At 64.8% G+C, this 57,671-nt stretch carries 50 protein-coding genes (2 of these 50 running past the window's edge); 24 read left to right on the forward strand and 26 right to left on the reverse strand.

The annotated features are described in order from the left end of the window. Together AB4074_RS10490 and AB4074_RS10495 are read left to right on the forward strand one after the other, a co-directional pair. On the forward strand, positions 1-1,416 hold the 3' portion of the coding sequence (locus AB4074_RS10490; protein ID WP_441413326.1) for an amino acid permease. 12 nt of this gene lie to the left of the window's left edge; the window shows 1,416 of its 1,428 coding nt (coding positions 13-1,428); its start codon lies beyond the left edge, outside the window; it ends in the stop codon at positions 1,414-1,416. 463 nt (positions 1,417-1,879) lie between these two features. Then, positions 1,880-3,097: a benzoate/H(+) symporter BenE family transporter gene (locus AB4074_RS10495; RefSeq protein WP_441413327.1), complete on the forward strand. Its 1,218-nt coding sequence runs from the start codon at positions 1,880-1,882 to the stop codon at positions 3,095-3,097. Between the two features lie 151 nt (positions 3,098-3,248). Here the strand turns inward: AB4074_RS10495 and zapE are convergent, their stop codons facing one another. Next, on the reverse strand, positions 3,249-4,286 hold the full coding sequence (gene zapE / locus AB4074_RS10500) for a cell division protein ZapE (protein WP_441413328.1): 1,038 nt from the start codon (positions 4,284-4,286) through the stop codon (positions 3,249-3,251). A 209-nt stretch (positions 4,287-4,495) separates the two neighbouring features. On the opposite strand from zapE, the gene AB4074_RS10505 reads away from it, so the two are divergent. The 3 genes from AB4074_RS10505 (at position 4,496) to ybaK (ending at position 6,485) form a co-directional block, all read left to right on the forward strand. Next, entirely contained in the window at positions 4,496-5,419 is a 924-nt protein-coding gene (locus AB4074_RS10505) for a sulfurtransferase (RefSeq protein ID WP_437773271.1), read from the forward strand. Positions 5,420-5,520: 101 nt separating this feature from the next. Continuing rightward, on the forward strand, positions 5,521-5,976 hold the full coding sequence (locus AB4074_RS10510) for a SufE family protein (RefSeq protein WP_345446647.1): 456 nt from the start codon (positions 5,521-5,523) through the stop codon (positions 5,974-5,976). A gap of 17 nt (positions 5,977-5,993) precedes the next feature. Continuing rightward, the gene (gene ybaK / locus AB4074_RS10515) at positions 5,994-6,485 is read left to right on the forward strand and encodes a Cys-tRNA(Pro) deacylase (RefSeq protein ID WP_441413329.1); all 492 of its coding nucleotides are present in this window, start codon (positions 5,994-5,996) and stop codon (positions 6,483-6,485) included. Between the two features lie 49 nt (positions 6,486-6,534). Here the strand turns inward: ybaK and AB4074_RS10520 are convergent, their stop codons facing one another. Next, positions 6,535-7,776, reverse strand: a complete 1,242-nt coding sequence (locus AB4074_RS10520) for an alpha/beta hydrolase family protein (RefSeq protein WP_441413378.1) — start codon at positions 7,774-7,776, stop codon at positions 6,535-6,537. 150 nt (positions 7,777-7,926) lie between these two features. Here AB4074_RS10520 and AB4074_RS10525 point away from each other — a divergent pair, with 150 nt between their 5' ends. The 9 genes from AB4074_RS10525 to AB4074_RS10565 all read left to right on the forward strand — a co-directional run bounded on the left by AB4074_RS10525 (position 7,927) and on the right by AB4074_RS10565 (position 18,290). Further along, positions 7,927-8,418: a hypothetical protein gene (locus AB4074_RS10525; RefSeq protein ID WP_441413330.1), complete on the forward strand. Its 492-nt coding sequence runs from the start codon at positions 7,927-7,929 to the stop codon at positions 8,416-8,418. Positions 8,419-8,431: 13 nt separating this feature from the next. Next, positions 8,432-8,923, forward strand: coding sequence for a peptide-methionine (R)-S-oxide reductase MsrB (msrB, locus tag AB4074_RS10530; RefSeq protein ID WP_441413331.1), 492 nt, complete (start codon positions 8,432-8,434; stop codon positions 8,921-8,923). A 212-nt stretch (positions 8,924-9,135) separates the two neighbouring features. Beyond that, entirely contained in the window at positions 9,136-10,506 is a 1,371-nt protein-coding gene (locus AB4074_RS10535; protein ID WP_441413332.1) for a DUF6421 family protein, read from the forward strand. Beyond that, positions 10,503-11,234 (forward strand): SDR family oxidoreductase, encoded by a 732-nt coding sequence (locus AB4074_RS10540; RefSeq protein ID WP_441413333.1) that lies wholly within the window; start codon positions 10,503-10,505, stop codon positions 11,232-11,234. Before AB4074_RS10535 ends, AB4074_RS10540 begins: the two co-directional genes overlap by 4 nt. Before the next feature lie 9 nt (positions 11,235-11,243). Next, entirely contained in the window at positions 11,244-12,356 is a 1,113-nt protein-coding gene (locus AB4074_RS10545) for a threonine aldolase family protein (RefSeq protein WP_441413334.1), read from the forward strand. Positions 12,357-12,417: 61 nt separating this feature from the next. After that, positions 12,418-13,089 (forward strand): DUF3000 domain-containing protein, encoded by a 672-nt coding sequence (locus AB4074_RS10550; protein WP_441413335.1) that lies wholly within the window; start codon positions 12,418-12,420, stop codon positions 13,087-13,089. A gap of 69 nt (positions 13,090-13,158) precedes the next feature. Continuing rightward, positions 13,159-14,496: an HRDC domain-containing protein gene (locus AB4074_RS10555; RefSeq protein WP_441413336.1), complete on the forward strand. Its 1,338-nt coding sequence runs from the start codon at positions 13,159-13,161 to the stop codon at positions 14,494-14,496. Between the two features lie 363 nt (positions 14,497-14,859). Next, positions 14,860-16,143: a thiolase family protein gene (locus AB4074_RS10560; RefSeq protein ID WP_441413337.1), complete on the forward strand. Its 1,284-nt coding sequence runs from the start codon at positions 14,860-14,862 to the stop codon at positions 16,141-16,143. Further along, complete coding sequence (locus AB4074_RS10565; protein WP_441413338.1) at positions 16,140-18,290, forward strand: 3-hydroxyacyl-CoA dehydrogenase NAD-binding domain-containing protein; 2,151 nt, start codon at positions 16,140-16,142, stop codon at positions 18,288-18,290. The genes AB4074_RS10560 and AB4074_RS10565 overlap by 4 nt, the downstream gene beginning before the upstream one ends. On the opposite strand, the gene AB4074_RS10570 is transcribed toward AB4074_RS10565, so the two are convergent. The 8 genes from AB4074_RS10570 to AB4074_RS10605 form a co-directional block, all read right to left on the reverse strand. Beyond that, entirely contained in the window at positions 18,287-19,372 is a 1,086-nt protein-coding gene (locus AB4074_RS10570; RefSeq protein WP_441413339.1) for a nucleoside hydrolase, read from the reverse strand. The two genes, AB4074_RS10565 and AB4074_RS10570, sit on opposite strands and share 4 nt — an antisense overlap. Positions 19,373-19,382: 10 nt before the next feature. Beyond that, positions 19,383-20,360 (reverse strand): aldo/keto reductase, encoded by a 978-nt coding sequence (locus AB4074_RS10575; protein ID WP_441413340.1) that lies wholly within the window; start codon positions 20,358-20,360, stop codon positions 19,383-19,385. 39 nt (positions 20,361-20,399) lie between these two features. Continuing rightward, positions 20,400-20,615: a hypothetical protein gene (locus AB4074_RS10580; RefSeq protein WP_028266791.1), complete on the reverse strand. Its 216-nt coding sequence runs from the start codon at positions 20,613-20,615 to the stop codon at positions 20,400-20,402. A 30-nt stretch (positions 20,616-20,645) separates the two neighbouring features. Further along, a complete protein-coding gene (locus tag AB4074_RS10585; RefSeq protein ID WP_441413341.1) occupies positions 20,646-21,206 on the reverse strand; it encodes a hypothetical protein in 561 nt (186 codons plus the stop codon). A gap of 94 nt (positions 21,207-21,300) precedes the next feature. After that, positions 21,301-23,274, reverse strand: a complete 1,974-nt coding sequence (dxs, locus tag AB4074_RS10590; protein WP_441413342.1) for a 1-deoxy-D-xylulose-5-phosphate synthase — start codon at positions 23,272-23,274, stop codon at positions 21,301-21,303. A 142-nt stretch (positions 23,275-23,416) separates the two neighbouring features. Continuing rightward, positions 23,417-26,248: an aconitate hydratase gene (locus AB4074_RS10595; protein ID WP_441413343.1), complete on the reverse strand. Its 2,832-nt coding sequence runs from the start codon at positions 26,246-26,248 to the stop codon at positions 23,417-23,419. A 139-nt stretch (positions 26,249-26,387) separates the two neighbouring features. Further along, positions 26,388-27,785: a class I SAM-dependent RNA methyltransferase gene (locus AB4074_RS10600; RefSeq protein WP_441413344.1), complete on the reverse strand. Its 1,398-nt coding sequence runs from the start codon at positions 27,783-27,785 to the stop codon at positions 26,388-26,390. Continuing rightward, the gene (locus AB4074_RS10605; protein WP_437773255.1) at positions 27,785-29,758 is read right to left on the reverse strand and encodes an APC family permease; all 1,974 of its coding nucleotides are present in this window, start codon (positions 29,756-29,758) and stop codon (positions 27,785-27,787) included. The genes AB4074_RS10600 and AB4074_RS10605 overlap by 1 nt, the downstream gene beginning before the upstream one ends. 110 nt (positions 29,759-29,868) lie before the next feature. On the opposite strand from AB4074_RS10605, the gene AB4074_RS10610 reads away from it, so the two are divergent. Then, positions 29,869-30,543, forward strand: a complete 675-nt coding sequence (locus AB4074_RS10610) for a potassium channel family protein (protein ID WP_441413345.1) — start codon at positions 29,869-29,871, stop codon at positions 30,541-30,543. After that, entirely contained in the window at positions 30,540-31,271 is a 732-nt protein-coding gene (locus AB4074_RS10615; RefSeq protein ID WP_441413346.1) for a potassium channel family protein, read from the forward strand. The genes AB4074_RS10610 and AB4074_RS10615 overlap by 4 nt, the downstream gene beginning before the upstream one ends. Here the strand turns inward: AB4074_RS10615 and AB4074_RS10620 are convergent. From AB4074_RS10620 to dut, 4 genes are all read right to left on the reverse strand, one after another. Next, a complete protein-coding gene (locus tag AB4074_RS10620) occupies positions 31,241-32,029 on the reverse strand; it encodes a DUF3159 domain-containing protein (protein WP_441413347.1) in 789 nt (262 codons plus the stop codon). The genes AB4074_RS10615 and AB4074_RS10620 overlap by 31 nt on opposite strands. Then, positions 32,026-32,379 carry a hypothetical protein gene (locus tag AB4074_RS10625; protein ID WP_441413348.1) on the reverse strand — a complete coding sequence of 118 codons (354 nt, stop codon included), beginning with the start codon at positions 32,377-32,379 and terminating at the stop codon, positions 32,026-32,028. Before AB4074_RS10625 ends, AB4074_RS10620 begins: the two co-directional genes overlap by 4 nt. After that, on the reverse strand, positions 32,372-33,121 hold the full coding sequence (locus AB4074_RS10630; protein WP_236817035.1) for a DUF3710 domain-containing protein: 750 nt from the start codon (positions 33,119-33,121) through the stop codon (positions 32,372-32,374). The genes AB4074_RS10625 and AB4074_RS10630 overlap by 8 nt, the downstream gene beginning before the upstream one ends. Positions 33,122-33,232: 111 nt before the next feature. After that, positions 33,233-33,745: a dUTP diphosphatase gene (gene dut / locus AB4074_RS10635; protein WP_345446722.1), complete on the reverse strand. Its 513-nt coding sequence runs from the start codon at positions 33,743-33,745 to the stop codon at positions 33,233-33,235. A 120-nt stretch (positions 33,746-33,865) separates the two neighbouring features. On the opposite strand from dut, the gene AB4074_RS10640 reads away from it, so the two are divergent. Next, a complete protein-coding gene (locus AB4074_RS10640; RefSeq protein ID WP_441413349.1) occupies positions 33,866-34,366 on the forward strand; it encodes a DUF3093 domain-containing protein in 501 nt (166 codons plus the stop codon). On the opposite strand, the gene AB4074_RS10645 is transcribed toward AB4074_RS10640, so the two are convergent. Continuing rightward, on the reverse strand, positions 34,363-34,662 hold the full coding sequence (locus AB4074_RS10645) for a DUF4193 domain-containing protein (RefSeq protein ID WP_078105507.1): 300 nt from the start codon (positions 34,660-34,662) through the stop codon (positions 34,363-34,365). The genes AB4074_RS10640 and AB4074_RS10645 overlap by 4 nt on opposite strands. Before the next feature lie 283 nt (positions 34,663-34,945). On the opposite strand from AB4074_RS10645, the gene sepH reads away from it, so the two are divergent. After that, positions 34,946-36,316, forward strand: a complete 1,371-nt coding sequence (gene sepH, locus AB4074_RS10650) for a septation protein SepH (protein ID WP_441413350.1) — start codon at positions 34,946-34,948, stop codon at positions 36,314-36,316. A gap of 23 nt (positions 36,317-36,339) precedes the next feature. On the opposite strand, the gene AB4074_RS10655 is transcribed toward sepH, so the two are convergent. The 4 genes from AB4074_RS10655 to AB4074_RS10670 all read right to left on the reverse strand — a co-directional run bounded on the left by AB4074_RS10655 (position 36,340) and on the right by AB4074_RS10670 (position 41,776). Next, the gene (locus tag AB4074_RS10655; RefSeq protein WP_441413351.1) at positions 36,340-37,056 is read right to left on the reverse strand and encodes a thymidine kinase; all 717 of its coding nucleotides are present in this window, start codon (positions 37,054-37,056) and stop codon (positions 36,340-36,342) included. Next, entirely contained in the window at positions 37,049-38,278 is a 1,230-nt protein-coding gene (locus AB4074_RS10660) for an alkaline phosphatase family protein (RefSeq protein WP_441413352.1), read from the reverse strand. The genes AB4074_RS10655 and AB4074_RS10660 overlap by 8 nt, the downstream gene beginning before the upstream one ends. Beyond that, positions 38,278-39,006, reverse strand: a complete 729-nt coding sequence (locus AB4074_RS10665; protein ID WP_236817024.1) for a DUF5998 family protein — start codon at positions 39,004-39,006, stop codon at positions 38,278-38,280. Before AB4074_RS10665 ends, AB4074_RS10660 begins: the two co-directional genes overlap by 1 nt. A 67-nt stretch (positions 39,007-39,073) precedes the next feature. Then, entirely contained in the window at positions 39,074-41,776 is a 2,703-nt protein-coding gene (locus tag AB4074_RS10670; protein WP_441413353.1) for a bifunctional acetate--CoA ligase family protein/GNAT family N-acetyltransferase, read from the reverse strand. A gap of 54 nt (positions 41,777-41,830) precedes the next feature. Between AB4074_RS10670 and AB4074_RS10675 the strand changes: the two genes are divergently transcribed. Next, a complete protein-coding gene (locus AB4074_RS10675; protein ID WP_441413354.1) occupies positions 41,831-44,380 on the forward strand; it encodes a DNA gyrase/topoisomerase IV subunit A in 2,550 nt (849 codons plus the stop codon). Between the two features lie 17 nt (positions 44,381-44,397). Here the strand turns inward: AB4074_RS10675 and AB4074_RS10680 are convergent, their stop codons facing one another. Then, positions 44,398-44,778, reverse strand: a complete 381-nt coding sequence (locus AB4074_RS10680; protein ID WP_441413355.1) for a VOC family protein — start codon at positions 44,776-44,778, stop codon at positions 44,398-44,400. A 126-nt stretch (positions 44,779-44,904) separates the two neighbouring features. Between AB4074_RS10680 and AB4074_RS10685 the strand changes: the two genes are divergently transcribed. Next, complete coding sequence (locus tag AB4074_RS10685) at positions 44,905-45,423, forward strand: DinB family protein (RefSeq protein WP_441413356.1); 519 nt, start codon at positions 44,905-44,907, stop codon at positions 45,421-45,423. An 8-nt stretch (positions 45,424-45,431) separates the two neighbouring features. Then, entirely contained in the window at positions 45,432-46,514 is a 1,083-nt protein-coding gene (locus AB4074_RS10690; RefSeq protein WP_441413357.1) for an NAD(P)H-dependent flavin oxidoreductase, read from the forward strand. Here the strand turns inward: AB4074_RS10690 and cydD are convergent. From cydD to AB4074_RS10705, 3 genes are read right to left on the reverse strand one after another with little or no spacing between them, the layout of a single operon-like run. Next, a complete protein-coding gene (gene cydD, locus AB4074_RS10695; protein ID WP_441413358.1) occupies positions 46,511-49,906 on the reverse strand; it encodes a thiol reductant ABC exporter subunit CydD in 3,396 nt (1,131 codons plus the stop codon). The genes AB4074_RS10690 and cydD overlap by 4 nt on opposite strands. 3 nt (positions 49,907-49,909) lie before the next feature. Further along, positions 49,910-51,007: a cytochrome d ubiquinol oxidase subunit II gene (cydB, locus tag AB4074_RS10700; protein WP_441413359.1), complete on the reverse strand. Its 1,098-nt coding sequence runs from the start codon at positions 51,005-51,007 to the stop codon at positions 49,910-49,912. A 20-nt stretch (positions 51,008-51,027) separates the two neighbouring features. Beyond that, positions 51,028-52,641: a cytochrome ubiquinol oxidase subunit I gene (locus tag AB4074_RS10705; RefSeq protein WP_441413360.1), complete on the reverse strand. Its 1,614-nt coding sequence runs from the start codon at positions 52,639-52,641 to the stop codon at positions 51,028-51,030. 275 nt (positions 52,642-52,916) lie between these two features. Between AB4074_RS10705 and AB4074_RS10710 the strand changes: the two genes are divergently transcribed. Both AB4074_RS10710 and AB4074_RS10715 read left to right on the forward strand, forming a co-directional pair. Then, on the forward strand, positions 52,917-53,303 hold the full coding sequence (locus AB4074_RS10710; protein ID WP_078105520.1) for a BlaI/MecI/CopY family transcriptional regulator: 387 nt from the start codon (positions 52,917-52,919) through the stop codon (positions 53,301-53,303). 6 nt (positions 53,304-53,309) lie between these two features. After that, positions 53,310-54,302, forward strand: a complete 993-nt coding sequence (locus AB4074_RS10715) for a M56 family metallopeptidase (RefSeq protein WP_441413361.1) — start codon at positions 53,310-53,312, stop codon at positions 54,300-54,302. A gap of 25 nt (positions 54,303-54,327) precedes the next feature. On the opposite strand, the gene AB4074_RS10720 is transcribed toward AB4074_RS10715, so the two are convergent. Continuing rightward, entirely contained in the window at positions 54,328-56,436 is a 2,109-nt protein-coding gene (locus tag AB4074_RS10720; protein WP_441413362.1) for a DNA gyrase/topoisomerase IV subunit B, read from the reverse strand. A 222-nt stretch (positions 56,437-56,658) separates the two neighbouring features. Here AB4074_RS10720 and AB4074_RS10725 point away from each other — a divergent pair, with 222 nt between their 5' ends. Further along, entirely contained in the window at positions 56,659-56,880 is a 222-nt protein-coding gene (locus AB4074_RS10725) for a DUF7455 domain-containing protein (RefSeq protein WP_078105523.1), read from the forward strand. 101 nt (positions 56,881-56,981) lie between these two features. Here AB4074_RS10725 and AB4074_RS10730 read toward each other — a convergent pair whose 3' ends face one another. Both AB4074_RS10730 and AB4074_RS10735 read right to left on the reverse strand, forming a co-directional pair. Continuing rightward, the gene (locus AB4074_RS10730; protein WP_441413363.1) at positions 56,982-57,608 is read right to left on the reverse strand and encodes an FMN-binding negative transcriptional regulator; all 627 of its coding nucleotides are present in this window, start codon (positions 57,606-57,608) and stop codon (positions 56,982-56,984) included. Between the two features lie 47 nt (positions 57,609-57,655). Then, positions 57,656-57,671, reverse strand: partial view of a DMT family transporter gene (locus AB4074_RS10735; protein WP_441413364.1) — the 3' end only. 926 nt of this gene lie beyond the right edge of the window; only the last 16 of its 942 coding nucleotides appear in the window; the start codon falls outside the window, past its right edge — the gene reads right to left on this strand; the stop codon is at positions 57,656-57,658.

Here is a 57,671-nt window from a genome sequence, read left to right on the forward strand (position 1 = left end):
CCCATTGACGACATCGAGGAGGAAAGCAAGCACAGCGGGCTCTTCAAAAGCCTGGGCCTCTGGCAACTGACAGCCATCGGCGTCGGCGGCATCATCGGCGTCGGGATCTTCTCCCTGGCCGGGCTCGTGGCGCATGGAAGCGCGGACACCCCGGGTGTCGGCCCCGCAGTGCTGATCTCGTTCCTGGTCGCGGGCCTTGCCTCAGCGGCCGCGGCACTTTCCTACGCCGAATTCGCCGGCATGATCCCCCGCGCCGGATCCGCCTATACCTATGGCTACGTTGCCCTTGGCGAGGTCATCGGCTGGTTCATCGGCTGGGACCTCCTACTGGAGTACATCGCAATCGTCGCCGTCGTCGCGATCGGCATTTCCGGCTACTTCGACGCGTTCCTTTCCGGGATCGGCGTCCACATGCCGGCGTGGATGACCTCAACGGCGGACGAAGGACATGGCGGCATCATCAACCTGCCGGCCATCCTGGTCTGCCTGCTGGTCACCTGGATCCTGTCGCGTGGAACCAAAGCCTTCGGCCGCTTCGAACTCGTGGCGGTGGCCATCAAGGTGGTCCTGATCCTGTTCATCATCGGCCTGGGCATCTTCTACATCAACACGAACAACTACAATCCGTTCATGCCCAGCGGCTTCGGCCCGGTGGTGGCCGGTTCGGCCACCGTGTTCTTCGCGGTGTTCGGCTACGACGCCATGAGCACCGCGGCCGAAGAAGCCAAGGACGGCAAGAAGCACATGCCCAAGGCAATCGTGCTCTCCCTTGTCATCGCGATGCTCCTCTACGTTGCGGCGACCCTGGTGCTCACCGGCATGCAGAACTACAAGGACATCAACCCGACGGCCGGTTTCGCCTCCGCCTTCAGCAGTGTGGGCCTGCCCGTCATCGCCACCATCATCTCGGTGTTCGCCGTGCTGTCGATCCTCACCGTGATGTTGACCTTCCTGCTCGGCGTTACCCGAGTCTGGTTCTCCATGAGCCGCGACGGTCTGCTCCCGGGCTGGTTTGCCAAGACGGACCGCCATGGCACCCCGCAGCGCGTCACCTGGATTGCCGGCATTACGTCAGCTTTCCTGGCGGGCGTGTTCCCCATCAAGGCCGTTGCGGACTTGACCAACATCGGCATCCTGGCCGCGTTCGTCGTCGTCTGCCTCTCGGTCATCATCTTCCGGTACAAGAAGCCGGACGCGCCGCGTACCTTCCGGCTGCCATTCATGCCGCTGGTTCCCGCGTTCGGCATGCTGGCATCGGCCTTCCTCATGACCCAGTTGCATTGGGAAACCTGGCTTCGCTTTGTCGTGTGGCTGGTCATCGGACTGGTCATCTACTTCGGCTACGGCCGCAAGCATTCGCTCATGAATCCGGACAGTCCGCGCCACCATGAGCTTTCTCCCGACAAGCAGCTGTGACCCCCTCGAAAATTCGTTTGACATCCCAGTCAAATTTTTCCTTGGCACCTCCAAGGTCTCGGGTTAGGATCGAAAACGGAGGAGCGAACTGGCTCCGTGATTGAAGGGAGGTGCCCGTGGGATTATTTGACGATCTGAAGGGCAAAGTTCAGGACCTCGTTGGTGGCAAGGAAGAAGCCATCAAGGACGGCATCGAATAGGCCGCCGATTTTATCGACGACTAGATGCGGTTCAGAGAGCCGCTTCCGAGTTCGTGGGCAACCTCGACGGTTTGCTGTAAGGGCTACGGTCTGGACAGCTCCCTCCGCCAATGAGGCTCCGTAGCCGGTCCAACCGGCCAGAGCTCCCGAATACAGTTACGTCAACGGGGCACCGGTCCCGCCGCGAGGCGCCGCCGGTGCCCTTGGCGTTTAACCGCGGTCGCCTCGGCAGGCGGGCCACGGCTCCGGTAACGTGATGGACTATGCCAGCGTCATCTCTCCACACCGGACAGTCACGTCCAGCCACCGCTTCCCGGCAGCTCTCCCGTCCGCTTGTGGCCGGAATTGTGACCGCGCTGGTCGGCTTCACCTCATCCTTCGCGGTGGTACTCGCAGGCCTCCGGGCGGTCGGGGCCACCCAGGAACAGGCCGCCAGCGGGCTCCTGGCCCTCACCCTCACCTTCGGGCTCGGCGTCCTCTGGCTTTCCTGGCGGTCGCGCTTGCCTGTCACGCTTGCATGGTCTACGCCCGGTGCGGCACTGCTCGCAGGAACCGGGGTGCCCGACGGCGGGTGGCCGGCCGCCGTCGGCTCCTTCCTCATCGCTGGTGTGCTGATCGCCCTGACGGGGCTCATCCCGGCCCTTGGAAAGCTGATGGCGAAGATTCCCACGGCCCTCGCCCAGGCGATGCTGGCCGGAGTGCTCCTGTCCCTCTGCCTCGCCCCGTTCAAAGCCTTGGGCACCGCTCCCCTATTGGTGGCTCCTGTGATCCTCTGCTGGCTGGTCATGATGAAGCTGGCGCCCCGCTGGTCGGTACCTGCCGCGCTGTTGGTGGCTCTCGCGGTTATCGGAATCTACATCGTCGTCAACGGCGTAAGCATCCCCACGAACCGGCTGTTGCCTGAATTGCATTGGACCACTCCCGCTTTCACGCTCAGCACGGTGGCCGGCATCGCCTTGCCCTTGTTCATTGTCACCATGGCATCCCAGAACATTCCGGGGGTGGCAGTGCTGAAGTCTTTCGGCTACACCGTCCCGTGGCGCCAGTCGATGCTGGTGACAGGGGCAGGGACTGCGCTGGGGGCTCCCTTTGGCGGACATGCGATCAACCTCGCCGCGCTGAGCGCTGCGCTGGCTGCAGGAGAGGAAGCAGGTGAAGACAGGGGCCGGCGCTGGATCGCAGCCTTCACGTCAGGCCTGGCCTACCTCGTGCTGGCAGCCTTCTCCGCCGCGCTGGTGACCGTCGTGGCGGCGGCACCGCCAGGGCTCCTGGAAGCCGTCGCGGGCTTGGCGCTGCTGGGCACCCTGGCCTCTGCCATCGCTTCGGCCCTGGCTATTGCCGAAGAACGCATCGGAGCCTCCGTGACGTTCCTGATCGCCGCCTCGGGCCTCAGCTTCGCAGGGATCGGCGCCGCGTTCTGGGCGCTTGCCGCCGGAATCCTGGTGCGTTGGGTCCTGAAAGATAGGGAACCCGAAAAGTAGAGCAGGGCCTGCCCTAGAGTGGGCCTGCCTAGAGTGGGGCAGCGGGGTCCCTACGTGGCGACGGAGTCGACACGAAAGGGCCTGCCTAGAGTGGGGCAGCGGGGTCCCTACGTGGCGCGGAACGCGACACGAAAGGGCCTGCCCGAATCTCTTAAGAAGGCTCGTGGTTCTGGCCCTCACGCGCCAAGGCGGTCAGACGGGACACGGCGCGGAAGTACTTCTTCATGTACCCGCCGGTCATCATTTCCTCCGTGAAGAGCTTGTCGAAGGGCACGCCGCTGGCGAGGATCGGGACGTCCTTGTCGTACAAACGGTCGGCCAGCACCACGAAGCGAAGGGCGACTGCCTGCTCTGTAATGGTTTCGACGTCACGCCAGACAACCGCATCGATTCCTGCGATCAGCTTGCGATACCGGCTGGGGTGGACACCGGCCAGGTGGTCGATCAGGCCGCGGAAGTTGTCCACGGCCACGGTCTGGCCATCGAACTCGGCGTGCATCTGCCGCTTGAGGTCTTCGGTCTTCAAGGGTGCCGGAGCTGCGGGCAAGCCGCGGTGCCGGAAGTCTTCCCCGTCGATCCTGACAACATCGAACTGGTCCGCGAGGACCTGAATCTCCCGCTGGAAGTCGACGGCCGCAAAGCGGCCGTCCCCCAGTGAACCAGGCAGAGTGTTGGACGTGGCAGCAAGCTTCACACCGGCGTCGGACAATTCACGCATGAGGCGGGACATGAGCACCGTGTCGCCCGGATCGTCGAGCTCAAATTCGTCGATGCAGACAAGCTTGTAGCTGCTCAAAGCCTCCACGGTCTTCCGGAAGGACAGAGCGCCCACCAGGTTGGTGTACTCCACGAACGTCCCGAAGGCTTTCGGTCCCGGAGCCGAGTGCCACAGTGAAGCCAGCAGGTGGGTCTTTCCGACGCCGAATCCGCCGTCGAGGTAGATCCCGGCCCTGCTGTTGACCTTCTTGCTGAAAAGGCGCTTGAACAGGCCGTCTCCGTCGCCGGCCCCCACTGTCGCCCCAAACGCTTCCAGGGACTTGACCGCTGCCGCTTGGCTGGGCTGGTTCGGATCAGGCCGGTAGCTCTTGAAGGACACCTCTCCGAACCGTGGCGAAGGGTAGAAACCCTTGAGAATCTCATCCGCTGAGACCGCCGGCGTGCGCGCGGCGAGCTGTTCGATCTGTACCAATGCGGTCCGTTCTTCGTGTCGTAAGTCCCCAGCAAGAATACCGGCAATGCCACGCCCCGGGCGGACACGTGATGAAGGCCATATTTCACCATATGAACGGGGAGGAGCTTTAGTCCCCGGCCCTCGATACTGTGGGATTAATGCCCGGGCACGTCTTATCGCCCGGCGCCGCCCGGTGTCAGTGAAAGTGTCAGTGAAAGGCCATACCAATGTCCTACCCCGTTGAACAGAACGAGAAGTTCGCCGCGTACGCCCACCCCGAACGTCTGGTGTCCACCGAGTGGCTTGCCGCAGCCCTTGAGGGCGGCGCCCTCGGCGACGGCAAGCTGGTTGTTGTCGAATCCGACGAAGACGTCCTCCTGTACGAGACCGGCCACATTCCGGGCGCAGTCAAGATCGACTGGCACACGGACCTGAACGATGAAGTCACCCGCGATTACGTCGACGGTGAAGCGTTCGCAGCCCTGGCAGCCGCCAAGGGCATCTCGCGGGACACCACCGTGGTGATCTACGGCGACAAATCCAACTGGTGGGCCGCTTACGCCCTCTGGGTTTTCACGCTCTTCGGCCACGAAGACGTCCGGCTCCTGGACGGCGGCCGCGACAAGTGGATCGCCGAGGGCCGCGAAGTCACCACCGACGTCCCCCAGCCCGCCCCGGGCGACTACCCCGTGATCGAACGCAACGACGCCCCGATCCGTGCCTTCAAGGATGACGTGCTGGCGCACTTCGGCAAGCCGCTGATCGACGTCCGCTCCCCCGAGGAATACACCGGCCAGCGCACCCACATGCCGGCTTACCCCGAAGAGGGCGCCCTGCGCGGGGGCCACATCCCCACCGCAGCTTCCATCCCGTGGGCACGCGCGGCTGCCGAAGATGGCACGTACCGTAACCGGACCGAACTTGAGGCCCTCTATCTCGGGGAAGCCGGCCTCACGGAAGGCGACGACGTCGTGGCCTACTGCCGCATCGGCGAACGTTCCAGCCACACCTGGTTCGCACTGAAGTACCTGCTTGGTTTCGAAACGGTCCGCAACTACGACGGTTCCTGGACGGAGTGGGGCAATGCCGTGCGCGTCCCGATCGTCAAGGGCGCTGAGCGGGGTTCCGTGCCCGCACTCGCCGGAAAGTAGTCCGGAATCCCTGTGCCTTGCCATATCGGCCTGCCATATTGGACTGGCCATTTTGAAGCAACGGGGACCAGACCGGCACGGACTTGCGTAAGCTGGAAGTGATGAGTACTAATACTTTGCCCTCCGCACTGGCGGAAATTGTCGATGACTTCCAGGCATTGACCGAGCCCGACCGCCTTCAGCTGTTGCTTGATTTCTCGCGCGGGCTCCCGGCCTTGCCGGAACGGCTGCTGGACCACCCTGAACTCCTGGAGCAGGTGGTGGAGTGCCAGTCGCCGCTGTTCCTGACCATTGAGCAGGAAAAGAAGCCCGACGGCGTCGCTTACCGTTTGTTCTTCAAGGCACCGCCGGAAGCGCCCACGACGCGCGGCTTTGCGGGCGTTTTGCACGAAGGCCTAGACGGGCTGACCGCCGCGGAGATCCTCGCCGTTCCGGATGACATGCCGGAACTGTTGGGCCTCACCCGGGCAATCACGCCGCTGCGCATGCGCGGCATGACGGCCATGTTGGGTCGGATCAAGCGCAAAGTCGCTGCGGCGGACCGCTTGTTGTCCTGATCCGGGATACCCAGCGAATGGCCAAGAAACAGGCTTCACAGGGAAAGCCGGCCACAGCCGTACTGGCTGCGGCCGGCGTTCCTTTCACGCTGCACCCCTATGCGCATGATCCTTCGGCCGCGAGCTACGGGCTTGAGGCTGCCGAGGTCCTGGGTATCGATCCCGGCAGGGTCTTCAAGACCTTGATGGTGGACATTGAAGGCAAGCTCGCGGTGGGCATCGTCCCGGTGAGTGGCACCCTCGACCTCAAGGCAATCGCAGCGGCTCTCGGATCCAAGAAGGCCACCATGGCCGATCCCAAAATGGCCGAGCGACGCACCGGCTATGTCCTGGGCGGGATTTCCCCGCTGGGCCAACGCCAGCCATCGCCCACTGTGCTCGACGAATCGGCGTTGGCCTTCGGCACGGTCCTGGTTTCCGGTGGACGCCGCGGCCTGGACATTGAGCTGGATCCCGCAGACCTTATCCGGCTGACCGGCGCCCGGACTGCCCCGATCGGCAACCCTTAGGAAACTCCGGGGCCAGCGCAGGTACTCTCAAGCAGCGTCCGGCCCGTTCTCAATCCGACACCGGCCCGCCACGGGGCGTGAGGTGCGGAGCGAGCCATGAGCGGACCAGCCGTTCCCATTTCTGGGGATCCACGTTCCACTCTTTCGTGTGGCGCGCGCCCTCGAAAGGCTCAAAGGTGACCATGTCCGGATTCTTTTCGGCGAGGCTGGCCGAGGGTTCGTAGGGGACGTACTCATCATCCACGCTGTGGAGCACCAGCGTCGGGGTCCGCAGTTCGACGGCTCGGGCATCCCAGTCCATTGCCTTCAAGTCGACGGGCGCGGCCAGGCCGGTGAGGCGCCGGCCCAACGGGTGCCCCAACATCAACTGCCCGTAACGGCCCACGGCGTAGGGGATCCTGTTGATCTGCGCGTGGTGTGCCAGGACATTGACCCAGTTGATCACCGGCGCGTCCAGGACCATGGCCCTGATCACGTGCCTGTTGCGCGAAAGATCGGCCGTCTGCAGGCAGATCGCCCCGCCCATAGACCATCCGAACAAGACCACTTCGTGGGCGCCGTGGGCGAGTGCGTACTCAATGGCGGCGTCGACGTCGTGCCATTCCGTGGAGCCCAGGCCGTAACGCCCGTCCGGGGCAGAGGGGGCCAGTCCGTCGTTCCGATAGGAAACCAGCAGGCTGTCGAGTCCGAGATCGTGCGCGACGCGCACTGCGCGCAAGCCTTCGAGTCGGGTGGCACCACGGCCATGGACCATGATGGCCCATACCTTCGCGGGCTTCCCTGCGGCTGACGGAACCAGCCAGGCCGGCGCCTGGCCACCCTCGACGTCGATCTGTATTTCTTGCGAATCCAGGCCAAGCGCCGCCGGGGAGTCGTAGACGGCACCGCTCCACCATCCGCGCCGGGCTGTGGCCAGATCCCCGCTGTAGACTTCCTCGACTTCGCGCTGCACCGTCCGCTCTGCGGGCGAATAGGACACGATCCTTCCGATCCGCGCGGCCCCTGTCCCGCCCGCGAAGAAGAGGCTGAACACTCCGTCGATGGTGGTGTCCGGGGTAGCCGCGAGGATGACCTGGAGCCCGTCGTCACGGCGCACCACCGCCAATACCTCCTGGTCGGCCTCGCGCGCCGTGGGGGTAATGACGCGCCTGGCGAAATAGGCGGCGAGCGCCGAAGACCCTGCGCCCAGCAAGCCGGCAATGCTGCTTCCTGCAACGATCCCCACAACGGTCCATTTGGCGCGGGCGGACATTTTTGCGCCGTTCTCAACGGTTGGCGCAGCTCGGGTCATGGATGCCATGTGACCATTCTCCCGGTTGCGGGGCGGTGTTCCGAACAGCGCCCTCTGTGGCGTTTCTTCCCGGGAGTCGACGCCGCGGCGAGAACAGAATTGCCGCACGAAACCATGCCTGAAGGCGCGGCTCAGGTCTACGCTGTAGCCATGAGTGAACCAATCGTCATCCTTACCGAAGAGCCTCTCGGCCCGGACGACCGCGTCAATATTGCCAAACTGATCGACGGCGGTGACTCGCCCCTGGTGGTGTTGGTGCCCTCGAACACAGAGCGGCACTTGTTGGTGGACTTCCTTGAGAATCTCTCCTTGCTTGAAATAGCCAAGGCATTCCGGGATCTGCTCGCGGAGGCGCCGGATCCCCAGTCGGAGCGGGCCCAGGCTGCCGAGACCTTGTCGGCGTCGCTCGGGGCCCTGGATGGGCTGGGTGGCGGGGTAACTGGTGAAATCGTCGACGGCGGTGCCGTGGCCGGCTTGGTGTCCAAGGTCAAGGCACTCAATGCCGCGCAGGCCGTCGTCGTCACCCGCCCTCACGCGATAGCCGATACGTTCCATACGGACTGGGCGAACAAGGCCCAGGACCAATTGGGGCTGCCCGTGCTGCATCTCTATGCGGGCTCGGGATTTATCGGCGACTCGTGAGCGTTGACAGAACATGAGCACTGCAGACAACAGGAAATACTTCCAAGCCGCGGACCCCTTGACCGGGGTTCCCCACCAGGATGTCGCGAAGGACGGGCAATGCGTGGAGAAAACGGACGCGGAGTGGCGCGAGGAGCTCACCCCCGAGGAGTTCAGGGTCCTCCGCCAGGCCGGAACGGAACGCCCCTACACAGGTGAATATTGGGACACCCATACAGCGGGCGTGTACCAATGCCGGGCGTGCGGCGCTGAGCTTTTCACGAGCAACGAGAAATTCGATTCCCATTGCGGCTGGCCGTCCTTCTGGGCCCCGCTCGCGGAAGGCACCGTCCGGTACATCCACGACCACACTTTGGGAATGGAACGGGTGGAGGTCCGCTGCGCCAACTGCGATTCACACTTGGGACACGTTTTCGAGGGTGAGGGCTACGGCACACCTACTGACCAGCGGTATTGCATAAACTCCGTTTCGCTCAAGCTTGTCGAGACCCCTGCCGGGCAGTAGTCCGGGGCGATAATTCGAGCCCGGGCTCGCCACGCAAACGCCAAGCTACCGGCAGCCCCCAGGGCCAGCCCTCCCCGGGCTGGATCTTCCGGGGCTGTCGGAACCACTTGCGAAAGAGTTTCTTATGCTCGGGCCACTTTTGAATTAGCGACTCTGGCCGCTTGCTACGCTCGCCTCAGAACAATGATTCTTGAGGAAAGGCACCGTCGACGATGACCACCACCGTTACCACCACCCGTCCGCGCATCACCTCGGACAACCGGGACTGGATCTCCCTGAAAGCCGCAGCCACCGCCCTTCAGGCGTTCCAGAGCCAGGATGGTTCCATCCAGGATTCCCTCCACCATGAGGCTGCCCGGGCATACACGGCCACCATCATGGAGGCCATCACAAGCCTGGCTCCTGCGTTCCCGCATGACGCTGCCTATCTCGAACTCCTGGTCACGGATTTCGGCCGCTGGGCCGACGCCGGCTTCGGAGTCCCGGACTTCCTCGACTCGCTGCTGGCCTTCCAACCGCAGGAACACCGCGAGGACGGGCTCCAGCATCTCGTGGTCTTCCCCATGTACACCCAGAACGGCAGCACGAGCCGTCTTGTGGAAGCGGTCCTGATCGAGGTGATCTGGCCAGAGTTCATCGGCGCATTGGAGGCCGGCGACTACTCCAACAAGCTCTTCGTTCCCATCCGTTTCCTGGACTTCACCCCCGGGTACGACACCAATTCAGCCGTGCTCTTTCCCGAGACCGTCGCAGTGCGGGAAACGCCTGCCTTCACGTGGGGCGCCATCTTCGCCGACCGCGAGGCCGCCCGCTTCCGTCGCGTTCTCAAGGCGGCTGCCGCAACAACCTCCCTTGAGCTCCCCGCGGATGCCGACGAGCTGTTGGATGACCAGGAACTCACGCAGCGGACCTTCGTCATGTGGGACCTGATCCATGACCGCACCCATATGCGCGGCGACCTACCCTTCGATCCGTTCATGATCAAGCAGCGGATGCCGTTCTTCCTCTACTCGCTCGAAGAGCTCCGCTGCGACCTGACGGCATTCCGCGAATCCGTCAGGATCGAGAAGGACGAGGACGCTTCCCCCGACGCCCGGCGCCACGCGAAGCTCGTGCAGTACGCCGTCATCTTCGACCGCATCTTCCGCTTCGCGATCACGGGCAACCGGGTCCGCAACTACGACGGCCTGGGCGGCCAGCTCCTCTTCGCCTGGATGCACCAGCACCACGTCCTGCACTGGACCGACAGCAAGCTCAGCATCGACTGGGACGAGGCCGCCGACGTCGTCGTCGAGCTCGGTGCCCGGATCGAGGAACTGTACTGGCGCTCCATCGACCGCCCCAAGGCCGCCCACTGGCTCGCAGCGTATAAGCTCATTTCCGGTACGGTCACTCCGCACCCGGCTTCGGTCTGGGCGAAGGGCCCAGAGGCACTGCCGCTCGACGGGCCGCCCCGCGGCCTCACCGACCAGGTCCTCGACGACGAATTCCCCCTGTCCATGTTCTACGAAGCACTGGAGAAGAAAATGCGTCCGATCATCGAATCAACCACCGGTATCACCGGGCAGACCGCAGCCTCATGACCGGCGGACCGCTGACTGTCGTCGTCACAGGTGGCAGCAACTCTTCCGGCATCGCCGTGGCCCGCGCCTTCGCGCTGGCCGGGCACCGGGTCTTCACCATCGGCTCGAACGAGGCCCGCATCAAGGCCGCAGCGGCCGAAGCGGGCGACGACGTCACTCCCCTGGTATGCGATCTTTCCCGGCTGGAGTCCGTGCGCGAACTCGCCTCGGAGATCCACGGGAGCACCGAAGGGGTCGACGGCGTCATCCACCTGGTGGGCGGGTGGCGCGGAGCCAAGGGAATCGAAGACCAGCCGGATGAAGACTGGGCCGCCCTTGAGCAAAGCGCCATCACCACCCTGAGAAACGTTTCCCGGGTCTTCTACAAGGATCTCGCCTCCTCCCCCACGGGTCGTTTCGCCATGGTGAGTTCGACGGCGGTCGCCGCACCTACCGCCGGGGCCGCGACCTACGCGGCGGCCAAGGCTGCCGCGGAGACCTGGACCCTGGCCGTGGCTGACGGATTCCGCCGTGATCAATCAGGCAATAAGGACGAACCCACGGAGCAGCACAGCGCGGCCGTCGTCTTCGTGGTCAAGTCGCTCTTGGACGCGGCGATGCGGCGGGAACACCCGGAGCGGAAATTCCCCGGCTACACGGACGTAGAGGACTTGGCGGCGGCCGCCGTCGGGCTCTTCGACAAGCCGGCAGCGGAACTGAACGGACAGCGCCACCTCCTGGCCAAATAGACTGAAAGCGTGAATGAACAAGTGACGAGCACTACAGAAGAATTCCCGGCTGCCCTCGATACGGAACCCAGTGGACGACTCCACGACCCCTCCGTCCGCGGTTTCGCCTCGGACAACTACTCCGGCGTCCACCCTGAAATCCTGGCGGCCCTTGCCGCAGCCAACGGCGGCCACCAGGTCTCTTATGGGGAGGACCAGTACACGGAACGGCTCCACGAAGTCATGGAGCAGCACTTCGGCGCAGGCATCGAGTGCTTCCCCGTCTTCAACGGCACCGGTGCGAATGTGTTGTCCCTGCAGTCGCTGCTGCCGCGCTGGGGTGCCGTCATCTGCGCCTCGACCGCCCACATCAACATGGACGAGAACGGCGCGCCGGAGCGGATCGGCGGCATCAAGCTCCTCCAGGTCCCGACGTCGGACGGCAAGCTGACTCCGGAATTGATCGACCGCGAAGCCTGGGGCTGGGGCGACGAGCACCGCGCGCAACCCTTGGCCGTCTCCATCACGCAGACAACGGAACTCGGCACGTGCTATACCCCGGAGGAAATCCGGGCGATCGCCGACCACATCCACGCCAAGGGCATGAAACTGCACATGGACGGCGCCCGGCTCGCCAATGCCGCCGCCCACCTTGGCGTGCCGTTGCGGACGTTCACCCGCGACGCCGGCGTGGACATTTTGTCCTTCGGCGGCACCAAGAACGGGCTGCTGTTCGGCGAGGTAGTGGTCGCCCTGAATCCGGAAGCCGCCCACGGGCTGAAGTTCCTGCGCAAGATGAACATGCAACTGGCCTCCAAGATGCGCTTCATTTCGGCCCAGTTCATCGCGCTTCTGGAGTCCGGGCTGTGGCTTCGCTCTGCGGAACACGCAAATGCCATGGCCTCGCGGTTGCGTGCGGCAGTCGACTCGATCGAGGGTGTGGAGCCCACACAGGCCACGGAGTCCAACGGCGTCTTCGCGGTCCTGCCCGCCGGCGTCGCCGATCGCCTCCGCTCCTCGTTCAAGTTCTACGACTGGAACGAAGCGAACCGCGAGGTGCGCTGGATGTGTTCCTTCGACACCACCGAAGAGGACATCGATTCCTTCGTTGCCGCAATCAAGCGCGAACTGGCGTCCGCATAGGGCACGGGACGGGGCGGCGTGGCTTCAAGGTTTCGCCGCCCCGGACACATAATCTGCGAAGGTGAACGCACTCGCACAGGTTCCCGCGGATTTTTTGCATGCGTTGGGAACGCTACGAAAAGCAAAGTGCCGGAGCGAGCTGCGGCTCGCGGAAATCCCGGCGCCCTCCCGCTTGGCGCCATACGCGGTGGCTTTAGGGGCAGAGGTCTTCAGCCGGTCGACCCGTCCCGGCCGGACCCCGGTCCATGGCCCTGCAGCCATGGCATTTTCCAGCGAGAACAACCCGGGATCCCCCGGCGCCGCCGATGACGAAGACGAAGACGACGAGCTTGCAACAGGCAGGTTCATCTTGCTCCACGATCCCGACGGCTCGGCTGTATGGGACGGGGAATTCCGGATCGTCACCTATATCCGGGCCCAGCTGGAAGCCGACATGGGCAACGACGCCATGCTCGGTTCCGTTGCGTGGACATGGCTCGTGGACGCGCTTGAGAACCATTCAGCCCAGTACCGCGCAGCGGGCGGAACGGCCACGCGCATCCTGTCCGAGAGCTTCGGGACTCTGGCCGATAGACCGGAAACCATCGACATCGAACTCCGTGCCTCGTGGACACCTGCGTCTTCAGATGTCCAGGCCCACCTGGAGGCATGGTGCGACATGGTCTGCACGTTCGCGGGACTGCCTCCCCTGCCGCCCGGCGTCACTCCCTTGCCTAATCGGCGGCTCACATGAAGGCCGTGAACGTCCGCTGTAATCCCCGGCCGGACCGGCCGAGCACAGAGTCGGTAAACTGAAGGCACCATGACCCCTGAAAATCTGGAACCCACCACAGCCGGCGCTCCGGCTGCTGATCCCACACCACACATCACGGTAGACGGCTTCGAAGGCCGGATACCTGAGATCATCGACCTGGATGCCCCGCGCGAGGGCGTGCCGCTTGTCATCGACACCCTGTCCGGCCTGGAGCGGTGCGCCGCTGCCATCGCCGCAGGATCCGGCCCCGCCGGGGTCGACGCCGAACGCGCCTCCGGCTTCCGCTACGGGCAGCGTGCCTTCCTGGTGCAGATCAGGCGCGACAGCGCAGGCACTTGGCTGATCGACCCCGAGCCTTTCGATGACCTGAAGATCATCAACGAGGCGCTGCGCGGCGTCGAGTGGATCCTGCACGCCGCCACGCAGGATCTTCCGTGCCTGGCCGAGCTTGGCATGTGGCCTGACAAGCTCTTCGACACGGAACTGGCCGCACGCCTTGCCGGACTGCCTCGCGTAGGCCTGGCAGCCGTCATCGAGCAACTCCTGGGCTTCGGCCTCGCCAAGGAACACTCTGCCGCCGACTGGTCCACCCGACCCCTCCCCGAACCCTGGTTGCGGTACGCGGCCCTCGACGTCGAAGTGCTGGCCGAATTGCGGGAAGAACTCATCGAACTCCTGGAAGCGGATGGCAAGCTGGAATTTGCCGAACAAGAATTTGCCGGCATCCTCGGAGCAGGCCTTCCGGCCGCGCGGGTGGACCCGTGGCGCAAGACCTCTGGACTGCACCAGATCCGTGACCGCCGTCAGTTGGCTGCCGTGCGCGAGCTTTGGTACGAACGGGATCAGCTCGCGCGGAAACGGGATGTTGCTCCCAGCCGACTCATTCCCGATTCCGCCCTGGTCGCCGCAGCCAAGGCCATGCCCACGACCGTTCCGCAGCTCCTGGCCACCAAGGGCTTCCACGGGCGGGCCGCACAGCGCGAAGCGCCACGCTGGCTGCGCTGCATTGCCGGCGCGAGGAGCACCGAAGACCTTCCACCGCTTCATCTTCCAACCAACGCTCCCCCGCCACCGCGGGTCTGGACAGACCGCGATCCCGAAGCCGCCGCCCGCCTGGGGACTGCCCGGCCCCGGCTTCAAGAGGCGGCCGATGGGCTCAAGCTTCCCGTGGAGAACCTGCTCACTCCTGATTACATGAGGCGCGTGCTGTGGCGGCCGCCGTCGGACATCACCCTGGAGTCCGTATCCGAAGAGCTGCGCGCCCTCGGCGCCCGCGAGTGGCAAATTGCCATCACGGCGCCGATCCTCGCCGAGGCGTCACTGAATCCGCAGCCGTTGCCGCCCAAGGAGCCCAAAGAGCCCCGGAACCCGCCGTCCCAGGAATGAACCCCGGCCCCCTAGACCAAGGTTCCCGCACTCCCCGTGTAACCCCCGCTCACAAACAAGCCCTTCAGGCACAACGCCCGCTCACAAACAAGCCCTTCAGGCACAACGCTCGCTCACATCAACACCCTTTCCAAGGGAAATCCTCGGGTGATGTGAGCGAGGATCCGCCGGAAATCCTCGGGTGATGTGAGCGAGGGTCCGCCGGAAACCCTTGATATGGGAGCGAGGGTCCGCCGGAAACCCTTGATATGTGAGCGAGGATCTCCTTGCGCGCTAAGTTACTGGCGAGTAACATGGCCGTCAATGACACCGGCTTCCCGTGTGAGGGCTGTCCGGCATCCATGTCTCAACGAGGAGCCCCACATGATCCAAACCCGGAACAGCGCCAAGCCGCGGGCAGTCCGCGACGTCGTCTTCGTGGACGGCGTCCGGACGCCATTCGGCAAAGCGGGCGAAAAAGGCATCTATGCGGGCACCCGTGCCGATGACCTCGTGGTCAAGTGCATCCGCGAACTGATGCGGCGTAACCCGGGCCTGCCCGCCGAACGCGTTGACGAAGTAGCCATCGCCGCCACGACCCAGACCGGCGACCAGGGCCTGACCATCGGCCGCACCGCCGCCCTCCTTGCCGGCCTGCCCCGCAGCGTACCCGGCTTTGCGATCGACCGCATGTGTGCCGGAGCAATGACCGCGGTCACGACGACGGCGAGCGGCATCGGTTTCGGCGCGTACGACGTCGTGATTGCCGGCGGTGTGGAGCATATGGGCAACCACCCCATGGGCGCCGGAGCGGATCCCAACCCCAGGTTCATGTCCGAGCGGATCGTGGATCCGGCCGCCCTGAACATGGGCAACACCGCGGAGAACCTGCACGACCGTTTCCCGTCGATCACCAAAGAGCGAACCGACACCTACGCCGCGGCCTCCCAGGCAAAGCTAGCCGCCGCCTACGGCAAGGGCAAGATCCAGCCCGACTTGGTCCCGGTCGCCACAATGAAGCCTGGACAAGGCTGGACAGTGAACACCGTCGACGAGCCGCCACGCCCCGGAACCACGGTGGATGACCTCGCGGAGCTGCGCACGCCGTTCAGGGCCCACGGCCGGGTCACCGCAGGCAATGCCGCCGGCTTGAATGACGGCGCGACGGCGGCAGTACTTGCCTCCGCGGAGGCTGCCGAGGAGCTCGGCCTGTCCGTGAAGATGCGCCTCGTCTCCTATGCCTTCGCCGGCGTCGAACCCGAAGTCATGGGAATCGGACCGGTCCCGGCCACCGAGAAGGCCCTCAAGAACGCCGGACTCGGCATCGAGGACATCGGCCTTTTCGAGATCAACGAGGCCTTCGCCGTTCAGGTCCTGAGCTTCCTGGACCACTTCGGAATCGCCGACGACGACCCGCGCGTCAACCGCTACGGCGGGGCAATCGCCGTCGGGCATCCCCTCGCATCGTCCGGCGTGCGGCTCATGAACCAATTGGCGCGCCAGTTCGAAGAAGACCCGTCAGTCCGGTACGGCATAACGACCATGTGCATCGGCCTGGGAATGGGTGCCACAGTAATCTGGGAGAACCCGCGCCACTCCGACTACAACAGCGACCACAGCGCAACAGAGACCTCCGCCGACACCGAGAGCAAGGGAGCCGCAGCATGAGCGCCGCAGAATTCCAGAAACTGGCCGGACTGTTCCCGGACGAGACCGTGACCCACTCCTACGTCCAGGACATCGAACTCCCCGGCAACGCTGGAACGTTCGCCCTGATCACCCTCGACAACGGCCTGGACCACACCAAGCCCACCACCCTCGGACCCAATACCCTCGTCGAGCTCGGGACGGCACTTGAAGGGCTCAAGGATCGCGCTGCGCGCGGCGAGATCGTCGGCGTCGGCGTCACGGGCAAGCCGTACTTCCTGGTGGCCGGAGCGGACCTCTCAGCGGTCAAGCGGCTCGAAGAGCGCGAACACGGCCTGTGGATGGCGCAGCTGGGCCACGACGTCTACGCGACGCTCGCCGACCTGGGCGTTCCCAGCTTCGCCTTCATCAATGGCCTCGCGCTCGGTGGCGGCCTCGAAATCGCCCTCCAGTCCACCTACCGCACGGTTTCGACCGGCGCTGGCGCCCTCGCTTTGCCCGAAGCCTTCATCGGGCTCGTCCCCGGTTGGGGCGGCGTCTACATCCTGCCGCGACTCATCGGCCCGGAAAACGCCCTCAAGGTGATGATCGAGAACCCGCTGAGCAACAACCGCACGCTCACCGGCCCCCAGGCTTTCCAGCTCGGCATTGCCGACGCCATCTTCGAACCCGCGGATTTCGTGGAGCAGTCAATTGCCTGGGCCGCCAAGGTGATCGCGGGCGAGGTCGTCCGCGAACGGAGCAACTCCGTGGATCCGGCGGATCCCGCAGTTGCCGAACGCTGGGCCGGTGCCGTGGCAGCGGGCCGGGCGTTCGTGGAAGCCAAGACCTCGAACGCATCACCGGCTCCGGCCAAGGTGCTGGACATCCTCGAGGCCAACCGGACCATGGGCAAGGCGGAATCCGCGGCCCTGGAATGCGAGACACTCGCTGATTTGATGCAGACGGATGAGTTCCGTTCCACCGTCTACGCCTTCCTGGACCTCGTGCAGAAGCGGTCCAAACGTCCTGCCGGCGCGCCCGACCGCAAGCTCGCGCGTCCGGTGACGAAGATCGGCGTCGTCGGTGCCGGCCTGATGGCGAGCCAGCTCGCCCTGCTGTTCGCACGCCAGCTCAAAGTACCCGTGGTCCTCACGGACATCGACCAGGAGCGCGTGGACAAGGGAGTCGCCTACGTCCATGCGGAGGTGGACAAACTGCTCGGCAAGAAGCGGATAAGCTCCGACGCAGCCAACAGGACCAAAGCCCTCGTCAGCGGCTCCGTCTCCAAAGACTCATTCGCCGATGCCGACTTCGTCATTGAAGCAGTCTTCGAAGAACTCAATGTCAAGAAGCAGGTCTTCGCCGAAGTGGAGGCCATCGTCTCCCCCGAATGCATCCTCGCCACCAACACGTCCTCGCTGTCCGTGACCGCGATGGCCGAAGATCTCCAGCACCCGGAGCGCCTGGTCGGTTTCCACTTCTTCAACCCGGTTGCGGTCATGCCGCTCCTGGAGATCGTGCGTGCTCCGAAGACCGACGACGCCGTGCTGGCCACCGCGTTCGAGCTCGCCAAGGGCTTGAAGAAGACAGCCGTGCTCGTCAAGGATGCCGCCGCTTTCGTCGTCAACCGGATCCTGCTGCGACTCATGGGCGAAGTCATTGCCGCGTTCGACGAAGGGACGCCGGCGGAAGTCGCCGACTCGGCGCTGCGCCCCATGGGCCTGCCGATGAGTCCTTTCACCCTCAGCGCAATGGTGGGCCTTCCGGTCGCCCAGCACGTCCAGGAATCGCTGCACGCTGCCTTCGGCGAACGTTTTGCGGTCTCCCAGAACCTGCAGAAGTTGGTTGACAACGGTGTGAAGTCACTCTGGGCCCCGGGTCCTGAGGGAAAGCCGGTCATCCCGGCGGAGACGTTGGCGCTCATGTCCTTCGGCACCACTCCGTCCACGGCCGAGGAAGTCCTGCGTCGCACGCAGGACGCCTTGGCCGAGGAAATCGGGCTCATGCTGTCCGAAGGCGTGGTGGCAGGGCCGGAAGACATTGACCTCTGCGTCATCCTCGGCGCAGGCTGGCCGATGTTCCTGGGCGGGATCACACCCTACTTGGACCGGGTTGGCGCCTCCGAGCGTGTCAACGGCAAACGCTTCCTGGCACCCGGGATCGCGTCGAAACCGAACGCGGGCTAGCGTTCCTGCCGGCTAGGGTCCGGCAGCCTCCGGGCAAGGCCACCCAATGAGCTCACCAATTCGGCAAACGCCTCCCTTGGGTGGTTCTCCGAGACGATGCGCGCGTTGGACGGCTCGCCCCACAGTCCGCGAAAGTCCGCCACGGTGGTCCCGATGAGCCTGGGGGCCGCTGTCTCGACGTGCACTGTTGCCGTGCGTGTACTGTACCTGGCGGTGCCGGCGGCGACGGACGCCGCGAAGTAGTCGTGGATGTGCGCCACATAGCCTTGGTCGTAACGGCGATGGAACTCGAAATAAAAGCGCAGCATATCGCTGAGGTGCCGCACGAGTTCATTCGAAGCGGTGCTGCGCCGCCCTTCCGGCTGTTCCGGAAGGACAAGTTCCGGCTCCGTGCAGCCTGCCTCGGAAGCCAAGGCGGCCACGTGTTCGGGTGTCAGTTCTATCCGTTCCGTGGTCTCCAGGGCGCACACCACCGGCAGGCGTTCCTCAGGAAGTCCGGAGAACGCCGCAAACACCTCTGCCGCGGCGTGCGGATCAATGTGGGTGTTCCACTCGGCGGTGGGCGTCGTGTTGCCTTGGTAGTAGTAGCTGCCACCCATGATCACAACGCCGCGCAGCAGCTCCGGTAGCCGCGGCTCGGCCCGCAGGGCGAGGGCGAAGTTGGTGAGGGGCGCCGTCAGCAGGGCGGTCAGCTCCCCCGGCCGTGACCGGACCGCTTCTACCCAGAGCTCGACGGCGTCGGCATCGTGCACATGTCCGTGCGGTTCCGGCAGCTCGGCGTAGCCGATGCCCTGCGGCCCGTGGGTTTCCGGCGTCGTGGTCAGCGGGATCCGCAGCGGAGCCCGGGCACCGATGGCAACGGGCACGTGGGTGCGGCCGCACAACTCGAGCAGGGACAGGTTGTTGCGTGCCACTTGCTCCGCCGCGACGTTGCCGGGAGTACTGCTCACGGCCACCAGCTCCACATGCGGCTGGCTGCAGAGGTAGGCCAGGGCGAGGGCATCGTCGATTCCCGTGTCGCAGTCCACGAGCAAGCTCACGGGCTCGCGCTGGCCTGCAACCGCTGCCTGCTCCCCGCTCATGGAAGGCTCCTTAGAAGAGGGCGACCTTGGGCGTGCGCGGGAAGATGTCGTCCATTTCGGCGCGTTCTTCTGCCGTGGGCACCCAGCGCACGGCTTTCGCGTTCTCGGCAATTTGTTCAGGGCGGGTGGCTCCCGCAATCACGCTGCTGACTGCGGGCTGGGCGGCCAGCCAGGAGAAGGCCAGCTGCAATTCGTTCAGGTCCCGCTCTTTGGCGAATTGGCTGAACCGGCCTAGCTGGACCCAGTCGGCGTCGTTCACCATGTTGGTCCGCGTGTGGCTGAGGCGCGATCCTTCCGGGGCGTTGCCCGGAGCATACTTGCCCGTTAGGAGGCCGTTCGCCAAGGGGAAATACGGCAGCACACCGAGTCCGAAGGCCTGGGCGGCCGGAAGGACTTCGAGTTCCGCGCGGCGGTCCAGCAGGTTGTAGTGGTTCTGCGTCGAAATGAACCGCGCACCGCACTGCATCCGGGCGACGTATTCCGCTTCGGCGATCTGCCAGCCTGCACGGTTGGAATGACCGAGGTACCGGACCTTGCCGCTTGTCACGAGGTCATCGAGGGCGGCGAGGGTCTCGTCAACCGGGGTGAGTGGATCCGGCGTGTGGTACTGGTACAGGTCAATCCAGTCGGTGCCGAGACGGCGCAACGATGCCTCGGCGGCCTGGATGATGTAACGTCGCGATCCCCGGGCGCCGAAATCGTTGCCGTTTGCGCCGTGCATGTCCATACCGAATTTCGTGGCCACGATCGCGTCATCCCTGCGACCTTTCAGGGCGACGCCCAGCATGGTCTCACTGAGGCCGGGCTCCCGGCCGTAGACGTCTGCAACATCGAAAAGGGTCACGCCGGCATCCAAGGCGGCATGCACTACCGCATTGGTACCCTCCTGCGATTCCGTGGCCGTATTGGCCCGGCCGAGATTGTTGCACCCCAAACCGACTACTGAGACGGTCAATCCGGAATTTCCAAGACGGCGATATTCAGTCATGGTTTCACCCTACAACGCCCGCAGGGGCCAGTCCGCCGCTCAGGATCCGAAGGCGATTCCTGCCTCTTCCATCGCGTCGTGCAACTGGGCCATGACCTTGGGGCCCATGCCGTGCAGGGCCGCCACCCGCCCCTCACCGAATTCGGCGAGCTGCTCCAGGGTTTCCAGACCCTCGTGGGCGAGTGCCCTTCGTGCGGGAGCGGACAAGCCCTTGGGCAGCGGAGTGTGTCCGGGCCAGTTGCTCTTGGGCGCCATGTTTGTCCCTTCGAAGCGGAGATATGGTCCTTAGAGGGTAAAGCCCGGACCGGTTTTCGGCGAGTGTTTCACTTTGAATGCGGTGGGTTCGGCATGGGGTGCGGCCGCGATGCTCAGCTTGGTGAAGTCGAGGTCTTCTCCCCGGATGCACACCTTGATGGCGTTGACGGCCTTGTTGACGTCCGGGCACAGGCAGAAAATGTTGAGCTTCGAGTCGCTGATGTCGGATCGATCCACGGTACCCAGGCCGCGCCAGGCCAGTTCGCTCGTCAGCGCGGCCTTGGCCTTGCGTTCAAGGTAGCGGTCACGGTCGGTCCCGTCCTTCGTCTTCAGCGCGATCTGCGCGACCACCCAAAACTGCTCAGTCTCGGGAATCTCCGCATAACCGTCCTCTTCGCATTGCGCGGCAAAGGCTGTCATGAGTCCTTCGACGGCGGATTCGTCCTCGACGTCGGTTTCGTCCGTGCTGCTCTGGTGTCCCACGACCCCGCGGTTGATCACGAGCTGCTTGAATTCCTCGTCATACCAAGCCTCCCGGAAATGCAGGACCGCTTCGTCGTCGCGCTTATAGGTGCGGATGATGCCGCTCATGCCTGTCCTTTTCTGGACCACTCCGCGCAGGTGCTGTTATGGACCTGTGCCGTCGAAGGGTGCCTGTGTGTTTGATTCCGCTGGGAACAGCCGTTCACAGCTTGGGGAGACTGCCCGTCGTCGGATGTCCTTGTCCTGGCAAGGGCCGCGCGAAAGGCACCTTTGTCCCCAGGACCTGCGCGACGACGTCGTGCGTTATCTGTTGGGCGGTAAGCCCCACCCGCTCAAGGACCTGGCTCCGGGTTCCATGGTCGAGGAATTCGACCGGAAGCCCCACCTCGTTGAGGGCCGTGTCCACACCGGCAGCGCGCATCTCCTGGCGGATCCGGGAGCCGACGCCGCCAGCACGGACGCCGTCTTCGATGCAGATCACCAATCGGTGCCGGGCGGCGAGGGCAATGATGGACTTGCGTACCGGCAGGACCCATCGCGGATCCACCACGGTGGAACTGATGCCTTGGGAGCCGAGACGGGAAGCGACGTCGAGGGCGAGCTCGGACATGGCACCGACGCTGACAATCAGGACATCGTTCTCGGTGGAGCCTTCTGGGCGGCGCGCCAGCACGTCGACGCCGTCGGAAAGCCGTTCGATGGCTTCGATCTCACTTCCAACGCTGCCCTTGGAGAAGCGGACCACGCTGGGCGCGTCGGCGATGGCAACAGCTTCGCGGAGTTCTTCCCGCAGGCGGCTGGCATCCCGCGGAGCCGCGAGGTGCAGCCCCGGAACGATCTGGACCATCGCCATGTCCCACATGCCGTGGTGGCTGGCTCCGTCCGGGCCCGTCACGCCGGCGCGGTCCAACACGACCGTCACTCCGGCTTTGTGCAGTGCGACGTCCATGAGGAGCTGGTCGAAGGCGCGGTTCAGGAATGTCGCGTAAACGGCGACGACGGGGTGCAGTCCGCCAAAGGCCATGCCTGCGGCCGAGGTGAGGGCGTGCTGTTCGGCGATGCCGACGTCGATCACCCGTTCCGGGTGCCGTTCCGCGAACTTGTGCAGTCCGACGGGGATCAGCATGGCCCCGGTGATGCCTACGATGTCGTCGCGCTCATCGGCGATGTCCGCGATTTCCTCGGCGAAAACCGATGTCCAGGAGCGGGCTCCACCGGCTTCGGTGGGTTCGCCGGTTTCGGGATCGATGATCCCGACGGCGTGGAACTGGTCCGCCTCGTTGGCGAGGGCAGGTGCGTAACCGTGCCCCTTTTCGGTCATCGCGTGGACGATCACGGGGCCGCCGTAATTGCGGGCAGTAGTGAGCGCGTGCTCAAGGGCCCGCATGTTATGGCCGTCGACAGGGCCGATGTACTTCATGCCGAGGTCTTCGAACATGCCTTGCGGAGCCCACCAATCCTTGATGCCCTTCTTCATGGCATGCAGGCTCTTATAGGTGAACTGGCCGATCGGTCCACCGCTCTGAAGTTTCTTCTTCCACCAGTCCAACACCACTTCGTAGGTGGGGGCCGCCCGGAGGGAGTCGATCGTGGGGCGCAGTGAAGCGAGGTAGTCTGCCACGCCGCCGACGGTGGGCGCATAGGAGCGCCCGTTGTCGTTGACGACGATCACCACGCGGCGTCGCTTGTCTGCGGCGATGTTGTTGATCGCCTCCCACGCCATACCGCCCGTCAGCGCACCGTCTCCGACGACGGCGACAACGCAGCGATCGCCCTCGCCGGTCAACTGGCGGGCCCGGGAGATACCGTCGGCCCAGGACAAGGAGGAGGACGCGTGGGAGCTTTCCACGATGTCGTGTTCGGACTCTGCACGATCTGGGTAGCCGGACATTCCCCCTTGCTGCCGGAGGGTGCTGAAATCCTGCCTGCCGGTCAGCAATTTGTGGACGTAAGACTGATGGCCTGTGTCGAAAACGATGCTGTCCCGCGGCGAATCGAAAACTTTATGGATGGCCATGGTGAGTTCCACCACGCCAAGGTTCGGTCCGAGGTGACCGCCCGTTTGGGCGACGTTGGTGATGAGGAAAGTCCTGATCTCGCCTGCAAGCTGCTCCAACTGCTCACCGGTGAGCTTGCTCAGGTCCTGCGGGTTCCGGATTGTCTCCAAAAGTCCCAACGGCCCCTCCTTAGGGTGATTGACGTGCTATACAACTCTAACGCCTTGGCCGGCACCAAGCCGCAGGAAAGGCTACAGCCCCGGCCGGTCGATGACCAGCCGGGGCTGTAGCTGTTGCCTTGCGGCTCAGGCGGAGTTCTCGCTAGTGTGCCGAGATTTGGCGCAAAACGTACTGCAGGATGCCGCCGTTGCGGTAGTAGTCCGCTTCGCCCGGGGTATCGATGCGCAGCACGGCATCGAAGGACTTGGTGCTGCCGTCCTCTGCCGTTGCGGTGACCTTGAGCGTCCTCGGCGTCGTGCCGTTGTTCAGCTCGGTGACGCCCTCGACAGAGAACGTTTCCGTGCCAACAAGGCCCAGCGACGCAGCGGACTCGCCCGCCGGGTACTGCAACGGGAGGACGCCCATGCCGATGAGGTTGGAGCGGTGGATGCGCTCGTAGCTTTCGGCGACGACAGCCTTCACGCCCAGCAGCGCGGTTCCCTTGGCAGCCCAGTCACGTGACGAGCCGGAGCCGTACTCCTTGCCTGCAAGGACCACCAGCGGGGTGCCGGCTGCCTGGTAGTTCTGGGCAGCGTCGTAGACGTAGGCCTGGGGGCCGTCCGCCTGGGTGAAGTCGCGGGTGAAGCCACCCTCGACGCCCACACCGTCGTTGAAGTCAGCGAGTAGCTGGTTCTTGATGCGGATGTTCGCGAACGTTCCGCGGATCATGACCTCGTGGTTGCCACGGCGTGAACCGTAAGAGTTGAAGTCCTTGCGCTCCACACCGTTGGCCAGAAGGTACTGGCCTGCCGGGGTGTCCGACTTGAAGGAGCCGGCCGGGGAGATGTGGTCGGTGGTGACCGAATCGCCCAGCTTCAGCAGCACGCGGGCGCCGGCGATGTCCGTTACCGGTTCCGGCTGCGCTTTCATGCCTTCGAAGTACGGGGGCTTCCGCACGTACGTCGACTTGGCGTCCCAGGCGAAGGTGTCGCCTGCCGGCGTCTCGAGTGCCTTCCAGCGGTCGTCGCCGTCGAAGACGCCTTCGTAGCCGCGGGCGAACATTTCCTTGTCGATCGAGGAATCGATGACCTTCTGGACCTCGACAGGGTTCGGCCAAATGTCCTTCAAGAAGACATCGTTGCCGTCCTGGTCCTGGCCCAGCGGATCGGCGTCGAAGTCGAAGTCCATGGTTCCGGCCAGGGCGTAGGCGATGACCAGCGGCGGGGAGGCCAGGTAGTTCATCTTGACGTCCGGGTTGATGCGGCCTTCGAAGTTGCGGTTGCCGGAGAGGACAGCCGTGACGGAAAGGTCGTTGGCTTGGATGGCCTCGGAGATTTCGGCGTCGAGCGGTCCGGAGTTACCGATGCAGGTCGCGCAGCCGTAGCCCACGATGTAGAAGCCGAGCTTCTCCAGGTAGGGAGTCAGGCCGGACTTCTCGTAGTAGTCGGTGACGACCTTGGAGCCGGGAGCGACAGAAGTCTTGACCCACGGCTTGGAGGCGAGGCCCTTGTCCACGGCGTTGCGGGCCAGCAGCGCGGCAGCCAGCATCACGGACGGGTTGGACGTGTTGGTGCAGGACGTGATCGAAGCGATCGAAACGGCACCGTGGTCCAGTTCGAATTCGCGGCCGTCAGCTGTTGTGACGCTCACTTTGTTCGACGGGCGACCGTTGGACTTCGGGCCGTGTGCGTGCGGCGCGACGTCGGCCAGGTGGGTCGCGGAGGCAGTGAACGACGGCGAATCGGAGGCCGGGAAGCTCTCGTCAATCGCTTCGTCCAGGCTTCCGTCGGCCAGGTCTTCCTTCACGTAGTTGCGCAGGTCCTCGCGGAACTGGGCCTTGGACTCCGTGAGGATGATCCGGTCCTGGGGACGCTTCGGGCCCGAGATGGAGGGAACAACCGTGGACAGGTCCAGTTCGAGGTACTCGGAGAACTTGATCTCGTGGGAGGGATCGTGCCAGAGGCCCTGTTCCTTCGCGTAGGCCTCGACCAGGGCGACGTTCTGATCGGAGCGGCCGGTGAGGCGCAGGTACTCGAGCGTGACGTCGTCGATCGGGAACATCGCTGCCGTGGACCCGAACTCCGGGCTCATGTTGCCGATGGTGGCACGGTTGGCCAGCGGCACAGCCGCAACGCCTTCGCCGTAGAACTCCACGAACTTGCCGACCACGCCGTGGTTGCGCAGCTGCTCAGTGATGGTCAGGACGACGTCCGTGGCGGTAGCGCCCGCGGGGATGGAACCCGTGAGCTTGAAGCCGACAACGCGCGGGATCAGCATGGAGACGGGCTGGCCCAGCATCGCAGCCTCGGCTTCGATGCCGCCTACGCCCCAGCCCAGCACGCCCAGGCCGTTGACCATGGTGGTGTGGGAGTCCGTGCCGACGCACGTGTCGGGGTAGGCGCGGAGGACGCCGTCAACTTCGCGGGTCATGACTGTGCGTGCCAGGTATTCGATATTGACCTGGTGGACGATGCCGGTTCCCGGGGGAACAACCTTGAAGTCGTCGAAAGCAGTCTGGCCCCAGCGCAGGAACTGGTAACGCTCGCCGTTGCGCTGGTATTCGATCTCCATGTTGCGCTCAAGCGCGCCGGAGTTGCCGAAGGCGTCGATCTGCACCGAGTGGTCGATGACCATCTCAGCCGGAGCCAGCGGGTTGACGCGTTTGGGGTCGCCGCCGAGGTCCTTGATGGCTTCGCGCATGGTGGCAAGGTCAACGACACAGGGAACTCCGGTGAAGTCCTGCATGATGACGCGGGCCGGGGTGAACTGGATCTCGGTGTCCGGCTGGGCATCCGGGTCCCAGCCGGCCAGGGCGCGGACGTGGTCGGCCGTTATATTGGCGCCATCTTCCGTCCGCAGGAGGTTTTCAAGCAATACCTTAAGGCTGAACGGAAGGCGGTCTGCGCCCTCAACGGAGTTCAACCGGAAAATTTCATAATCGGTGCCGGCTACATTCAGTACGCCTTTGGAACCGAAGCTGTCCACAGTGCTCATGGCAGGACTCCTCTCGCAACAGCTTTCATCTTTGTCGCGTGGTTGACCGCTAGCTAGTTAGGCAAACCTAATCTGAGCATCGTGCGGCCGGTGGAGAAGTGAAGCGCGACGTAGGACTTCTCCACCATCGTAGTGGCGGCTACGCCGCCGGCACCAGCAACGCAACGGTCTCAAGGTGATGTGTGTGCGGATACAGGTCGAAGGCCCGGAGGGATTCAAGACGCCATCCGCCGTTCCGGAAGTACCCCAGATCACGCGCGAAGGACGCCGGATCACACGACACATAGGCGATTGCCCGCGGCCCGGACTCGATGAGCTGGCTGACCACCGCTTTGCCCGCACCGGCCCGCGGCGGGTCGATCACCAACGCATCGAAGCTCCGGGGGCGCTGCCGGAGGACGCGTTCCACCCTGCCCTGGACAATTTCCACCTGGGTCTCGCCGTGCAGATTCTTGCGGGCATCCCGGCTGGTCCCGGGCGATCCTTCGACGGACAATACCGAACCGGTGATCCCCACCGCATCCGCCAAGGGCGCCGTAAACAATCCGGCTCCCGCGTAAAGATCGGCGACGGCCGATCCCGGAAGGAGGAAGCCGCCGTCGTGAAGGAATCCTGTCACCGACCCCACCAGGGTTCCGGGCGCATCCTTGTGGATCTGCCAGAACCCTTCTCCCGTTACACGGTATTCGTGACCGGCAGCCGATTCCTGGACCCACGTCCTGCCGCGCAGCTGCAGGACGTCTCCGCCGACGGGGTCGAAGCTTGCCACTGAGACCTCATGCGGGAGCTGGCCCAGGATCCGGTTGAGGCGCCGGGCGTCGGTACCCTCTTCCGGGGCGAGAAGGACGAGCGGACGCGATCCGTTGGCAGGCGCGGCCACTTCCACCCGCGAAATCCCCCGCAGATCAATGTCCCAGAGCCGCAAATCGTTGATGCCGGGCAGCGCCAAGGGCATCTCGTGAACCGGAATCACGACGTCGGAGCGGTGGGCATGCATCCCCAGACGGCCACCGGGGGTGACGGCGAAGCTGGCACGGGTCCGCCAGCCGAGCCCTGTCTCGCCGTCGGAACCTGCGACGCTGTCGGAGCGCGGGTCGCCGGCGGCGGCCGGCTCCACTTCGACATGGAGTTCGACCCCGGCGAGCCGCTTGAGCTGCTCGGCGAGGACTTCGGCTTTGAGAAGACGCTGCCGTTCCAGTGTTACGTGCCCGAGCTCGGCGCCGCCCACGGGCGGACCGCCCTTGCGCCAAGCGGCAAGTGAGTCGGCGAGCGGCCAGAAATGGCGTGTCCGGTCCTCTGATGCTTCCAAGACGTCGACGACGTCGGCACGCCAGAACCGCGAAGACTCTCCCGAGTCGGTCAGCCTGACCCGGACCTTCTCCCCCGGGATGCCGTGCCGGACAAAAATGACCCGGCCTTCGTGCCGTGCGACAAAGTGGCCGCCATGGGCGATGGGGCCGACGTCCACCACCAGCTCCGTGGCAGCTCCGTCCTGGGCCGTGGGCGAGCTGGATTCGGTGTTGCTGGGGAGGGTCATCAGGTATCCTGCAATGCCTTTGCTTCTTCGGAGGACTTCAATTGCCATGGAACGCTGGCCACCATCACGCCGGGCTCAAAGTGGAGCCGGGCCTTGATGCGCAAGGCGGTCTGGTTGTGGACGAGCTGTTCCCACCACTTGCCGACGACGTACTCCGGGATGTAGACGACGATCAGGTCGCGCGGGGAATCGCGGCGCATGTTCTTGACGTAGTCCAGGATGGGCGTGACGGTTTCCCTGTACGGGCTCGCCAAGACAGTCAACGGGACCGGGATGTCCAGCTTGTCCCAGGCCTCGACAGTGTGCGCCGTTTCCTCATGGTCGATGTCGACGATGATGGCGTCCAGCCGGGACGGCCTCGATGCCCGGGCGTAGGCGAGGGCGCGCAGCACCGGTTTGCGGACGTGGGACACCAACAGCACGGCGTGGACCCGGGTAGGCAATGCACGCGGGGAAGAATCCTCGTCAACGGCAAGTTCCTTGGCCACATTGTCGTAATGGGCGCGGATGCTCCACATGATGAGGAACAGCACGAACATCGCCAGAAGGGCGATCCAGGCGCCCTGCTCGAACTTGGTGATCAGCACGATGGTCAGCACCAGCGCCGTCATGGCGAAGCCGAGCCCGTTGATGGTGCGGGACTTCAGGATCCTGCGGCGGACGGCTTTGTCCTGCGCAAGTTTGAGTTCCCTGCCCCAGTGACGCACCATGCCCAGCTGGCTCATCGTGAAGGAAATGAAGACGCCGACGATGTACAGCTGGATGAGCTTGGTGACATCGGCGTTGAAGGAAATGATGAGGACCAAGGCCCCGGCCGCAAGGGCGAGGACGCCGTTGCTGAAGGCCAGGCGGTCTCCGCGGGTCCGAAGCTGGCGGGGAAGGTAGCCGTCCTGGGCGAGGATCGACCCCAGGACCGGGAATCCGTTGAATGCCGTGTTGGAGGCGAAGACGAGGATGACGCCGGTGGCGGCGACAACGACGTAGAACGGGATGGACCCGGGGCCGAAGATCGTCTGTGCAATCTGGCTGATGGCGGGGTTCTGGATGTAGTCGTCCGGGAGCGGTTGGCCGTGCAGGAGGAATTCCTTGGCCGGATCCAGCACGATGTGGACCTTGGTGGCATTGGCAAGGTAGATGATGCCGGCGAGCATGGCCGAGGCGATGACTCCGAGCAGCATCAACGTGGTGGCCGCGTTCTTGCTTTTGGGCTTCTTGAAGTTCGGCACGCCGTTGCTGATGGCCTCCACACCGGTCAGGGCGGCTGCGCCGGAGGAGAAAGCCCTGAGGAGCAGGAACGCCCCTGCCAGGCCCACGAGTCCCTGATCGAATCCCTCTTGCGGGACGATCGTGAAGGCTGCCGAGGGAGCCTGGCCGAGTTGGCCTGTGGCCGCCTGGAAGATACCGACGGCCGTCATGCCCAGGATGGAGAACATGAAGATGTAGGTGGGAACCGCGAAGACACTGCCTGCTTCCTTGATTCCGCGCAGGTTCACGAGTGCCAGGACGACGACGCCGACTGTGGCGATGAGCGCCTGCTGCCCATGCAGAGAGGGGATCGCCGTGGTCAGGTACGCCGCCGCGGAGGACATCGACACGGCGACGGTGAGTACGTAGTCCACCAACAAAGCGGCAGCGACCGTCAGGCCCGCGAACTTCCCCAGATTGACGTTGGCGATTTCGTAATCGCCGCCACCTGAAGGGTAGGCGTGGACGTTCTGCCGGTACGAGGCAACAACCGTGAGCAAGACCACCATGACCGCGAGGCCTACGAGCGGCGAAATAGCCACGGCGCTCACGCCCGCGAGGGCCAGGGTCAGCAGGATTTCGTCAGGGGCGTACGCCACGGAGGACAGGGCATCCGAAGCGAAAATCGGCAGCGCAATGCGCTTGGGAAGCAGGGTGTGGGCCAGGCGGTCGTTCCGGAACGGCCGCCCCACCAACACCCGCTTCGCGGCGTTGAGAATTGTCAGCACTCCGCAAAGCTACTCTGAATCGAACGCGATGTCATGACGGCGGACTGGCTTCCGCGACTTGCCCCGGTAGAGTCTTACCGAGCGGCAAGCATAAGAGTGAAGGAGAAACCGTGGCTCACTTTGTGATCATGGGTTGCGGACGAGTTGGCGCAACTTTGGCGCATACCTTGGAAGACGCCGGCCATTCGGTGGCAATCATCGACCAGGACGACCGTGCCTTCCGCCGCTTGCGCAGCGGATTCACCGGCAGGAAAGTCACGGGCGTCGGCTTCGACCGGGACACCCTCAAGCAGGCAGGTTGCGAGGAGGCGTACGCCTTCGCCGCTGTCTCCAGCGGTGACAATTCGAATATCCTCGCCACCCGGGTAGCCCGTGAGACTTTCCATGTTTCGCATGTTGTTGCCCGCATCTACGATCCCGGCCGCGCCGAAATCTACCAGCGTCTGGGCATCCCCACGGTGGCCGCCGTGCGTTGGAGCGCGGACCAGGTCCTGCGCCGGATCCTGCCCGAGCAGCACTTGGCAGGCGATTACCGTGAACCCTCCGGCCGGCTGGTTTTGTCCGAGGTGGACCTTGACCAAGGCTGGATCGGGCACCCGTTGACTGCCATCGAAGCAGCATCCGGAATCCGTGTCGCATTCCTTACCCGTTTTGGCGAAGGCGTCCTGCCCCAGGCCGGAACGGCGTACCAGGAGGGCGACACAGTGCACGCCATGTTGAACCTGGACCGCGGCGCCGAGGTGGCGCGCATCCTTTCCAGCGCACCCGCCAAGGAGTCTGAGTGAAAGTCGTCATTGTCGGCGCAGGCAGCGTCGGTTCATCCATCGCGCGTGAATTGCTTGCCCACAAACACGAGATCATGCTGATCGACCTCAAACCGGAAGTCATCGGGCGCAGCGGCCTCCGGGGCGCGCGCTGGCTGGTGGGCGATGCGTGCGAATTGAGCACGCTGCAGGAAGCGAAACTGGAAGGGGCCGACGTCGTCGTGTCCGCGACCGGCGACGACAAAGTCAACCTTGTGGTGTCCTTGTTGGCCAAGACCGAATTCGGTGTGGGCCGCACGGTGGGACGGGTCAACAATCCCAAGAACGACTGGATGTTCAACGATTCCTGGGGCGTCGACGTCGCAGTCAATACCCCGCAGCTCATGACGGCGCTCGTCGAGGAGGCCGTGGAAATCGGTGACCTCGTCCGTTTGCTGACCTTGCAGACGGGTGTGTCCTCGCTGGTCGAATTCACGGTTCCCCACGACTCGCACATCATCGGCAGCACGGTGGGCGGCATCGAGTGGCCCGACGACGCCACCCTGGTGGCGATCCTCCGGGACCATGCTCCCATCACACCGAGCCGCGACGACGTGATCGACGGTGGCGACGAACTGTTCTTCGTCACGACCATTGTGGCCGAAGACGGTCTCAGGGCCTTGCTGTCCCCGACCGCCGCGGACCACGGTTCAGCTGACGTCAAGGAAGAGTTTTCGGATCAGTCCGACGACGACGGTTTCGACGGCTGAGGATCGCGGTTCGGCTTCTGGCCCGGCACCGGCCGGGTCAGGAGCCAAGCAATCCAGAGACCCAGGATGTATAGCGGAGCCCCCATGATCAGCCTCATGGTAGCGAGTGCAGCCAGGCCCGGTTCGCCCATGAAATACAGCGGAACCTGGACCACAAGACGCAGTGCCAGCACGGCAATGACCACCCACGTGCCGATGGCGTAGGCCCGCAGGCGCTCCGGGTTCTTCCGCCATTCGAAGCCTTCGTTGCGGACGAATCCGAACAGCAGGCCGGCGATCGGCCACTTGAGCAGGATCGACAGCACCATTCCCACGATGTAGGCGATATTCGTGTAGAAACCCAGAACGTAGAAATCCTCGGCCTTGCCGGTGGTGTTCGCGAGCCAAGCGGAGATGGCGACGCCGGCGATCCCGGCAAGCGCCTGGGTCAGCGGGCGCCGTTGGACCAGCCGGACCACGGTGAAGACGGCTGCAGCCGCGAGGGAGGCAATCAGGGACGCCGGAAGGTCGCGGGTGACCATGAAAGCGATCAGGAAGACGAGGCCGGGCACGGTGCTCTCGACTATCCCCTGAACACCCCCGGCGGATTTGAGGATGTCCACGTGCCCGTGGCTGTTGCGTTGGAGTCCGGCCTTTTCGGCGTACCCGGCGGCAATGTCCGCAATGCTCGGCCCCTCCGTGCCCTGGCGGGGCTCCTCCGAGCCGGGATTTTCGTGCGCTGGTTTTTCGTGGGGGCCGGATCCGTTGGCGACGGTCATTGGTGCTCCTGCCGGGAGAGGATTTCATAGCGCGGATTGAACATGGTGGGCATCCCGTCCCGCGGCGTGACCATGCCTTCGAGCCGCAGGACAGTCCCAGGTTCGATTCCGGGCACTTTGCGGCGCCCGAGCCAGATGACGCGGAGTCGGGTCAACGGACCTGTGTCACCCCTGTGCGCAATCCGGTCGACGACGATCGCCGAGAAGTGTGCTTGTTCGTTGGCGGGCTGGTAGGTCACCGACTCGATGAATCCCGTGCAGTCGACCCGTCCCCGGACGGGGAGTTCAGTGAGGGGCAGGGACGCCGGACCGCCATGGGCGGCAGCGGGACGCGCCGCTTTGTCAGCCAATCTGGGTGATCTCCGGGCCGCGCTCGGGTTGCTGAAGCTCCGGCGCTTCGTGGGGAGCTTCGTGCTGCCCGGAGGCTACAGCGTCCTTGGGCAGCTTCAGCTGAAGCAGCTCACGGGGCGGCATGGGGTTGTCTCCGCGAATGACCACAACCTTGCGGAAGAGGTTCTCCAGTCCTTCGGCCGCCTTCCTATCCAATGCCGCGTTGCCCCCGATGACGCCACGAAGGAACCAGCGGGGCCCATCGACTCCCATGAACCGGGCAGCCCGGAAGCCGCGTCCGCCGTCGGCGGATTCGGTAGGAAGCTTGGCGACGAGTTCGGTGCCGAAGGTGCCGACGATCTCCTCGACTTCGCCTCCTTGGCTGGACACGGACTGGCCGATTTGCTCGCGGATCTCGTCCCAGAGCCCTTCGGAACGTGGAGCGGCAAACGCCTGCAGCTGGAGGCTCGAGCCGTCGAGGTCCATGGTGACCGCCACTACCCGCTGGGTTGCCTCTTCTACTTCAAGGCGCAACTGAAGGCCTTCGGAAGGCTCGATCAGCAAGGCACCAAGATCCACATAGCCGTCCTGGCTATCAATTTCGCTGGCATCCAATGGCCCCTTGGACAAGCGGAAGTCGCCCTTGGCGGCTCCACCGGCTACCGGGCCGGAGTCCTGCCGCGTCGTCGCGGCATTGGCCTGCTCAGTACCGTTGTCTTTCGGCTGCTCAGCCTTGGACTTCTTTCCGCGCCCAAAAAGCATCGGGTTGTCTCCTTAGTAGTGGTCTATCCCCCAGTAAACCGCAGACTGCCCGTCAACTCGCGGGCAGCATGGCAATCAGCTCCATGCAGCGCCGACTGTCGAGGGTTGTTGCTAGCTCACGGCCGGCGCGAAGCCTCCGGTGGATCCAAAGCCGCCGGCGCCGCGCGAGGTGTCGGACAACTCTTCCACGGAAACGAACTGCGCATACTCGACGCGCTGGATCACCATTTGAGCAATTCTATCGCCGCGCTTGAGTTCGATTGCGTGGTTTTGGTCGGTATTCAAAAGCGTCACGGAAATTTCACCTCGGTAGCCGGCATCAACCGTCCCGGGAGCGTTGACCACAGTGAGTCCATGCTTGGTTGCCAGCCCTGATCGGGGGTGGATAAGTGCGACAAAGCCGTTCGGCAGCGCGATCGAGACGCCCGTGGGAACAAGCTTCCGCTCTCCCGGAGCGAGCGATACGTCCGCACGGGCCCGCAAGTCAGCGCCGGCGTCACCAGGGTGGGCGTATGACGGTGCTTCCAAACCGGCGTCGAGCATTTTCAGTTGGACCTGAAGGGTCGGCGCACCGTATTCGGCGGAGGTGTCTGCTGGGTTGGCTACTGCTGTCTCGTGGCTCACAGTCACATATTCTATCGCCCGCGGAGTGCTTCCCCGGTTGCGGCCGCACGTCGGTCGCAGGGCAGTCACAGGGCCAGGGAGCGTTAATTCCCGGGGTCAGAGTCCCGATAAGCTGGTGGCATGCCTGAATCGACTGCTTCCGTACCCGTGCCGCACCATTCCTCGAGTGGAACGGGCGTCCTGTTTACGGAAAAGCTCTGGCCTTCACCCTGGATCTGGATTGTGGTGGTCGGCTTGTCCGCCGCGGGCATCCTGATGTTCGCCCCGATCAGCATCACCGCGGGGATTATCGCCGCGCTGGTCCTCTTCGCGATCATGACCACCATGCTGGTGTTGTCCACTCCCGCGATCGTGGTGGACCGGGACACCGTCCAAGTCGGCCGCGCCAGCATCCAGCGCGAGTTTGTCGGCGCCGTCACTGCTTACCGCAAGGACGAGGCCACCGCGGAGCGCGGAACCCGCCTCCACGGACTCGCGTTCCTTTGCCTCCGCGGCTGGATAGATCCGGTGGTGCGCATTGAAATCACCGACCCGGCGGACCGCACCCCGTACTGGCTCACGTCCACGCGCCGCCCCGAAGAACTCCTGGCAGCGCTGTCCAAGCAGGCCTCCCGAGGCTAGCTTTCGCATTCCTTGCAGTAAAGGTGCCCGTCCTTCTCCCGCGCAATCTGGGACCGGTGTTTGACGAGGAAGCAATTGAAGCAAGTAAATTCGTCCGCCTGCGGAGGCAGGACGCGGACCAGCAGCTCTTCGCCAGACAAGTCCGCCCCGGGGAGCTCGTAGGCGTCCGCGAGGTCAGTCTCATCGATGTCAACAGCCGATGATGACTGTTTCTCGGTGCGATGCGACTTGAGTTCCTCGATCGAGTCCTCGGTGTCTTCTTCGGTCTTCCGAGGGGCATCGTAGTCCGTTGCCATGGTCCCTTCTTCGTTCTCCCTTGTACGTCACGCAGGGCTTGCGGTCCGGTCGACCGGAACCTGCTCCGGTCTAAGGATGTAACGCAGCGGGTCACATTTTTGTGCCCGATACCGGGCAGATTGTCCTCCCGGACGACTCGAATGTCCATACCCCGGTTCCGATCGCCGTCGCAGGGAATGCCGGAAATCGCGGAATATCGCGGCGCGCCCTTTGTCCTAGTAGGAAAAGGCCGTACCGGGTGGCAGAGTTTCGAATGTCAGATAGGCCATGGTGGAGGATTTTATGCGGGATCTACGGCTGGTTGGCGTCCACGACGACGGCGGACATCTCCTGTTGAGCGGTACCGGCGGCGAGATGTTCCAGCTTCCGATTGATGAGGCGTTGCGGGTTGCAGCGAGCCGGACACCTGCCCAGGTGGCCGCACGTGCTTCCATCACGCCCGTCGCCATGTCCCCGCGCGACATTCAGTCGCGCATCCGCAGCGGCGCTACGGCCGCTGAGGTGGCGGAGCTGTCAGGGCTGCCGCTCGCCAACGTGCAACGCTATGAGGGTCCGGTACTTGCCGAGCGCGAGTACATCGCCCAGCAAGCCCGCAAAGTCGAAGTCGCTGCCCCGGCCCCCGGCCAGGACACCTACCGCGCGGCGTTCGGCGACGAACCCGCAAGCCTGGGCGAAATGGTTGCACACCGGCTCAGGGCCCATGGGATCGATTCCGCTACGGTGGAATGGGATTCGTGGCGCCGGATCGATGGCACGTGGACCGTCGTCGCGCGCTTCGAAACCAAGCCAGCCAGCCTGGAAAGCATCGGCGAAGAGCCACCTGCCATGTGGACCTTCCATCCCGCCCGCAAATCCATCCAGAATGCCAACCGCTGGGCCCAGCAGCTCAGCGAACTGGAACCCCTCGATGGGCCTGTACCGGCCCGGCGACTCGCGGCCGTCTCCGACCGGCCCTTTGACTTTGAGGCCGACGCCGGGACCGCCGCCCGTGCGGCCGCAGCCGCCGCTACCAAGGAAGCCGATGGGCTCCTTGACATGCTGCGCTCACGTCGCGGACAGAGGCTGGGACTTGACGAAGACAGCGACGACGCTTTGGCGCTGCTTCTAAGCAGCGGCGTCCCGGCTGCGCATCCGCGGCCGGGCGATGTTGAAGACGGACTTGCGGACAGCGAAACAGCTGACACCGAGCCGGCCGACCCGGACACGGACGAGCAGCTTGAAGCCGAACCCGCCCCCAGCCGCCGTGACGCGCGTGCATCCATGCTGTCGCGGCTGAGCCTCGCCCCGAAGCATGAGGACAAGGAAGACGACTCCCTCCATCTTCACGACGGTGTCAGCACGGATACCCGTGAAATCACGGTGATCCCCGGTGCCCTGCGCCCCGTGACCATGTTGCGCGGCAGGAACGACAACGACGGGCAGACCGGGCAGGACGAGGGACGAACCCCGGGAGCAGCAGCACCGCGAGCGGGCCTGGACGAACTGCTCGGCGGAGCTCCCCGGCGGGAACGCGAAGAGCCGAAACCCACCCCTTCCGGCCAGAAGGATGAGGAATCTTCAGACGCGGGGGCGGCCGAACGCCAGCCGTCACGGCCCAAGCGCTCCAGTATTCCCAGCTGGGATGAAATCGTCTTCGGGACGCGCGGAGACTAGGCGGCTTTTAGTTCGTTGCGGCTTCAGCTGACGCCGTGCCATAGGCAAGCGTCGACGTCGAACGGCAGCAACTGATCCCGGCTCGCCATCAGGTTGGCTCCGTGGGCCGTGACCCTGCGCATGTAGTGCCTGCGGCATAGGGTTTCGTATCCGACAGCCGGGTGCGACACGTCGACTTGCTCCGGGATGGCCTCCGCCTGGCCGGCCTCCCTGGCAACGTCTCCCACTACGACCTGCTCCCCTTCGACCACCATGATGCCGTCCACAGTCCGCGCATTGTGTGTTGCCCGGCGTCCGCACCAACAGAGCGCTTCGACCTGCAGGACCTGGACCCTGTCCGCGAGCTCTACGAAACGCTGGGATCCGGGGAACAGCCGGGTGCGGAAGTCGGACGTGATTCCGAAAGCGAACACGTCGACGCCCATCTCATCAACCACGCGTGCCAGCTGTTCCACTTGCTCAGGTGAGTAGAACTGGGCTTCATCACAGATCAGGTAGTCCACTTTGAGGCCCGTCGTCCGGCGTCGGACGACCTCGTCCCAGAAATCGGTAGTGTCAATGACCTCCACCGCATCCGTCTGGAGCCCGAGCCGGCTTGAAATGACGGAACCGCCGGCGCGGTCGTTGCAACTGAAGCGGACCCCACCCCGGCCACGCGCACGGTGGTTGTAGTCCATCTGCAAAGCAAGGGTGGACTTGCCGCAGTCCATGGTTCCAGAGAAGAAAATAAGCTCAGCCACGGCGGCCCTTGGGACCTCCGGCTTGGAAGCAAAGGAGCGGAACTTCGCGCTCCGCCTTGGTCAGCGAACCATGCTGCCCCACCACCTCCAAGGCAGTCGGACGGACGCGGCGGACGTCATAGAGCGCCAAAGTGTCCCGGGCTGCGATCATGACGTCCCCGATCCGGGGGGAAACCTCCGGTCGAAAAACACCGAAGAGTCCGGCGTCAAGAGCCTGCTCGCGGGTGAAGGCCCAGATCCGCTCGCCGAAGCGGGCGCGCCAGGCATCCAACAGGGCTTTCCGGTGACCCTCTCCGGCGTCGGGCTCCAGGTACAGGTGGACCATGCGCGGCTCCCCTGCCGTGTGCCGGACCCCGGCGATAAGGGCAGGATCGGCGGAGTAGTCGATGCGCTGCGACTCGGGAACGTCGAGCATTCCATGGTCGCCGGTGAGCAGGATGGTTGTCCCCGCGGGCAGTGAGGCAGAGAGCCTTTTGACCGTTGAATCGATTTCTTCGAGCTGGTGCTCCCAGCGATCGGACTCGCAGCCGTAACGGTGCCCGGCTTTGTCCAGCTCGTTGACGTAGAAGTACATGAGCGAGGCGGTTCCAGCGGCCATTTCCTCCCCCGCCGCTGTTGTCCGGGCGTGGAGGGAGGTGCCGCCCACGAACCGGCTTCCCCGGAGCGCCGCACGGGTCATCGGCGACGCGCCGAACTGGGGCAGGCTCACTGTGACGACGTCGGCGTCAGCAGCCACGCGTTCGAAAATTGTCGGGAACGGCTGCCAGCGCAGGGGATCGACTCCAGCGTCCCAATTGCCGAGCAGGTTGACTACCTTGTCCTGGTCAGGATCCAGGACGTCATAGCCCACCATGCCGTGTTCACCGGGCGTGCGGCCGGTTCCAAGGCTGGCCAAGGACGATGCCGTGGTGGAAGGAAAAGCCGAATCAAGCCACACCGGGACGGCCCCCTGTCCCGAGTTCGCAATTGACCTCAGAAACGGAGTGTGGGCGGCCTTCTGCTTCAGGAGATTGCGCCCCAGGCCATCAGCGAGGACAACGCACACGCGTTGCGTTGACGGCAAGTGCAGTTTATTTTCGAAGCCGGGCAGGCCCATGCTCGCCGCGGCGCTGGTGAAGACCTCGGCGATCGACTTGCTGCCATACAGCGGCGCGCCGGGAAGCTCAGGGACGGCGCTGGAAACGCGGACGGTTTCCTGGGCGACGGGTTCCGACGTCGCCATCAGCGCTGGTGCCCGCGGCTCAGCCTGTTGCCGAAGACGCCCGAGCGCAGTCGCGGAGCGGAGATGGTACCGGGGTGGACCGAGGGCCCGGGAGCGCCTGTGTTCACAGCCCGCAACGCGCGGGCGAAGACCTTCGCGTCCTGGACAGCCCTGGGTCCGTCGGCCTCGGAGCTGATCCGCAGCACGATGTCCTCCTGCGAGATGGTGCCCGTGTAACCATGGTCGGCTTCGCACTGGGGATCGCCGCAGCTGGCGGGTCCCACATCCAGGCGCTGGCCTCCTGACCAGGCAATGGACAGGGTCAGCTCCCTGACGGGGTCGCTTGGAGTGTAGTTCTGCGGCTGCGCATACATGTAGCTCAGGACCACCGAGCGGATTTGTGCCACGGGCACGGACTCGGTGGAAATCTGGGCGACGATCTGCTCGCCGGCTTCGTCAAGCTGCTGGTCGTCGACGTGGGTGATCACCAGCATGTCCTCGGTGAGGACCAGGACCGTGATGTGCCGCCGGACCTCGGCACGGTCGAAATGCGTTTCCAAATGCACCAGGTGCGCAAGGCAGTCGCGCCCGTCCAAGGCGTCGGCCACAACATCGGCGACAAGGACAGGATAGAAACCTGCCCGTTGAAGTGCCTGGTCCAGGCTCTGCCCCTGCGAGCTGTGGTTGTGTGCTGCATGGTGCCCGGTGGTAGCCGGACCGGACGGAGGCGTCGGGGACTTCGAGCTCATTCCCCCATTTTCACAGATCGGCTGGGGACTTCATAACCGTCCGGCCCTCCGACGGTCAACTGCCAGCTCAGCCGAGCATCGCACGGCGGGCACTGTCCGTACGCTGTGCGGCATTGCCAATCCAGACCTCGGCGGCAAGGATTTTGACGCCCCGGGTCCCGGCCAGGACGGGATTGAACTCCACCAGGGCAATCCCTGGGTGTTCGTCCTTGAGTCGGACCAGCCGTGCGCCCAGGTCTTCGAGGGCCGCCACGTCCACCGCAGGCAGCCCTTGGTAGCCAAACAGTTTCAGGGAAGCCCGGGGCGCCCTGATGAAGTCGTGGAGATCGGTGGAGGACAAGGGAGGCACGCGGTGCGCCCAATCGTCCAGGAGGTTCACGGCGTCTCCCGCCAAACCGAAAGAGACCACGGGCCCCAGGAGCGGATCCTCGATGGCCCGGAACGTGCAGGCCTGCCCCACGGAAACCATGGCCTGCAGCTCTATCGCAGCTGAACCGTAGGGTTCGAGGGCGCGACGCATCTGCGCGATGTTGCGCCGCAGCGAGTCCGGATCCTCGATGTCCAGCCGCACGCCGCCCAGGTCCAGGCGGTGCCGGAGGGCGGGATCCGTGGTCTTGAGCACCACCGGCCAGCCGAGCCTTTCGGCAGCGGCTACCGCTTCGTCGTCGCTCTCGAACACAGCTGAGGGCACAACCGGGATGCCGTAGCGGGACAGCAGCGCGGCCGCTTCGCCGTCGTCGAGCCGTACCAATTGCTCCCCCGGGACGGAAGACAGGAGCCGCTCGATGTGTTCGCGGGTGCCCTCGCGGTCGCAACCAGGAGGCTCTGTGAACATGCCTTGGTCCCGGTCCAGCCACTTCGCGTAACGGACCACTGCCGCCAAGGCCGCCACCGCGCTGCCCGCGCTGGAGTAGCAAGGAAGGGACGGTCCGGACTCACTGGACTCCCCTTTTGGGGCGAGCAATCCATCCAGCTGCACGGAAGTGTCGAGGATCCCGGTGAAAGCAGCCACGACGGGCTTGCCGGCCTCTGCCGCGCATTCGGCGAGCACTCCTGCGATCGCTTCCATCGTGAGGCTGCGGGACGGCACCATGGCCGCCACCACCGCATGCACGGAATCGTCGGCGAGGTTCTTCCGGAGGCTGCGCCGCAGCCCTTCCCGCGATGCGGACATCCCCGCGTCAAGGTCCACGTCGGTGACGATCCTGTCGACGACGAGTCCCTGGGGCGCCGCGTTGTCCGCCACGACCTTCCCGAAGGCCGCGGAATTGCTGTAGACGGCGAGCGCCGGGCCCTTGGGCAAGGGCTGGCTGGAAACGATTTGCGCCACATCCATGAGCTGTTCGATGGTTTCGACAGCGATGACGCCGGCTTGGCGCATCATCGCGTCCAGGGCCGCCACAGGGGCCAGCGTGGTCCTGACGACATGCCCCGGCGGAAGGCGCAGCCCGGTGACATCCGATTTGGCAACGATGACCGGTTTGCTGCGCGACAAGCGGCGGGCGAGTCGGGAGAACTTGCGGGGATTGCCGATCGACTCCAGGTAGAGCCCGACGGCGACGGTATCGGGATCGTCCTCCCAGAACTGCATGACGTCGTTTCCGGAGATATCGGCGCGGTTGCCGGCGGACAGGAACGAGGAAAGGCCCAGGCCCCTGCGGCTCGCCGCAGCGTAGACGGACACCCCGATGGCCGCGGACTGCGAAAACAGCCCCAATCCCCCGCGTCGCGGAAGGCTCGGGGCCATCGACGCGTTGAGCGAAACCTCCGGGTTCGTGTTCACGATCCCCAACGACTCGGGGCCTATCACGCGCATCCCATAGGACCTGGCCTGGCGCACCAGCTCGCGCTGCCTCCGCAGCCCCCGCTCGCCGTCGTCCGCGTAGCCGGCTGTGGCGACCACCAGGCCTTTGACACCGGCCGCCCCGCACTCATCCACGACTTTCGGCACTTCCTCGTAGGGAACCGCCATGATGGCGAGCTGCGCCGGCCCGGGGATGTCGGCGATCCGGGCGAAGGACTTCATGCCGGCCACCTCGAATGCCTCGGGGTTGACCGCATAGACCGCGCCGGTGAAGCCACCGTCCAGGATGTGCTCAAGAAACTGGTGCCCTACGGTCCCCCACCGGCGGCTGGCGCCCACCACCGCGATCGACGACGGCGCCAGCAAGTCCCGTACGCTGCGGGCCTCCGCGCGGTGTTCCCGCGATTCCATGACGGCCAGGGACTTTTCGGTGGGGTCGATGTTGAATTCAACGCTGACGACGCCGTCGTCGAATTTGCGCGCGAGCTCGTAGCCGGCATCTGCGAAGACCCGGAGCATTTTGCGGTTCTCCGGCAGGACCTCGGCCGTGAAGCGGCGGATGCCGTTCTCCCGGGCAGCCGCGGCCAAGTGTTCGAGCAGGATGGAACCGATCCCCCGGCCCTGCTGGGCATCGGAAATGTTGAAGGCCACTTCGGCCTCCGTGGGGTCCTCTAGCCGGTCGTAGCGGCCGACGCCCACGATCTCTCCGCCGATGGTGATGACGAACGCCACCCGGTCCTTGTGGTCCACTTCGGTGAAGCGGTGCAGTTCCTTGCTGGAGAGTCTCGGCTTGAACGAGAAGAACCGCATGTAAATGGAAGTCTCGGACTGCGCGGCGTGGAAAGCCTGTAGGGCGTCCGCATCCCCGGGTGAAATAGGTCTCAAGTGGGCTGTTCCGCCGTCGCGAAGCACGACATCGGCCTCCCAATATTCCGGATATACGCCGGCGCCGGGCTGATCCACCATAGGCTTAGCCTAGCTAAGTCTTCCGCAGTACACGTTTAAGGATCCACCGACTCCATGGCACGCAGCCAAAGTCCCTCCCGCGCAAACGCGGCCTCGGCCGCCGTCGACGGGGACTTCACCGAGAACATCATTGATATCGACGTCACTTCCGAGATGGAAGGCTCCTTCCTGGAGTACGCGTATTCGGTGATCTATTCCCGCGCTCTCCCCGATGCGCGCGACGGCCTCAAACCCGTCCAGCGACGCATCCTGTACATGATGAGCGACATGGGCCTGCGCCCGGACCGCGGGCATGTGAAGAGCGCCCGCGTGGTGGGCGAAGTCATGGGAAAGCTGCACCCTCACGGTGATACCGCCATCTATGACGCCATGGTGCGCATGGCACAGGACTTCTCGCTGCGCTTGCCCCTGATTGACGGGCACGGCAACTTCGGTTCGCTCGACGACGGCCCGGCAGCACCGCGTTACACTGAAGCCCGGCTCGCCGCGGCTGCGATGACGATGACCGAGAACCTCGACGAAGACGTGGTGGACTTCGTCCCCAACTACGACAACCAGCTGACCCAGCCGGACGTCCTGCCCTCGGCCTTCCCTAATTTGCTCGTCAACGGCACCACGGGCATTGCAGTCGGCATGGCCACCAACATGGCTCCCCACAACCTCGTGGAAGTCATCGCGGCCGCCCGGCACCTCATCGCCAATCCGGACGCCACGCTGGAAGACGTCATGCGCTTCGTGCCCGGCCCTGACTTGCCCACAGGCGGCAGGATCGTTGGTCTGGACGGCATCCGTGATGCCTATGCCACGGGACGCGGTTCGTTCAAGACCCGCGCCAAGGTGGAGATCGAGCAGCTGACCGCGCGCCGCACCGGCCTGGTGGTGACCGAACTCCCCTACATGGTGGGTCCGGAGAAGGTCATCGAGAAGATCAAGGATGCCGTCAACGCCAAAAAGCTGACAGGCATCAGCGATGTCATGGACCTCACTGACCGCAAGCACGGACTACGGCTCGTGATCGAGATCAAGAACGGCTTCAACCCCAACGCCGTGCTGCAGCAGCTCTACCGGTTCACCCCGATGGAAGATTCCTTCGGCATCAACAACGTGACCCTGGTAGATGGGCAGCCTCAGACCTTGGGCTTGCTCCAGCTCCTGCAGGTCTACGTCGGACACCGCCTGTCCGTCGTACGCCGTCGCACGGCCTTCCGCCTGGGAAAGAAGAAGGACCGCCTCCACCTGGTGGAGGGCCTGTTGATCGCGATCGTCGATATCGACGAGGTCATCCAGATCATCCGCTCCTCGGACGAGGCATCGGCGGCCCGCGAACGGTTGATGTCCATCTACGACCTGTCCGAGATCCAGGCCAACTACATCCTGGAACTCCGCCTGCGCCAGCTGACCAAGTACTCGCGCATCGAACTCGAGAAAGAGCAGGAAGAACTGCGCCGCGAGATTGCCGAACTCGAAGCGATCCTGGCGTCCGATGTGCTCCTGCGCGGGCTGGTGTCCGGAGAATTGGCCGAAGTGGCCGAGAAGTACGGCACCCCGCGACGCACGGTTCTCCTCGAGTCCGAGGCTGTATCGCCCACCGTCGCCGCGGCGCTCGCAGCAGCCGTCCCGGCAGGCAAGGGCAAGGCCGCAGCTCTACCGCTTGAGATCCCCGACGACCCTTGCTGGGCACTCCTCAGCGCCTCGGGCCAGATCGCACGGACCTCCAACCAGGAGCCGCTGGCCGAATCAGGCCCGCGGAGCAAGCATGATGTCTACCGCTCCGTGGTCAAGACAACCGCACGCGGCGAAATCGGCGCGGTCACGTCGCAGGGCCGCATGCTCCGGGTACAGGTCATGGACATGCCGGCGCTTCCGCCCATGTCCGGCCTGCCGAATCTTGCCGGGGGCGTCGCGGCAAAGGACTTCATCACCCTGCTCAAGGGCGAAACGCTCGTGGCGTTCGTTCCGCTGGATGCCGTGTTGGCCATCGGAACGGTCCAGGGCGTCGTCAAGCGCGTCCAGCCGGACTACCCGCTGAACCGGGAAGACTGGGAAATCATTGCCCTCAAGGACAAGGACACCGTGGTGGGCGTGGAACCCGCCCCTGATGACGAGGTCGACCTTGTCTTCGTCACCCGGCTTGCGCAGCTTCTGCGTTTCAGCGCCTCTGCCGTTCGGCCGCAGGGCCGAACCGCGGGTGGCATGGCGGGAATCAAGCTTGGGGACGGCGACGACGTCATCCACTTCGGCACGGTGCGCGCCAACGACCCTGCCGCCGTCGTCGTGACGATCGCGGGCAGCAACGGCGCCCTTCCGGGGACTGCTCCAGGCACTGCGAAGATCACCCCGTTCGAGGAGTATCCGGCCAAGGGCCGGGCAACGGGAGGCGTACGGGCTCACCGTTTCCTCAAGGGTGAAGACACGCTGCTGCTCGGATGGGCGGGTCACGGTCCGGCGAAGGCGTCATCCAGCGCCGGCGTTGCCCGGGCCCTCCCACAGGAGCACGGCCGCCGCGACGGCTCCGGTGTTCCCCTCTCCCAGCCCGTGGATGCGATCGGTGCGAGCATGGCGTGGGAAGAAGGAAACGGGCCGGAAACCGCTGTTGAGGCCTAAACCCCGAAGGCCCTGGGCTACATCGTGGCGATACTGAGGATGTTTCCTTCCGAGTCGAGGAACCAGGCTCCCCTTTCGCCGTCCGGCAAGGTGGCTACGCCGTTTTCGGTTTTCAGTCCCGGGAAGTCGTAGTCTTCGAAAACGACTCCGCGGGCCCTGAGGTCGGCCATGTCCTGGTCCAGGTCCGTGCTCTGGAACCCCAACTGGGTGTTCTTGGCGGTCCCGGCGTTGGGCGTCTCGTAGAGCAGGAAGGCCGTGCCGTTGGCGCACTTGTACGTCAGGTTGTCTGTGGCCTCCGGGTTATCCGGTTCGAGACCGAGCTTGTCACGGTAGAAGTCACGGGCGCGGGCGATATCGCTGGCAGGGAGCACGCCGGCGACGTTTAGATCCTTTAGCATGGCAATTTCACTTTCCAGGCTTCCCCAGCACCTAACTTTACTCCTGATGGGGTTGATCAGACCTGGGATCGGCCTCCCGCCGGGCAGGGTGACCGGATCAGGAATCCGGGGCTCTAGACTACTGCCATGCCGATCATTCCCGATGACAAGGACTGGACCTGGGTCTTGTCCACGCCCTGTCCCGAATGCGGCTTCGACGCCGCTACTGTGACCCCGTCTACCGTCCCGGGGACAGTCCTGAACATGCTGCCGCGTTGGCGGGCCGTGCTGCGCCGGGAAGACGCGTCCACCCGTCCGGACGAACACACGTGGTCGCCCCTGGAGTATGCCTGCCACGTGCGGGATGTCTTCAGCCTTTTCGACCAGCGCCTAAACCTGATGCTTCGGGAGGATGACGCCCACTTCGCCAACTGGGACCAGGACAAGGCCGCAATCGACGGCGACTACGCGAATGCGGATCCGGCGGGAGTGGCTGCGCAGCTAGCCGCCGAGGGCACTCAAATTGCCAACTCTTTCGCTGCTGTCCACGAAGATGAGTGGCCCCGCACGGGCGTCCGCAGCAACGGCTCCACGTTCACCGTGCTGACGTTTGCCCAGTACTTCCTTCACGACGTCGTCCATCACCTGCACGACGTGGACGGCTAGGCGCTGCGATGTCGTGGAAAGACACCCGGGCAACCCGCCTCTTCAATATCGACCTGCCCATCGTCCTTGGTCCGTTCGGTGGTCTGTCATCGGTGGAGCTGTCGGCCACGGTCAGCGAGGCCGGCGGGCTGGGTTCCTACGGCCTCTACGGATACGACGCGGAAAGGATCGCCGCCACGGCCCGCGAGCTCAAGGAGGCCACCGGGAAACCTTTCGCGCTGAATCTTTGGCTTCCCGTCGAGGGCGAAGAGCCGCCAACCACGGACACCCGGCAGTTCGCCGCCTACGTGGATATCCTCCGGCCGTATTTCGAGCTGGTGGGCGTGGAACCACCCGCCCAACCGGACACCTACGTGCCCGATCTGCAGGAACAGATTCAAGCGGCCATCGATGCCCGCCCTGCCGTGCTGAGCTTCGTGTTCGGGGTTCCGTCCGAGGCTGTCATCGAGGAGGCACACAGGAACGGCATCGTGGTGGTGGGTACTGCAACCACGGTTGACGAAGCCGTGGCCCTGGATGCCGGCGGCGTTGACGCCATCGTTGCCACGGGGATGGAGGCCGGCGGACACCGGGTTTCCTTCCTGCGGGCCCCTGAGGACTCGCTCGTCGGGACCGTGGCCCTGGTGCCCCAGGTGGTGGATGCCGTCCCGGTTCCGGTCATCGCCGCAGGCGGTATCGCTGACGGACGCGGGGTCGCTGCCGCCTTGGCGCTTGGCGCGGACGGGGTCCAGATCGGTTCGGCCTTCCTGGCCACGCGGCAATCAGCCATCAGTCCGGCGCACCTGGCCGCCATGCGCGGACCCGACGCCGCCCACACCGTCCTGACCCGGGCCCTCAGCGGCCGCTTGGCACGCGGCATTCCCAACCGGATCATCGCGGAACTCGCCGATCCTGCTGCGCATGCCCCGTTCCCGATCCAGAACTGGCTGACCGGCAAGTTCCGGCCCGCCGCGGCTGCACAGGGAATCCCGGGCCTGATGTCCCTGTGGGCCGGCCAATCGACGCCGCTCATCCGGGAGGACGACGCAAGGAAGCTCGTGGACAATATCGTCGAGTCGGTGGACTCGATCTTCGGACGGCTTCTGGGCTAGTTTCCGCGCACGAGCACCGGGAGAGAGGACGGCGAGCCCAGATCCAGCCGGGAGTCTCCCCCGGCGATGTCGGCCGGGTTGTGGGTCACCAGGACCACCGTGACGTCCTTCAGCCCGAACCGCAGCTCCGCCATCATGAGGCGTCCGGCCTCGGCGTCGAGATGGGCGGTCGGCTCGTCGAGGAGCAGGACTTCTGCGCTGGTGAGGAGCGTGCGGGCCATGGCGAGCCGTTGGCGTTCGCCGCCGCTCAGGAACGAACCCGAGGGGCCTATGCGGCTGTCAAAGCCCCCGGGAAGCCCGGACACCACTCGGGAAAGCCCGACGGCGTCCAGGGCCTTATCCATGTCCGCTTCGGAGGGCTTGCGGTTTGCCGGGCGGGCGAGCAGAAGATTGCCGCGGATAGTGGAGTCGAAGAGGTGGGCTTCCTGGGGACACCAAGCAGCCTTCCCGCTGACGTAGGCCCTTCCGGATGACGCGGGCAGGAAGCCAAGCAGGACGGAGAGCAGCGTGGATTTCCCCGAGCCGGAGGGTCCCGTGACCGTGAGCCAATGCCCGGGGGCAGCTTCGGCGCTGAGCCGGCTGAACACGGGCGGGCCGCCTGGCCATGACGCTTCGAGGTCATCCAGCTGCAGTCCCGCAGAGCCGTCGGGTCGCTCCGGCAACGTCTGCACACCGCCGTCGGCTTCTGGCGTATCGAAGGCTCCGGACTGCGCGATCCGCCGCAGCACTGCGGCCAACGCCGGACCCTGCCGCGCGGCAGACACCGCCGCCCCGTAGGGCTCCGCGAGGGCCAGCTGAACAAGGACGACGACGGCCAGCACGGCCGGCGCGACAGTTCCGGATTGCACCGACGGTGCCGCGAGAATGCCCGCGGCCAAGGCTCCGAGGGTGCAGGCCAGCACCGTCAATCCTTGGCCTATGCCGTCAGCCCAGGCCGAACGCTGTGCGGCGGCGGTGGTCGCGTTGTCCCTCCGAGTCAAGGACGAAAGGATGGTGCCGGCCACGCCGTTGGCGCTGAGCTCCGCGCGGGCGTCGAGGGCTGCGGCAACGTCGCGCAGCACGAGTGAGCGCAGTTGCTGCTCCGAACGGGCCGCGTTGCGGTCCGCCGCCAGGGCAAGAAGAGGGGCAAGCACAAGGCCAACCACGGCGCTGCCGAGAACCGCCGGCACGGTGGCGGGAACCAGGAGGGCCGAGGCGACCACCGCCGACACTGCGACGGCAAGGGCGGAGAGGGGTGGAAGGACGACGCGCGGCAGCACGTCGCGCAGCGTATCGACGTCGTCCACCACCGCTCCGAGCACATTGCCGCCCTGCAGGAGGCGGCGCAAGGACAGTGCCCGGGCGCTAAGCGCCGCCCAGAGCGCGCCCCGGAGCCTTGTCATCGCGGCGAACACGGTGTCGTGGACAACGAGCCGCTCGGAGTAACGCAGCACCGCCCGGCCTATGCCGAAGAACCGGACGCCCACAATCGCTCCGAGCAAGTACAGGATGGGCGGTTGTTCGCTGGCACGGATGATCAGCCAGCCGGACAGCCCGGACAACGCCACGGCAAACAAGGCGGCGAGCGCCGCGAGCAGGACGGCACCGGCGAACTTGTAACGGACGGGCGCCAGGATGCGCGCGAGGGCCTTGAGCGTGGAGATTGCCGTGGGGGCTCCGTCCGGTTTGGCTCCGGGGTTCACGTCCCGCTGGACCGGAGCGGGCGCTGATGCACTGGATTCCAGGTCCACGGGACCGGCTTGCTCCTGCGCTGTCCCGCTGGTGAACTCCCCGCCGTCGACCTTCACGACGTTGTCCGCCAGTTTCCGGGTCGCGGCGTCGTGGGCCACCAGGATGACAGTCGCCTCACCACGCAGCCCCGCGATGGCCGAACGGATCGCGTCCGCGGACGCGGCGTCAAGGTGGGCGGTGGGTTCGTCAAGCAACAGGACCGTGGCTCCCGCGTTGAGCCGCGCCAAGCCGCGCGCCACAGCCACACGCCGCAGTTCTCCAGGGCTCAACTCGGCAGGATGTTTGGACGCGAGGTGCTCCGCGGCAGACTGCTCCAGGCAACGCATGGCCCTCGCAATGTCCCCGTCCGGCGTGGTCCCGGGGTCCATGGACGCAACGTCCTGGTTCCCACCGTTCAGGTAAAGGACGACCTCGTCCAGCACCGTACCGGCGACCATGACGGGATGCTGCGGTACCCAAGCCACCGCGCCGGCACCCAGTCCGCTAATCGATCCTTCAACGGTTGCCAGCGGCCCGTCGGCGATCGTACCGGCGAGGACACCCAGGATGGTGCTCTTGCCCGAACCGCTGCGACCGTGGAGGGCGGTGATCTGTCCGGCCGGCGCCTTGAAGTCGATAGGCCCGACGGCGGCGGCCACCCTTCCCGGATACCTCACCGTCAGTCCGGTGACCACGACGGCGGCGGAAACTTCGGTGCCGAAAACATCGCTCAGCGGACGGCCCGCCGGCGACTCCAGCACGGCGTTGGCTGCGGCCAAGGCCTCGCGCCCGTCGTCGCTGGCGTGGTGGGCTGTGCCCAGCTCGCGCATGGGAAGATAGCAATCGGGGGCGAGGATGAGGGCCAGCAGGCCTGCTTCCAGTCCCATGTCGCCCGCCACGAGTCGCACGCCGATGAAGACGGCCACGACCGCGACGGAGATAGTGGCTATCAGCTCCAGGGCGAGGGCGGACAAGAAGGCAGTCCGCAGTGTTCCCATGGTGCGCGAGCGGTATTCCTCGGAGAGGTCCTCGAGGGCTGCGCGCTGTTCACCGGCGCGGCCCAGTCCCACTAGCACGGGAAGTCCCTTGGCCAACTCCAGGATGTGCCCCGAGAGCCTCCGCAGCGTGGATTGGGCTTCGTGGACCCGGTCCTCGGTGTGGCGGCCGATCAGCACCATGAACAACGGGACGAGCGGCAAGGTCAGCACCACAACCACGGCACTGACCCAGTCCGCGAAGAGGATCCGCGCGCCGAGGAGCAGGGGCAATGCGGCGCAATTGACCAAGGCGGGCAGGAACTGGGTGTAGTAGTTGTCCAGTGCGTCAAGTCCGCGGGTCGCGAGCACGGCGAGCCCGCCGTCGTTCACGTCGCCGACCCGTCCCGCGGCCCCGGCGCCAAGGGCGCGCCCCAGCAGCCTGGACCTCAGCTCTTCCTTGACCCCAAGGGCCGCCCGGCGCGCCGCGACTCCTTGTCCCCAGACCGTCAGCGACCGGAGGACCGCGCCGGCGGCACCCCAGACGAGTCCTTCGCGCCACCCCATGCCGCCCGCTGCAAGTCCCGATAACATTCCCGCGATGGCCTGTGCAATCAGGACCAGGGACAGAGCCTTGAGGGAGGACAACAGGCCAAGGAAGTACAACGCGGATCGGGTGGCAGGTCCGGCGGGCAGTTGGGGCTTCATCCGTTACTCGCCGGCGTCGCGGGGTGCGCGTTTCGCAGCTGGTCCGCCCGGTGCCGACTGGCCGACCAGGACCTTTGCCGCGATGGCCGGCAGGAAACCATGTGCGGCGGGAATATGCGCTGCGCTCACGCGACGGCGGAACACCCAGTAGGTCCACGCCTGGTAGGCGACGACCAGGGGCAAGCCGACGGCGGCGACGATACTCATCAGCCCCAGGGTGTAGGCGGACGAGGATGCATTGGAAATGGTGAGGTTGAAGGCGGGGTTCAAGGTGGAGGGAATGACCACGGGGAACGCCGCACCGAAGATGGAAGCGGTGGCGCACACGAGGAACGCACCCAGGGCTCCGAAGGCCTTGCCCTCAGCTCCCTTGCGGGCGAGGACCCAGGCTCCCGCGGCAGCCAGGACTCCGAGGATCACCAGGATCCACGTCAACGGCTTGCCGCTGAGCAGCTGCAGGGACACCATCCATGCCAGCAGCGGCAGCAAGGCGAGCGGGGCGAGCCGCACAAACCAGCGGCGCGCGCGGTGGCGCACTTCGCCGTCGGTCTTCAGGGCCAGGAACGCGAGGGCGTGCACCAGGGCGAACGCGACCACGGCGAATCCGCCCAGCACGGCGTATCCGCTGAACCAGGCAAAAGGGCCGCCCTGGCGGTCGCCATTCGAGTCAATCGGCAGCCCGGTGGTGGTCAACGCCAGCGCGGCGCCGATGCCGAACGCAGCCGTGAACGAGCCCAAGGCTATGGCCCAGTCCCAGACGGTCCGCCAGCGGGCGCTGTCCACTTTGCCCCGGTACTCGAAGGCCACAGCCCGGAAGATCAGGGCCACAAGGACAATGAGCAGCGGCAGGTAGAGCGCCGAAAACAGCGAGGCGTACCACAGCGGGAAGGCGGCGAAGGTGGCACCGGCCGCGGTCAGGAGCCACACTTCGTTCCCGTCCCACACCGGGCCGACGGTGTTCAGCAGTACCCGGCGGTCGGTGTTGTTCCGGGCGAAGAGCTTCATGAGCATTCCGACGCCGAGGTCGAAGCCCTCCAGGAAGAGGTAACCCGTCCACAGCACGGCGATGGCCACGAACCAGACGGTAGGCAACAGTTCCATTTGAAAGATCCCTTTGCTTCCTAGTAGGCGAATGCCAGGACGTCGTCGCTGTCGCCGGGCTGGCCCGGGGCGCCCGGCGTCCCGCCGTCGTCGTCCTTCTTTTGTTTCTTCTCGCCGTGGCGGGCTTCGGCGAGCTCAGGCATCGCGGACACCACGCCACCCCGGGCGTATTTGACCAGGAGCCGGACTTCGACCACCAGCAGGACCGCGTAGATGGAGGCCAACACGACGAGCGAGGTGATGAGCTCGGCGGCGGAGACGCCTGGTGAGACGGCCGCGGCCGTGAACATGAACACTTGGTCGACGCCGCTGGCGTCCGGATTGGGCGCGACGACGAACGGCTGCCGGCCCATTTCGGTGAAGATCCAGCCGGCGGCGTTGGCGCCGAAGGGAGCGAGGATGCCGAAGACGGCCAGGCGCATGATCCAGCGGGCTTGCGGGACGGTGCCCTTGCGCGTGACCCACAAGGCCAGCAATGCGGCAAAGGCAGCGATTCCGCCGAAACCGATCATCATCCGGAAGCCCCAGTAGGTCACTTCCATGACCGGTACGTACTGGATTTCCTGGCCCGCCCGGTCGCCGTAGAGGGGATTGTTCGGCAGGTGGGTGCCGTACTTGGCCTTGTATTCGTCCAGAAGGCTGTTGACGCCCTTCACTTCCGTGTTGAAATCGCCCTTGGCCAGGAAGGAGAGGATGCCGGGGACCTCGATCACGGCCACGATGTCGTTGCAGCTCTTGGACCCGAGGTTGCCGACGCTCAGCACGGAGAATCCGGTGCCGTCGTGGCAGGCGGCCTCGGCCGCGGCCATCTTCATGGGCTGTTGTTCGAACATCAGCTTGCCTTGCAAATCGCCCGTGAACGCTGTGCCTGCGAAGGAGATCATGGCGACGACGGCGCCGATCCGCAGGGAGTTGATCCAGACTTTGTAATCGGCTTTGTCCCGTCCGGGGATGTCGGCTTTGCCCGCGATGGCCCGGCCGTCGGCTCCGATGGTGTCAATGCCATCGTGGCGGCGGCGCCAGAGGTGGTACCACGCGATGCCCAGAAGGAAGGCACCGGCGACGGCCAGCGCGCCGAAGAGCGTGTGGGGTACCGCCACCATGGCGGTGTTGTTGGTGAAGACTGCCCAGGCGTCGGTCATGACGGGACGCCCGCTGACCATCGTGACGCCGACGGGGTGCTGCATCCAGGAGTTGGCCACGATGATGAAGTAGGCCGAGAAGACCGAGCCGATCACGGCGATCCAGAGGCAAGCGAGGTGGACGCCACGCTTGAGTTGTTTCCAGCCGAAGATCCAAAGTCCCAGGAAGGTCGATTCCACGAAGAACGCGAGAAGCGCTTCCAGGGCCAGGGGCGCACCGAACACGTCGCCGACGAATCGGCTGTATTCGCTCCAGGCCATGCCGAATTGGAATTCCTGCACGATGCCCGTGGCTACACCCATGATGAAGTTGATGAGGAAGAGCTTGCCCCAGAACTTGGTCATCCGCAGGTATTCAACCTTGCCCGTGCGGTACCAAAGGGTCTGGATGACGGCCACCACAAGCCCCAGCCCGATGGTCAGCGGCACCATCATGAAGTGGTAGACCGTGGTGATTCCAAATTGCCAGCGTGCGATTTCCAAGGCGTCCATGGCTGTCCTTATTGTCCCGACGCCCGCTTGCGGCGTCCTTTTTCTACGTTACGTAGAACTGACTTCTTCTACACAGTGTAGAACAAACCCCTGCGATCTGCTCACCACTCTTCCAGCGGCGTCACAGTGTCGCAAGGACACGCCGCGCCGCATGTTCTACCTCACGTAGAATCGCCGCCTGAAAAGCGGTAGATTGATGGTGGAATGTTGGATCATCGCAGTTCCCCCGGTCCACGCAAACCGGCAAGGGAAGTGCGGAAAGTAGGGATGCGTTGATGGCAAGTCTTGGCGAACTGGAACGGGCGGTCATGGATCTCCTTTGGGCGGGCCAGGAGGCTGCGACAGCCAACAAACTTCGTGATCTGCTGGCGCAGGATTCCGCCGCCACGGATGGCATTGCAGGACACCAGGGCAAGGACCTCGCAGTCACCACAGTGCTGACGGTCTTGTCCCGCCTCGAGAAGAAGGGCCTCGTGGAGCGCGAACGCGGCACCCGCCCGCACCGCTATCAGGCTGTTTCGAGCCGCGCGGACCACACGGCGGACCTCATGCATGAGGCATTGGGTTCCGCCCCGGACCGCGAAGCCGTGCTGGCGCGGTTCATCGGTTCCGTGAGCGAGAGTGAAGCCGCCACGCTGCGCAAGCTGCTCGGCAAAAACTAACCACCCATGTTCTGGACCTCATATTTTCTGGCGGTCCTTGCTTTGGTGCTGGCCTGGCCGGTTCCTGTCCTCCTTTCGCGCGCCGAGTGGCCTTCACGCGCGCCATTCATGGCCATGGTCCTCTGGCAAGCCATCGCACTCGCCGGTGGCCTCTCCATGATCGGGGCCATGCTCGTCTACGGGCTTGAGCCCATCGGCGACAACCTCATTGCAGGTGTGCGCTCCTTGGCCGGCATGGTGCTTCACAACGAGCCCACCACAGCACTGGGCTTCTGGCACTTGTTCGCTTTGTCCGCCGCGGCGCTGCTGAGCGCCCATCTCGTGTTCACCCTGCTGCTCACCTACGTCAAGATCGAACGGCAGCGGCGCAGGCACCGCGAACTCCTCGCACTTCTGGCCTCACCGTCCGACGACGGCCCTGGCACCGTGGTCATCAACCACGACTCCCCCGTTGCCTACTGCTTGCCCGGCGGCGCAAGGTCAGTGACTGTTCTGTCCGACGGCCTCATGGCCGCCCTGGAGCCTGCCGAGCTCAGGGCGGTCCTCATCCACGAAAATGCCCATCTCTCCCAGCGCCACGACCTTCTTTTGTGGGCCTTCGCGGCGTGGCGCCAGGCGCTGCCCTGGTTCCCCACGACGCGACTCGCCCAGGTTGCGGTCAACTCCCTGATCGAAATGCTCGCCGACGATGTGGCCCTGCGCACCGAGAGTAAGGGGACGCTCATTAAGGCGATTGCGATCGTGGCGAGCGGCTCCGCCGGTCCCGTGGAGCAATTCGCGCCTCCCGGAACAAGCGGGCAGGACGCTTCCCCCGAAGGCAGCTCGCTCAGCGGCACCGGCGGCGCCGATTCACCGCGTACGACGGCGTCGCGCGTCAGCCGGCTGCTCTCACCTAAGCCGCCGCTTCCGGCAGCCCAGCGCACTTTGGTGCTTGCGGCGTCGGCCATGTTGCTCGCGGTGCCGACAGGCCTGCTGATCGTGCCGGGTTTGCTGGGCTGAACGGCGTCGGATAGGGCCCGCTGGATCAGGCGTCGATGCGTTCCCGGTCCAGGTCCGCAGCGCCGGCGATAATGAAGTCCTTGCGCGGGGCGACGTCCGATCCCATCAGCAGGTCAAACGTGTCTTCCGCCATCTTCGCGTTCTCGATGCCCACCTTGCGGAGGGTTCGGTGGCGCGGATCCATGGTGGTCTCGGCGAGCTGCTCGGCGTCCATTTCACCGAGGCCCTTGTAGCGCTGGATCGGTTCCTTGTAGCGCTTGCCTTCCTTGGCGAGCCTGGCCAGCAGGACGTGCAGTTCGGCCTCGGAGTAGGTGTAGATCATCTCGTTGGCCTTCTGGCCCGCGTTGATGACTTCCACCCGGTGCAGCGGCGGTACTGCCGCGTATACCCGGCCCTCGTCGATCATCGGGCGCATGTACCGGAAGAACAAGGTGAGCAGCAGCGTGCGGATGTGCGCGCCGTCGACGTCCGCGTCGGTCATCAGGATCACCTTGCCGTAACGGGCGGCGTCGATGTCGAAGCTCCGGCCCGAACCGGCGCCCACTACCTGGATGAGGGCGGCGCACTCCGCGTTGGAGAGCATGTCCCCCACCGATGCCTTCTGCACGTTGAGGATCTTGCCACGGATCGGCAACAGCGCTTGGAAGTCCGAGGACCGCGCCAGCTTGGCGGTGCCAAGGGCGGAGTCACCTTCCACGATGAACAGCTCGGAACGTCCGACGTCGTCCGTGCGGCAATCTGCCAGCTTGGTGGGCATCGACGACGTTTCCAGCGCATTCTTCCTGCGCTGCGTTTCCTTGTGGACGCGGGCCGAGATGCGGGACTTCATTTCGCTGACGATCTTCTCGAGCAGCAGGGCGGACTGGGCCTTGTCGTTGCGGTTCGCCGAGTTCAGGCGCGCTGTGATCTCGTCCTCGACAACCTTGGCAACAATCGCCTTGACGGCCGAAGTGCCCAGGATTTCCTTGGTCTGGCCCTCGAATTGCGGCTCTGCCAAGCGGACCGTCAGCACTGCCGTGAGGCCGGCAAGGATGTCGTCCTTCTCAATCTTGTCGTTGCCCGCTTTGAGCTTGCGCGCGTTCGTTTCGACGGCCTTGCGGAAGGTCTTCAGGAGCGCCTGCTCGAAGCCTGCCTGGTGCGTGCCGCCCTTGGGCGTGGCGATGATGTTGACGAAGCTCCGCATGGTGGTTTCGTAGCCGATTCCCCAGCGCAGCGCGATGTCCACTTCACAGTCCCGCTCCACTTCCGCGATTTTGCTGTGCCCGTTTTCGTCAAGGACCGGAACGGTTTCCTTGAACTTGCCCGCACCATGGAGCCGCCAAATATCAGTGACGCCCGAATCCGCGGCGAGGAAGTCGACGAATTCGGAAATGCCGCCATCGTGATGGAAAACCTCTTGGTGCGGCCCGTTTTCGCCGGGGGTACCGGGGAGCCGGCGCTCATCGCGCACCGTGAGCTTGAGGCCCGGAACCAGGAATGACGTTTGGCGGGCGCGCGACGCAAGATCCTCGAGGGAGAACTTCGCGTCCGGAGTGAAGATCTGCCGGTCTGCCCAGTAGCGGATGCGGGTACCGGTCACACCCCGCTTGGCCTTGCCGACGACGTCGAGCACCGAGTTCTCGACGAACGGTTCGAAGACCGAAGTCGGGCTGGGCTTCGAACCGATGTCCTTGAATCGGCCGGGCTCGCCGCGGCGGAAGGACATCTGGTACGTCTTCCCACCTCGGTCCACCTGCACGTCAAGGCGGGCAGAGAGCGCGTTCACTACGGACGCGCCAACGCCGTGCAAACCGCCGGACGCCGTGTAGGAGCCGCCACCGAACTTTCCGCCTGCGTGCAGTTTGGTGAAGACGACTTCGACGCCGGTGAGCCCCGTCTTGGGTTCCAGGTCCACCGGGATGCCGCGGCCGTCGTCGTGGATTTCCACCGAATTGTCCGCGTGCAGGATGATCTGGATGTCATGCCCGAAGCCCGCCAGGGCTTCGTCCACGGAGTTGTCGATGATCTCCCACAGGCAGTGCATGAGGCCGCGCGAGTCGGTGGAGCCGATGTACATGCCCGGACGTTTGCGGACCGCCTCCAGGCCTTCCAAAACTGAAAGGTGCCGGGCGTTGTATTCAGAACTCGGTGCCACGGGCGGGGCGCTCCTTCGGGGGTGTAACAGAGGCAAAAAACACTCCTCCTAGGCTAGCTGGCCCGGAGCCCGGACGAGAGCTGCCACTCCCAATCGTGCTGGACGCCACTTCCCGGTGTTACGCACATGTGATACGCGGACAGCGAACGTGACCCATCCTTGCCATGGTTTTGCTTCGAATGCTGGTTATATGGATACACAGAACTACTAAGGAGGCCGAACATGACAACAGCAGTTGCAGACCGCACACTCAATGCACTCGACCGGTGCGACCGTTGCGGGGCCCAGGCATATGTCCGCGTTGTACTCGAGTCCTCCGGCGGTGAGCTGCTCTTCTGCGGCCACCACGCACGTGCAGTAGAGGCCACGCTGCGGCCGATGACTTCGGACTGGCATGACGAGACCGGTCGCCTTCAGGAGAAGGAACCCGTCCTCGCCGACTAGCCTAAATGGCCGGCCCCAGCGGCCGCCCGGCTGACATAATTTCACAGAGACAACGGCCCCCTCCGAATGGAGGGGGCCGTTGCGTTAACTTCCCCGCCTGGCTAACTTCCCTGCCTGGCCCGGGCGACGTCGGCAGCAATCTCCTTGTGCCCTTGGGCATCAAGCCCGGCAACCACCCCGTCGATGTCCTTGTCGGGCCGGTTCTGGCTCAGTTTGGCCTTCGCCTCGATACGGGTGATGACCAGTTCGATGCCAACGATCGCACGCAACTGGCCGGAGACGTAGCGCTCCGGCGCGTCGTCCACGGACCACGGCCGCTCGGAATCGGCTTCGTTGAGGTTGGTCAGCTGCCTGACATGGTTCCCCAGCCACGCGGCATCCTCATGGACGGCAAGCTTGCCGTAAACGTGCGCGGTGGAGTAGTTCCACGTCGGGACGACACGCCCATGCTCTGCTTTCGATGCGTACAAGGAGGGCGAGATGTAGGCGTCCGCGCCCTGGATGATCACGAGTGATTCTCCGATCGCCGGCTCGGACCATTGGGAGTTGGTTCGGGCGAGGTGCCCGTGGAGCGCGCCGTATTCGCCGATCGAGGGATCGTAGATGAGCGGCAGGAAGGTCGCCAGCAGACCCTGCGACGTCATGGTGACCAGATTCGCCGCACTTGGCCGTGTCAGGAGGTCGTGGAGTACGTCGGGACCGGCCTCGAAATGCGCTGGGATGTACATGGTTCTATTCTTCCTATCGTGGGACGGGCGATCTGTTGTGTTGGTCTTCAGCGATTCTGTTCC

This window comes from Arthrobacter sp. 2MCAF14, assembly GCF_052115645.1.
Classification (GTDB): Bacteria; Actinomycetota; Actinomycetes; order Actinomycetales; family Micrococcaceae; genus Arthrobacter.

Coding starts and splice junctions, on each gene's coding strand:
- AB4074_RS10495 (WP_441413327.1), top strand. CDS start 1,880: ATGCCAGCGTCATCTCTCCACACCGGACAGTCACGTCCAGCCACCGCT.
- AB4074_RS10505 (WP_437773271.1), top strand. CDS start 4,496: ATGTCCTACCCCGTTGAACAGAACGAGAAGTTCGCCGCGTACGCCCAC.
- AB4074_RS10510 (WP_345446647.1), top strand. CDS start 5,521: ATGAGTACTAATACTTTGCCCTCCGCACTGGCGGAAATTGTCGATGAC.
- ybaK (WP_441413329.1), top strand. CDS start 5,994: ATGGCCAAGAAACAGGCTTCACAGGGAAAGCCGGCCACAGCCGTACTG.
- AB4074_RS10520 (WP_441413378.1), bottom strand. CDS start 7,776: ATGACCCGAGCTGCGCCAACCGTTGAGAACGGCGCAAAAATGTCCGCC.
- AB4074_RS10525 (WP_441413330.1), top strand. CDS start 7,927: ATGAGTGAACCAATCGTCATCCTTACCGAAGAGCCTCTCGGCCCGGAC.
- msrB (WP_441413331.1), top strand. CDS start 8,432: ATGAGCACTGCAGACAACAGGAAATACTTCCAAGCCGCGGACCCCTTG.
- AB4074_RS10535 (WP_441413332.1), top strand. CDS start 9,136: ATGACCACCACCGTTACCACCACCCGTCCGCGCATCACCTCGGACAAC.
- AB4074_RS10540 (WP_441413333.1), top strand. CDS start 10,503: ATGACCGGCGGACCGCTGACTGTCGTCGTCACAGGTGGCAGCAACTCT.
- AB4074_RS10555 (WP_441413336.1), top strand. CDS start 13,159: ATGACCCCTGAAAATCTGGAACCCACCACAGCCGGCGCTCCGGCTGCT.
- AB4074_RS10560 (WP_441413337.1), top strand. CDS start 14,860: ATGATCCAAACCCGGAACAGCGCCAAGCCGCGGGCAGTCCGCGACGTC.
- AB4074_RS10565 (WP_441413338.1), top strand. CDS start 16,140: ATGAGCGCCGCAGAATTCCAGAAACTGGCCGGACTGTTCCCGGACGAG.
- AB4074_RS10570 (WP_441413339.1), bottom strand. CDS start 19,372: ATGAGCGGGGAGCAGGCAGCGGTTGCAGGCCAGCGCGAGCCCGTGAGC.
- AB4074_RS10575 (WP_441413340.1), bottom strand. CDS start 20,360: ATGACTGAATATCGCCGTCTTGGAAATTCCGGATTGACCGTCTCAGTA.
- AB4074_RS10580 (WP_028266791.1), bottom strand. CDS start 20,615: ATGGCGCCCAAGAGCAACTGGCCCGGACACACTCCGCTGCCCAAGGGC.
- AB4074_RS10585 (WP_441413341.1), bottom strand. CDS start 21,206: ATGAGCGGCATCATCCGCACCTATAAGCGCGACGACGAAGCGGTCCTG.
- AB4074_RS10595 (WP_441413343.1), bottom strand. CDS start 26,248: ATGAGCACTGTGGACAGCTTCGGTTCCAAAGGCGTACTGAATGTAGCC.
- AB4074_RS10600 (WP_441413344.1), bottom strand. CDS start 27,785: ATGACCCTCCCCAGCAACACCGAATCCAGCTCGCCCACGGCCCAGGAC.
- AB4074_RS10620 (WP_441413347.1), bottom strand. CDS start 32,029: ATGACCGTCGCCAACGGATCCGGCCCCCACGAAAAACCAGCGCACGAA.
- AB4074_RS10630 (WP_236817035.1), bottom strand. CDS start 33,121: ATGCTTTTTGGGCGCGGAAAGAAGTCCAAGGCTGAGCAGCCGAAAGAC.
- AB4074_RS10640 (WP_441413349.1), top strand. CDS start 33,866: ATGCCTGAATCGACTGCTTCCGTACCCGTGCCGCACCATTCCTCGAGT.
- AB4074_RS10645 (WP_078105507.1), bottom strand. CDS start 34,662: ATGGCAACGGACTACGATGCCCCTCGGAAGACCGAAGAAGACACCGAG.
- sepH (WP_441413350.1), top strand. CDS start 34,946: ATGCGGGATCTACGGCTGGTTGGCGTCCACGACGACGGCGGACATCTC.
- AB4074_RS10660 (WP_441413352.1), bottom strand. CDS start 38,278: ATGGCGACGTCGGAACCCGTCGCCCAGGAAACCGTCCGCGTTTCCAGC.
- AB4074_RS10665 (WP_236817024.1), bottom strand. CDS start 39,006: ATGAGCTCGAAGTCCCCGACGCCTCCGTCCGGTCCGGCTACCACCGGG.
- AB4074_RS10670 (WP_441413353.1), bottom strand. CDS start 41,776: ATGGTGGATCAGCCCGGCGCCGGCGTATATCCGGAATATTGGGAGGCC.
- AB4074_RS10675 (WP_441413354.1), top strand. CDS start 41,831: ATGGCACGCAGCCAAAGTCCCTCCCGCGCAAACGCGGCCTCGGCCGCC.
- AB4074_RS10680 (WP_441413355.1), bottom strand. CDS start 44,778: ATGCTAAAGGATCTAAACGTCGCCGGCGTGCTCCCTGCCAGCGATATC.
- AB4074_RS10685 (WP_441413356.1), top strand. CDS start 44,905: ATGCCGATCATTCCCGATGACAAGGACTGGACCTGGGTCTTGTCCACG.
- AB4074_RS10690 (WP_441413357.1), top strand. CDS start 45,432: ATGTCGTGGAAAGACACCCGGGCAACCCGCCTCTTCAATATCGACCTG.
- cydD (WP_441413358.1), bottom strand. CDS start 49,906: ATGAAGCCCCAACTGCCCGCCGGACCTGCCACCCGATCCGCGTTGTAC.
- cydB (WP_441413359.1), bottom strand. CDS start 51,007: ATGGAACTGTTGCCTACCGTCTGGTTCGTGGCCATCGCCGTGCTGTGG.
- AB4074_RS10705 (WP_441413360.1), bottom strand. CDS start 52,641: ATGGACGCCTTGGAAATCGCACGCTGGCAATTTGGAATCACCACGGTC.
- AB4074_RS10710 (WP_078105520.1), top strand. CDS start 52,917: ATGGCAAGTCTTGGCGAACTGGAACGGGCGGTCATGGATCTCCTTTGG.
- AB4074_RS10715 (WP_441413361.1), top strand. CDS start 53,310: ATGTTCTGGACCTCATATTTTCTGGCGGTCCTTGCTTTGGTGCTGGCC.
- AB4074_RS10725 (WP_078105523.1), top strand. CDS start 56,659: ATGACAACAGCAGTTGCAGACCGCACACTCAATGCACTCGACCGGTGC.
- AB4074_RS10730 (WP_441413363.1), bottom strand. CDS start 57,608: ATGTACATCCCAGCGCATTTCGAGGCCGGTCCCGACGTACTCCACGAC.